This window comes from Pseudomonas sp. H3_E04 (assembly GCF_054668915.1).
Genome location: NZ_CP162797.1, coordinates 2,682,193 through 2,738,377, shown reverse-complemented (window position 1 = coordinate 2,738,377; position 56,185 = coordinate 2,682,193). Strand labels below are relative to the sequence as shown.

58 protein-coding genes and 1 pseudogene (2 of these 59 running past the window's edge) are annotated in these 56,185 nt (G+C 60.7%); 48 read left to right on the top strand and 11 right to left on the bottom strand.

Going from position 1 to position 56,185, the window contains the following annotated elements; translation table 11 throughout:
- The 3 genes from AB4N53_RS12265 to AB4N53_RS12255 all read right to left on the bottom strand — a co-directional run.
- Window positions 1–315 carry the start of a LysE family translocator gene (locus AB4N53_RS12265; RefSeq protein ID WP_016773667.1) on the bottom strand. Its footprint begins 324 nt before the window's first position, so 315 of the gene's 639 nt are visible here — the first part of the coding sequence; the start codon lies at window positions 313–315; its stop codon lies off the left edge, out of view.
- Between the two features lies 1 nt (window position 316).
- Window positions 317–1,087 (bottom strand): 2OG-Fe(II) oxygenase, encoded by a 771-nt coding sequence (locus AB4N53_RS12260; RefSeq protein WP_460120768.1) that lies wholly within the window; start codon window positions 1,085–1,087, stop codon window positions 317–319.
- Window positions 1,088–1,177: 90 nt separating this feature from the next.
- Window positions 1,178–1,804, bottom strand: coding sequence for an alanyl-tRNA editing protein (locus AB4N53_RS12255; RefSeq protein WP_460120766.1), 627 nt, complete (start codon window positions 1,802–1,804; stop codon window positions 1,178–1,180).
- 89 nt (window positions 1,805–1,893) lie between these two features.
- Here AB4N53_RS12255 and AB4N53_RS12250 point away from each other — a divergent pair, with 89 nt between their 5' ends.
- A complete protein-coding gene (locus tag AB4N53_RS12250; RefSeq protein WP_460120764.1) occupies window positions 1,894–2,892 on the top strand; it encodes a LysR family transcriptional regulator in 999 nt (332 codons plus the stop codon).
- A gap of 618 nt (window positions 2,893–3,510) precedes the next feature.
- On the opposite strand, the gene AB4N53_RS12245 is transcribed toward AB4N53_RS12250, so the two are convergent.
- Both AB4N53_RS12245 and AB4N53_RS12240 read right to left on the bottom strand, forming a co-directional pair.
- Window positions 3,511–3,918 carry a PA2817 family protein gene (locus tag AB4N53_RS12245; RefSeq protein ID WP_039760212.1) on the bottom strand — a complete coding sequence of 136 codons (408 nt, stop codon included), beginning with the start codon at window positions 3,916–3,918 and terminating at the stop codon, window positions 3,511–3,513.
- A gap of 73 nt (window positions 3,919–3,991) precedes the next feature.
- A complete protein-coding gene (locus AB4N53_RS12240) occupies window positions 3,992–6,439 on the bottom strand; it encodes an acyl-CoA dehydrogenase (RefSeq protein ID WP_460120762.1) in 2,448 nt (815 codons plus the stop codon).
- Between the two features lie 247 nt (window positions 6,440–6,686).
- Between AB4N53_RS12240 and AB4N53_RS12235 the strand changes: the two genes are divergently transcribed.
- The 4 genes from AB4N53_RS12235 (at window position 6,687) to AB4N53_RS12220 (ending at window position 9,855) form a co-directional block, all read left to right on the top strand.
- On the top strand, window positions 6,687–7,346 hold the full coding sequence (locus AB4N53_RS12235; protein ID WP_460120760.1) for a transglutaminase-like domain-containing protein: 660 nt from the start codon (window positions 6,687–6,689) through the stop codon (window positions 7,344–7,346).
- 43 nt (window positions 7,347–7,389) lie between these two features.
- Entirely contained in the window at window positions 7,390–8,013 is a 624-nt protein-coding gene (locus AB4N53_RS12230; protein WP_460120758.1) for a glutathione S-transferase family protein, read from the top strand.
- Window positions 8,014–8,146: 133 nt separating this feature from the next.
- Entirely contained in the window at window positions 8,147–9,079 is a 933-nt protein-coding gene (locus tag AB4N53_RS12225) for an ABC transporter ATP-binding protein (RefSeq protein WP_041479460.1), read from the top strand.
- A complete protein-coding gene (locus tag AB4N53_RS12220; RefSeq protein WP_460120756.1) occupies window positions 9,076–9,855 on the top strand; it encodes an ABC transporter permease in 780 nt (259 codons plus the stop codon). The genes AB4N53_RS12225 and AB4N53_RS12220 overlap by 4 nt, the downstream gene beginning before the upstream one ends.
- A gap of 71 nt (window positions 9,856–9,926) precedes the next feature.
- Here AB4N53_RS12220 and AB4N53_RS12215 read toward each other — a convergent pair whose 3' ends face one another.
- Window positions 9,927–10,445 carry a DUF2062 domain-containing protein gene (locus AB4N53_RS12215; protein WP_434766380.1) on the bottom strand — a complete coding sequence of 173 codons (519 nt, stop codon included), beginning with the start codon at window positions 10,443–10,445 and terminating at the stop codon, window positions 9,927–9,929.
- Between the two features lie 136 nt (window positions 10,446–10,581).
- Here AB4N53_RS12215 and AB4N53_RS12210 point away from each other — a divergent pair, with 136 nt between their 5' ends.
- From AB4N53_RS12210 to AB4N53_RS12155, 12 genes and pseudogenes are all read left to right on the top strand, one after another.
- Window positions 10,582–12,816 carry a DNA internalization-related competence protein ComEC/Rec2 gene (locus AB4N53_RS12210; protein ID WP_460120754.1) on the top strand — a complete coding sequence of 745 codons (2,235 nt, stop codon included), beginning with the start codon at window positions 10,582–10,584 and terminating at the stop codon, window positions 12,814–12,816.
- 101 nt (window positions 12,817–12,917) lie between these two features.
- A complete protein-coding gene (locus tag AB4N53_RS12205) occupies window positions 12,918–13,553 on the top strand; it encodes a MotA/TolQ/ExbB proton channel family protein (RefSeq protein ID WP_016771007.1) in 636 nt (211 codons plus the stop codon).
- Window positions 13,550–13,978, top strand: a complete 429-nt coding sequence (locus AB4N53_RS12200; protein ID WP_041479458.1) for an ExbD/TolR family protein — start codon at window positions 13,550–13,552, stop codon at window positions 13,976–13,978. The genes AB4N53_RS12205 and AB4N53_RS12200 overlap by 4 nt, the downstream gene beginning before the upstream one ends.
- On the top strand, window positions 13,978–14,988 hold the full coding sequence (lpxK, locus tag AB4N53_RS12195) for a tetraacyldisaccharide 4'-kinase (RefSeq protein ID WP_460120752.1): 1,011 nt from the start codon (window positions 13,978–13,980) through the stop codon (window positions 14,986–14,988). Before AB4N53_RS12200 ends, lpxK begins: the two co-directional genes overlap by 1 nt.
- 23 nt (window positions 14,989–15,011) lie before the next feature.
- Complete coding sequence (locus tag AB4N53_RS12190) at window positions 15,012–15,197, top strand: Trm112 family protein (protein WP_003179363.1); 186 nt, start codon at window positions 15,012–15,014, stop codon at window positions 15,195–15,197.
- Window positions 15,194–15,955 (top strand): annotated as a pseudogene (gene kdsB, locus AB4N53_RS12185) (3-deoxy-manno-octulosonate cytidylyltransferase); the annotation flags it as partial. The gene AB4N53_RS12190 and the pseudogene kdsB, both read left to right, overlap by 4 nt.
- Before the next feature lie 3 nt (window positions 15,956–15,958).
- Window positions 15,959–16,423, top strand: coding sequence for a low molecular weight protein-tyrosine-phosphatase (locus tag AB4N53_RS12180; RefSeq protein WP_076563814.1), 465 nt, complete (start codon window positions 15,959–15,961; stop codon window positions 16,421–16,423).
- Complete coding sequence (murB, locus tag AB4N53_RS12175; RefSeq protein ID WP_460120750.1) at window positions 16,420–17,439, top strand: UDP-N-acetylmuramate dehydrogenase; 1,020 nt, start codon at window positions 16,420–16,422, stop codon at window positions 17,437–17,439. The genes AB4N53_RS12180 and murB overlap by 4 nt, the downstream gene beginning before the upstream one ends.
- 292 nt (window positions 17,440–17,731) lie before the next feature.
- Window positions 17,732–18,202 carry a (2Fe-2S)-binding protein gene (locus AB4N53_RS12170; RefSeq protein ID WP_016771000.1) on the top strand — a complete coding sequence of 157 codons (471 nt, stop codon included), beginning with the start codon at window positions 17,732–17,734 and terminating at the stop codon, window positions 18,200–18,202.
- Complete coding sequence (locus AB4N53_RS12165) at window positions 18,199–20,514, top strand: xanthine dehydrogenase family protein molybdopterin-binding subunit (RefSeq protein WP_460120747.1); 2,316 nt, start codon at window positions 18,199–18,201, stop codon at window positions 20,512–20,514. Before AB4N53_RS12170 ends, AB4N53_RS12165 begins: the two co-directional genes overlap by 4 nt.
- A complete protein-coding gene (locus tag AB4N53_RS12160; protein ID WP_460120745.1) occupies window positions 20,514–21,494 on the top strand; it encodes an XdhC family protein in 981 nt (326 codons plus the stop codon). Before AB4N53_RS12165 ends, AB4N53_RS12160 begins: the two co-directional genes overlap by 1 nt.
- Entirely contained in the window at window positions 21,491–22,087 is a 597-nt protein-coding gene (locus AB4N53_RS12155) for a nucleotidyltransferase family protein (RefSeq protein WP_460120743.1), read from the top strand. Before AB4N53_RS12160 ends, AB4N53_RS12155 begins: the two co-directional genes overlap by 4 nt.
- 191 nt (window positions 22,088–22,278) lie before the next feature.
- On the opposite strand, the gene rne is transcribed toward AB4N53_RS12155, so the two are convergent.
- Complete coding sequence (gene rne / locus AB4N53_RS12150) at window positions 22,279–25,554, bottom strand: ribonuclease E (RefSeq protein WP_460120741.1); 3,276 nt, start codon at window positions 25,552–25,554, stop codon at window positions 22,279–22,281.
- Window positions 25,555–26,253: 699 nt separating this feature from the next.
- On the opposite strand from rne, the gene rluC reads away from it, so the two are divergent.
- Genes rluC through sppA form a run of 3 tightly spaced genes read left to right on the top strand, consistent with a single transcriptional unit; the run spans window position 26,254 to window position 28,876 of the window.
- On the top strand, window positions 26,254–27,213 hold the full coding sequence (gene rluC / locus AB4N53_RS12145) for a 23S rRNA pseudouridine(955/2504/2580) synthase RluC (protein WP_415761807.1): 960 nt from the start codon (window positions 26,254–26,256) through the stop codon (window positions 27,211–27,213).
- Window positions 27,200–27,862, top strand: a complete 663-nt coding sequence (locus tag AB4N53_RS12140) for an HAD-IA family hydrolase (RefSeq protein ID WP_217862820.1) — start codon at window positions 27,200–27,202, stop codon at window positions 27,860–27,862. Before rluC ends, AB4N53_RS12140 begins: the two co-directional genes overlap by 14 nt.
- Window positions 27,863–27,886: 24 nt before the next feature.
- Window positions 27,887–28,876 carry a signal peptide peptidase SppA gene (sppA, locus tag AB4N53_RS12135; RefSeq protein WP_076563808.1) on the top strand — a complete coding sequence of 330 codons (990 nt, stop codon included), beginning with the start codon at window positions 27,887–27,889 and terminating at the stop codon, window positions 28,874–28,876.
- A gap of 85 nt (window positions 28,877–28,961) precedes the next feature.
- Here the strand turns inward: sppA and AB4N53_RS12130 are convergent, their stop codons facing one another.
- Window positions 28,962–29,540, bottom strand: a complete 579-nt coding sequence (locus tag AB4N53_RS12130; protein ID WP_460120738.1) for a Maf family protein — start codon at window positions 29,538–29,540, stop codon at window positions 28,962–28,964.
- A 105-nt stretch (window positions 29,541–29,645) separates the two neighbouring features.
- Between AB4N53_RS12130 and AB4N53_RS12125 the strand changes: the two genes are divergently transcribed.
- From AB4N53_RS12125 to AB4N53_RS11995, 27 genes are all read left to right on the top strand, one after another.
- The gene (locus AB4N53_RS12125; RefSeq protein ID WP_003204262.1) at window positions 29,646–30,173 is read left to right on the top strand and encodes a YceD family protein; all 528 of its coding nucleotides are present in this window, start codon (window positions 29,646–29,648) and stop codon (window positions 30,171–30,173) included.
- A 13-nt stretch (window positions 30,174–30,186) separates the two neighbouring features.
- Window positions 30,187–30,369, top strand: a complete 183-nt coding sequence (gene rpmF / locus AB4N53_RS12120) for a 50S ribosomal protein L32 (protein ID WP_003179396.1) — start codon at window positions 30,187–30,189, stop codon at window positions 30,367–30,369.
- 4 nt (window positions 30,370–30,373) lie between these two features.
- A complete protein-coding gene (gene plsX / locus AB4N53_RS12115; RefSeq protein WP_081932528.1) occupies window positions 30,374–31,384 on the top strand; it encodes a phosphate acyltransferase PlsX in 1,011 nt (336 codons plus the stop codon).
- Between the two features lie 123 nt (window positions 31,385–31,507).
- Window positions 31,508–32,446: an ACP S-malonyltransferase gene (gene fabD, locus AB4N53_RS12110; protein ID WP_460120736.1), complete on the top strand. Its 939-nt coding sequence runs from the start codon at window positions 31,508–31,510 to the stop codon at window positions 32,444–32,446.
- Between the two features lie 16 nt (window positions 32,447–32,462).
- A complete protein-coding gene (fabG, locus tag AB4N53_RS12105) occupies window positions 32,463–33,206 on the top strand; it encodes a 3-oxoacyl-ACP reductase FabG (RefSeq protein ID WP_460120734.1) in 744 nt (247 codons plus the stop codon).
- Window positions 33,207–33,402: 196 nt separating this feature from the next.
- A complete protein-coding gene (gene acpP, locus AB4N53_RS12100) occupies window positions 33,403–33,639 on the top strand; it encodes an acyl carrier protein (RefSeq protein ID WP_003175607.1) in 237 nt (78 codons plus the stop codon).
- A gap of 108 nt (window positions 33,640–33,747) precedes the next feature.
- Entirely contained in the window at window positions 33,748–34,992 is a 1,245-nt protein-coding gene (gene fabF, locus AB4N53_RS12095; RefSeq protein ID WP_038860467.1) for a beta-ketoacyl-ACP synthase II, read from the top strand.
- Window positions 34,992–35,807: an aminodeoxychorismate lyase gene (gene pabC, locus AB4N53_RS12090; RefSeq protein WP_460120732.1), complete on the top strand. Its 816-nt coding sequence runs from the start codon at window positions 34,992–34,994 to the stop codon at window positions 35,805–35,807. The genes fabF and pabC overlap by 1 nt, the downstream gene beginning before the upstream one ends.
- Window positions 35,808–35,810: 3 nt before the next feature.
- Entirely contained in the window at window positions 35,811–36,980 is a 1,170-nt protein-coding gene (gene mltG / locus AB4N53_RS12085) for an endolytic transglycosylase MltG (protein WP_460120730.1), read from the top strand.
- Between the two features lie 19 nt (window positions 36,981–36,999).
- A complete protein-coding gene (gene tmk / locus AB4N53_RS12080) occupies window positions 37,000–37,632 on the top strand; it encodes a dTMP kinase (RefSeq protein ID WP_460120728.1) in 633 nt (210 codons plus the stop codon).
- Complete coding sequence (locus AB4N53_RS12075; protein WP_460120726.1) at window positions 37,625–38,608, top strand: DNA polymerase III subunit delta'; 984 nt, start codon at window positions 37,625–37,627, stop codon at window positions 38,606–38,608. Before tmk ends, AB4N53_RS12075 begins: the two co-directional genes overlap by 8 nt.
- 42 nt (window positions 38,609–38,650) lie before the next feature.
- Window positions 38,651–39,007, top strand: coding sequence for a PilZ domain-containing protein (locus AB4N53_RS12070; protein WP_016770983.1), 357 nt, complete (start codon window positions 38,651–38,653; stop codon window positions 39,005–39,007).
- A gap of 15 nt (window positions 39,008–39,022) precedes the next feature.
- Window positions 39,023–39,814 (top strand): TatD family hydrolase, encoded by a 792-nt coding sequence (locus tag AB4N53_RS12065; protein WP_460120724.1) that lies wholly within the window; start codon window positions 39,023–39,025, stop codon window positions 39,812–39,814.
- A gap of 351 nt (window positions 39,815–40,165) precedes the next feature.
- On the top strand, window positions 40,166–40,804 hold the full coding sequence (locus AB4N53_RS12060; RefSeq protein WP_016770981.1) for a TetR/AcrR family transcriptional regulator: 639 nt from the start codon (window positions 40,166–40,168) through the stop codon (window positions 40,802–40,804).
- 138 nt (window positions 40,805–40,942) lie between these two features.
- Window positions 40,943–41,911 (top strand): GTP 3',8-cyclase MoaA, encoded by a 969-nt coding sequence (locus tag AB4N53_RS12055; RefSeq protein WP_041479439.1) that lies wholly within the window; start codon window positions 40,943–40,945, stop codon window positions 41,909–41,911.
- Between the two features lie 181 nt (window positions 41,912–42,092).
- Entirely contained in the window at window positions 42,093–42,698 is a 606-nt protein-coding gene (locus tag AB4N53_RS12050; protein ID WP_024013915.1) for a DUF4823 domain-containing protein, read from the top strand.
- A gap of 14 nt (window positions 42,699–42,712) precedes the next feature.
- The gene (locus AB4N53_RS12045; RefSeq protein ID WP_460120721.1) at window positions 42,713–43,273 is read left to right on the top strand and encodes a DUF1285 domain-containing protein; all 561 of its coding nucleotides are present in this window, start codon (window positions 42,713–42,715) and stop codon (window positions 43,271–43,273) included.
- A 194-nt stretch (window positions 43,274–43,467) separates the two neighbouring features.
- The gene (locus AB4N53_RS12040) at window positions 43,468–44,184 is read left to right on the top strand and encodes a FadR/GntR family transcriptional regulator (RefSeq protein ID WP_039760144.1); all 717 of its coding nucleotides are present in this window, start codon (window positions 43,468–43,470) and stop codon (window positions 44,182–44,184) included.
- A 134-nt stretch (window positions 44,185–44,318) separates the two neighbouring features.
- The gene (locus tag AB4N53_RS12035; RefSeq protein WP_460120719.1) at window positions 44,319–45,194 is read left to right on the top strand and encodes an SMP-30/gluconolactonase/LRE family protein; all 876 of its coding nucleotides are present in this window, start codon (window positions 44,319–44,321) and stop codon (window positions 45,192–45,194) included.
- A 270-nt stretch (window positions 45,195–45,464) separates the two neighbouring features.
- Complete coding sequence (locus tag AB4N53_RS12030) at window positions 45,465–46,283, top strand: SDR family oxidoreductase (RefSeq protein ID WP_460120717.1); 819 nt, start codon at window positions 45,465–45,467, stop codon at window positions 46,281–46,283.
- 137 nt (window positions 46,284–46,420) lie between these two features.
- Window positions 46,421–47,425, top strand: a complete 1,005-nt coding sequence (locus AB4N53_RS12025; protein ID WP_016770973.1) for a substrate-binding domain-containing protein — start codon at window positions 46,421–46,423, stop codon at window positions 47,423–47,425.
- Between the two features lie 53 nt (window positions 47,426–47,478).
- On the top strand, window positions 47,479–49,026 hold the full coding sequence (gene araG / locus AB4N53_RS12020) for an L-arabinose ABC transporter ATP-binding protein AraG (RefSeq protein ID WP_041479431.1): 1,548 nt from the start codon (window positions 47,479–47,481) through the stop codon (window positions 49,024–49,026).
- A gap of 12 nt (window positions 49,027–49,038) precedes the next feature.
- Complete coding sequence (gene araH, locus AB4N53_RS12015; RefSeq protein ID WP_039760239.1) at window positions 49,039–50,007, top strand: L-arabinose ABC transporter permease AraH; 969 nt, start codon at window positions 49,039–49,041, stop codon at window positions 50,005–50,007.
- Window positions 50,008–50,193: 186 nt separating this feature from the next.
- Window positions 50,194–50,907 carry a GntR family transcriptional regulator gene (locus AB4N53_RS12010; protein WP_129997374.1) on the top strand — a complete coding sequence of 238 codons (714 nt, stop codon included), beginning with the start codon at window positions 50,194–50,196 and terminating at the stop codon, window positions 50,905–50,907.
- Window positions 50,904–51,902: an ADP-ribosylglycohydrolase family protein gene (locus AB4N53_RS12005; RefSeq protein ID WP_460120714.1), complete on the top strand. Its 999-nt coding sequence runs from the start codon at window positions 50,904–50,906 to the stop codon at window positions 51,900–51,902. The genes AB4N53_RS12010 and AB4N53_RS12005 overlap by 4 nt, the downstream gene beginning before the upstream one ends.
- Before the next feature lie 202 nt (window positions 51,903–52,104).
- Window positions 52,105–53,571 (top strand): purine-cytosine permease family protein, encoded by a 1,467-nt coding sequence (locus tag AB4N53_RS12000; RefSeq protein ID WP_460120712.1) that lies wholly within the window; start codon window positions 52,105–52,107, stop codon window positions 53,569–53,571.
- Complete coding sequence (locus tag AB4N53_RS11995; RefSeq protein ID WP_460120710.1) at window positions 53,564–54,493, top strand: PfkB family carbohydrate kinase; 930 nt, start codon at window positions 53,564–53,566, stop codon at window positions 54,491–54,493. The genes AB4N53_RS12000 and AB4N53_RS11995 overlap by 8 nt, the downstream gene beginning before the upstream one ends.
- 145 nt (window positions 54,494–54,638) lie before the next feature.
- Here AB4N53_RS11995 and AB4N53_RS11990 read toward each other — a convergent pair whose 3' ends face one another.
- From AB4N53_RS11990 to AB4N53_RS11980, 3 genes are all read right to left on the bottom strand, one after another.
- The gene (locus tag AB4N53_RS11990) at window positions 54,639–55,019 is read right to left on the bottom strand and encodes a Rho termination factor N-terminal domain-containing protein (protein ID WP_460120708.1); all 381 of its coding nucleotides are present in this window, start codon (window positions 55,017–55,019) and stop codon (window positions 54,639–54,641) included.
- Window positions 55,020–55,080: 61 nt separating this feature from the next.
- The gene (locus AB4N53_RS11985) at window positions 55,081–55,338 is read right to left on the bottom strand and encodes a hypothetical protein (protein WP_460120706.1); all 258 of its coding nucleotides are present in this window, start codon (window positions 55,336–55,338) and stop codon (window positions 55,081–55,083) included.
- Between the two features lie 44 nt (window positions 55,339–55,382).
- Window positions 55,383–55,727, bottom strand: coding sequence for a hypothetical protein (locus AB4N53_RS11980; RefSeq protein ID WP_071173201.1), 345 nt, complete (start codon window positions 55,725–55,727; stop codon window positions 55,383–55,385).
- A 387-nt stretch (window positions 55,728–56,114) separates the two neighbouring features.
- Here AB4N53_RS11980 and AB4N53_RS11975 point away from each other — a divergent pair, with 387 nt between their 5' ends.
- Window positions 56,115–56,185, top strand: partial view of an N-acetyltransferase family protein gene (locus AB4N53_RS11975; protein WP_460120703.1) — the 5' end (the start) only. It continues 409 nt past the right edge of the window; 71 of the gene's 480 nt are visible here — the first part of the coding sequence; it begins with the start codon at window positions 56,115–56,117; its stop codon lies off the right edge, out of view.

Genomic DNA, 56,185 nt, shown 5'->3' with positions numbered 1-56,185 from the left:
TTCGCCTTCGACGCTGCTCTTGGGTTTGCTGCGAATCAGGCTGACGCCCAGATAGAGGATGTAGGCCCCGCCGACCACTTTGGCCACCGTCAGCAGCCACGGTGTGGTGTGCATCAAGGCGCCGACGCCGAGCAGGGTATACAGCACGTGCACGGAAATCCCCGCGCCGATGCCCAGCGCGGTGCAGATGCCGACGAGCCGACCGAAGCGCACGCTTTGGCGAATGGTCACGGCGAAGTCCGGGCCGGGTGCGACCACGGCGAGAAAATGGATGGTGGCCAATGCGAGAAACTCGCCCAGGTAATTGGAAAGCATGTCAGCTCCAGAAAGTCAGAGGGGAAGCATTGCCGCGATAGCCGACAAAGAACGACAGGCTCAAACGCGGGTCGGCCACGCCCGGTGTAACCGAGTGCATGCGCCGCGAATTGAACATGATGAAATCGCCGGGCCGGGGTCGCACTTCAAGCGCCGGCGGCCCCAGCAGCGACGGCTCAATGCCATAACTGTCGCCGCGCATTTCGTCGAATTGATCCGGGGTGATGTGGTCATTCCACATCTGCAGGGCGCCACCCTCGATGGGCATGTTCAGGTAGACGTTGCAGGCGAATTGCGCCTCGAGGCTGCGCGCCTGAAAACTGTCCGGGGCGTCCTTGGCGAAGATGTCGTGGTGAGCGAGAAAGCACACGCCGGGTTTGACTACGCGCGACAAGCCGACATACATCTTGCGCCCGTAGAGGTTTTCCAGATGCGCGCCAGCGGGCCAGGATTCGTCGAGCATGCAGCGCAAGGTGTCGATCGGCGAGGAGTAGGGCGCGCAGCGCTGGCGCAATTCGTCGATGTTGCGGGTGGCGCGTTCGAAGTAGTCCTCGATCAACAGCGGCTGGTTTTCCGCTTCGTAAAAGGCCATGCCGATACGGCCGATGCTCGGCGCGTTGATGTAGCCCTCAAAGCCCGGAGCGAGGATCTTGTCACCAATTTCGATCGCCAGCGGCTCGGGCAGAAAGCGTTTGACGCGGATGGCGAGGACTTCTTCGTTGGCCAGTTTTTTTATGCACGTCTCATCGAGACGCTCGACGTCTAGCATCATTTGTTTTAGGTCCATCTATCGATAGTCAACGGAACCGGCGAGTGCGGTTCCCCGGCGTCGGACGTTGCGCGATGGCAACGTCCGAAATGCTCAATCCACGCTGTAGTGGACGGACAACGTGCCTTTCTTCTGCGAAAGCGACGCGATCGTGACTGTGCCCAGATCCTTCAGGCTGCGTACGTGGGTGCCACCGCAGCCGTAGGCTGGCAGTTCACCAAAACTGATTTCCCGCGCGCCTTCGCGCAGTGAAGTCAGGCGCGGCAGATCGTGTTCGATCCACCGCTCGATGCCGGTTTGTACGGTTGGTGCATCGACTTCTTCAGCGCCATCACTTGGCTTGAATTGCACTCGACCTTCGTCCGGCCAGTGGTGTGCCTTGATCGGCATCCAGCCCATGGCCTGAATGAAATGGCCGATCAGGTGCCCGGCCGAGTGCATGCGTGTGTTGAAGCGGCGGCGCTCTTCATCGATGCGGATAGCGGTCATGCCCAGCGGCAGCGGGCGGTCGACGAAATGCACAATGCGCTCCGGTTCCTGCACCACTCGCGACACCCGGCTTTCACCGATCCAGCCGGTATCGCAAGGCTGACCGCCGCCCTGCGGGTGAAACAGGGTAGCGCGCAGCACTACGGCGAATTCGTTCTCGTGGGGTGTGCAGTCGAGGACTTCGACATTCGCCTTGAGGTCATCACTGTGAAAAAACAGGCGAAGCGTCATATTCCATGCCCTGATCGAAGTTCTGTTTTTATTATATGAATCGTGCAATAACGTGATAATCCATCCCAACATCAAAGGACTTGTGCGTTGTGAGCATCAATCTTCCGCTGCCGCTGCTGGGTGAAATGGCGATTTTCGTCAAGGTCGTCGAGACCGGCAGCTTCTCTGAAGCGGCCCGGCAGATGGGTTCGTCACCCTCGGCGGTCAGCCGTAGCATTTCCCGCCTGGAGAAGGCGTTGGCCACGCGTTTGCTGCAACGCACCACGCGCAAATTGCGCTTGAGTGATGGCGGCGAAGAGGTGTTCAAGCGTTGCCAGGAAATGGTCAGCGCGGCCAGGTCGGTGATGGAAATCAGCGGCCAGTTCACCCACGAAGCCGAAGGTCTGGTGCGGGTCAGCGTGCCGAAAGCGGTGGGGCGCTTTGTGATTCATCCGCACATGCCGGAGTTTTTGCGGCGTTATCCCAAGGTCGATGTCGAGTTGTTGCTGGAGGATCGTCAGGTCGATCTGATCGATGATCACGTTGATCTGGCGATACGCATCACTGATCGCCCGCCGGCGGGTCTGGTCGGGCGGCAGTTGCTGACCATCGATCATTTGCTTTGCGCCACGCCGCAATATCTGGCCGAACATGGCACGCCGACGCATCCTCACGATTTGCTCAATCACAGTTGTATTTATCTGGGCGAAACGCCGAGCGATGCGCGCTGGAAATTCAAGAAGGGCAGCAAGGCGGTGACGGTCGGTGTGCGTGGGCGCTATGCCGCCAATCACACTGGCGTGCGGTTGGGAGCGGTGTTGCAGCACATCGGGATTGGCAGTCTGCCGTATTTCACGGCGCGTTACGCCTTGGAGCAGAAGCTGATTGTGCAGGTGCTGCCGGACTGGACGTTTCTGGCTTCCTATCATGGTGGGTTGTGGTTGCTGCATTCGCCGACGCGTTATCTGCCGCCGAAGTTGCGGGTGTTCATTGATTATCTGGTGGAGTGTTTGCAGAAGGAGCCGACGTTGGGCAAGCCCGGGAAGTCGGTGGGCGGGAGCAATGCGGCTGTGGCGTATGAGCTGCCGGAGAGTGAGGGGTTGCTTTGAGGTTTTTTTGGGGGGGGGCTTGGCGGCCTATGGGCCGACCAGGCTCTTGGGGTTTTGGGTGAATATCCGTTTCTGCGGGTGATGCGGATTACGGTTCCGCTCTTACAGCGGGTCACTTTTGCAGACGCCCAAAAGTAACCAAAACGCTTCGCTCCTGCGTTCGGCCCTCGCAGGCTCGGGTTCCTTCGCTGCGGGATCGATCCGGGCGCAGCGGCTACGGTTTGCTTCGCTGCACCTCCTTCCGCTGTGTCTGGCTGCGCCAGACGGTCGCTGCGCTCCCACGCCCGGATCAATCCCTCCACTCAGCCTTCCGACGTCGCTGGTGGATCAAGATCAAGAGCGGTACTCGAGCTAACGCTCATTGTTTTGAGTGGTTAGGAGCGGGTGGTGTCTGGCTCTGGTTTTGTGGTGAATTTTCCCCTCACTCCAAGGAGAGGGAGCCGATTTTTGGCGTTCCCAAATCTGCATTCGACTCGGTATCGCAGGTCGGCGTGCCTCGCCCAAACAATGCGGTCAGTCACCTCTCCCTGTGGGAGAGGGCAGTGAGGGGGCTTTTGATCTTGAAAAAAAGGCCCGCATGGAATCACCAGTGCGGGTCTTTTGATTACCTGTCGAGAATCAGTGCTTGCTGTCCTGCGCGGACATGGCCAGCAGTTGTTTTTCCTGGTTCCAGTCGAACGGTTCGTCGTTCTGTTCGGCTTCGTAGCGGCGTTCTTCGAGGGCCTGGTACAGGTCGATTTCTTCGTCGGAGAGGTAGTGCAGGCAGTCGCCGGCGAAGAACCACAGCAGGTCGCGCGGGATCAGGTGGGCGATTTGCGGGTAGCGGCTGATGACTTGGGTGAGGATGTCCTGGCCCAGGTATTGGCTTTCGATAGGGTCGATCGGCAGGGAGGCCAGCAGTTCGTCGAAGCGCTCGAGGAACAGGGCATGGCTTTCTTCGGGCACTTGTTCGGCCTCACCTACGGCGACCAGGATACTGCGCAGGTGGTCGAGCAACACGAGATGATCGGCAACGACGTTGGACACGAGATAAGTCCTCAAGAGCAAAACGGGCGCGGGAGTATAAAGCCCTCGCGCCGTTTTTTCACATAAACCGGGATCAGCGGACTTTGCCCGCTGCCTGGGTCAGTTCCTCTTTGGCGAAATCATCGACGTCGATCACCTTGCGGCGGGCCGCTTCGGCGTCGCGCAGGCTTTGCGCTTCGACGGCTTGCAGTACGCCGGCTTCCAGCGCGGCATCGATGGCGTGTTCGCCGGCTGCCGGTTTGACCTGGCCGCTTTTCAGTGCGGTGTGCAGTTTTTTGTGCAGCGGTTGCGCGGCGTTGAGCAGGTCGCTGGCGTGTTGCAGCGCGCCTACGGCATCGTCCGCCGATTGCGGGCGGTAGCAGCCGGCGAGCAGTTCTTCCAGCGCCGGATCGCCTTTGGCGCGACCGATGACCGCAGCGACCTCGGCCCCCAGTTTGTCCGATGGGCCTTTGTGACGGCGACCGAACGGGAAGACGATGACCCGCAGCAGGCAGCCGAAGACCTTGTTCGGGAAGTTGCTCAGCAGTTCATCCAGCGCACGCTCCGACTGGCCGAGGCTTTCTTCCATGGCCCAGCGGAACAGCGGCTCCATGTACGCCGGCGAATCCAGGTCGTGATAGCGCTTGAGCGCGGCGGAGGCCAGATACAGGTTGCTCAGTACATCGCCGAGGCGTGCCGACAGGCGTTCGCGGCGTTTCAGTTCGCCGCCCAGCAGCATCATGCTGAAGTCGGCGAGCATGGCGAATGCGGCGGCCTGACGGTTGAGCGCACGGAAGTAGCCTTGGCTGATCCTGTCACCCGGCGCATGTTCGAAATGACCGAGCCCGAGGTTCAGCACCAGTGTGCTGGCGGCATTGCTGACGGCAAAACCGATGTGCTTGAGCAACAGGCCGTCGAATTCCTTGAGTGCCTGATCCTTGTCCTCGCGACCGGCCAGGGCCATTTCCTTGAGTACGAACGGATGGCAGCGGATCGCGCCCTGACCGAAGATCATCAGGTTGCGCGACAGGATGTTCGCGCCTTCGACCGTGATGAAGATCGGCGCGCCGTTCCAGCTGCGGCCGAGGTAGTTGTTCGGCCCCATGATGATCGCTTTGCCGCCGTGCACATCCATGGCGTGGCTGATGCATTCGCGACCGCGTTCGGTGAGGTGATATTTGAGTATTGCCGACAGCACCGAAGGTTTTTCGCCGAGATCCACCGCATTGGCGGTGAGCATCCGTGCGGCGTCCATCATCCAGGCGTTGCCGCCGATGCGCGCCATGGCTTCCTGGATGCCTTCGAAAGCGGATAGCGGCACATTGAACTGCTCGCGAATCTGCGCGTACTGGCCGGTGACCAGACTGGTGAACTTGGCGGCGCCGGTGCCCACTGCTGGCAGCGAGATCGAACGCCCCACCGACAGGCAGTTCATCAGCATCATCCAGCCTTTGCCGAGCATTTCCTGACCACCGATGAGGTAGTCCAGCGGAATGAACACATCCTTGCCGGAGTTCGGGCCGTTCATGAACGCGGCGCCCAGCGGCAGGTGACGACGACCGATTTCCACACCTGCGGTATCGGTCGGGATCAGCGCCAGACTGATGCCGAGGTCTTCCTCTTCACCGAGCAGATGCTCCGGGTCATAAGCCTTGAATGCCAGGCCAAGCAGGGTCGCGACCGGGCCGAGGGTGATGTAGCGCTTTTCCCAGTTCAGGCGCAGGCCGATAACTTCCTGTCCTTCCCACTGGCCTTTGCAGATGATCCCGGTGTCGGGCATCGCGCCGGCGTCGGAACCGGCCAGCGGACCGGTAAGGGCGAAGCATGGAATATCGTCGCCACGGGCCAGGCGCGGCAGGTAGTGATTGCGTTGTTCGTCGGTGCCGTAATGCAGCAGCAATTCGGCCGGACCGAGGGAGTTGGGTACCATCACGGTAGAGGCGAGGTCGCCGCTGCGGGTGGCCAGTTTCATTGCCACTTGGGAGTGGGCGTAGGCGGAGAAGCCTTTGCCGCCGTATTCCTTTGGAATGATCAGGGCGAAAAAGCCGTGTTCCTTGATGTGCGTCCAGGCCTCGGGAGGCAGGTCCATGGACTGGCCGATCTGCCAGTCGCTGACCATTGCACAGAGTTCTTCGGTCGGGCCGTCGATGAAGGCTTGCTCTTCTTCGCTCAGCTGCACCTTGGGATAGGACAGCAGTTTGTCCCAGTCCGGACGGCCGCTGAACAGCTCGCCGTCCCACCACACGGTGCCGGCGTCGATCGCGTCGCGTTCGGTCTGCGACATGGGTGGCAGGGTTTTCTGGAACCAGTTGAACAGTGGCGCGGTGAAATGTTTACGGCGCAGGTCGGGCAGCAACAACGGCGCAGCGACCACCGCCAACAGAACCCAGAAGACAAACAGCAGCCAGCCCGGCGCGTGACTGAAAATCCCCATGGCGACCAGATAGGCCGCAACGATGCCCAACGCGGGCAGCGGGGCGATGCGTCGATGGGCGAGATACGCCACGCCGACGATCAAAACCAGTATCCACAACAACAGCATATTCAGTCCTCCGTGAACCAAGGCAAATCGACCCTCCAGAGCTTAGACGGCATCTGCAAATAAGGGTGGTCAGAGCATGGTGATTGAAATCGTGGGAAACCCCGGATGGTTTTCGTAGGTTCGGTGGGCAACACGTGTGGGAAATCGTTCGTTGCTGCGCAGCTTTGCTTTCAGGTTTGGCCGAAACGTCGTTATCTCTGTGCTCGGGCTGTCGCTAGACTCGTGACTCATCCAGGAGATTGCCGTCATGCACGAGTATCTGAGCCCCGGCCGCTTCATCGATAGTGACCACCCGGCGGTGGTGGAGTTCGCCGAGCGGCATCGCGGTGCCAGTAATGAGCCGCGCGAGCAGGCGGTCAGTCTGTATTACGCCGTGCGCGAGGCGGTGCGCTACAACCCATACACCTTCAGTCGTGATCCGCAAACCCTGTGCGGCAGTTACGCACTGGCAGCGGGGGAGAGTTACTGCGTGCCGAAAGCCACGCTGCTTGCCGGTTGTGCGCGGCATTGCGGGATCCCGGCGCGCATCGGTCTGGCCGATGTGCGCAATCATCTGTCGACGCCGCGTCTGCTCGAATTGTTGAAAAGCGATGTGTTTGCCATGCATGGCTACACCGAGCTGTTTCTCGACGGCCGCTGGGTCAAGGCGACGCCAGCGTTCAACCAGCAACTGTGCGAGTTGTTCAACGTCGCAGCGCTGGAATTCGATGGCATCAATGACAGTGTTTTCCACCCGTTCAACCGTGACGGCGCGCAGTTGATGGAGTATCTGCTCGATCACGGCCAGTTCACCGACGTGCCGGAAACCTTCTTCTTCGAGCACCTGCAAAAGTGCTACCCGCATCTGTTCAGTGAGCAGTTGCCGATGCTGCTGGGCGACATGCAGACCGATTTGAGTCGCACCTGATCCGGCGTATGCTGGCCGTCCACTCACATGCAAAGAGGCGGTCATGCTGAAGATCTGGGGACGGAAAAATTCATCGAATGTCAGAAAGCCCTTGTGGGCTGCCGAGGAGCTTGGCCTGGCGTATGAGGCCATCGATGCCGGCGGCGCGTTCGGGGTGGTCGATACGCCCGAGTACCGCGCGATGAACCCCAATGGCCGGGTACCGGTGATCGAGGATGATGGTTTCGTGCTGTGGGAATCCAACGCCATCGTTCGCTATCTGCTGGCCAAACACGCCCCGGACAGCGCCTGGTATCCGGCGGATGCGCAAGCCCGCGCCGCAGCGGACAAGTGGATGGACTGGACCACTTCCAGTTTCGCCGGGCCGTTTCGCACGGTGTTCTGGGGTGTGCTGCGTACGCCTGCGGAGAAGCAGGACTGGAAGGCGATCAACGCCGCGATCAAGGAATGCGATGAACTGTTGAACATGGTCGATCACGCCTTGATCAGCCAGCCTTACCTCTCCGGCAATGACATCGGCATGGGTGACATCCCTTTGGGCAGCTTCATTTATGCCTGGTTCGAAATGCCCATCGAGCGCGCCCCGCAACCGCATCTGCAAGCCTGGTATGAACGTTTGAAGCAGCGTGCGGCCTATCAGAAGGCGGTCATGACCGCGTTGACTTGATAATTACTATCGACACACTTGACTGTACTTGTGCGGCGGCGGCAAGCACCATTGCGAACTTGCGCCGCGGTTGTTTCCCTCGCCGCCCGCCCTTATCTATTCCTTTCCTTCCTTCTTGGTGCGTAAATCCGATATGAGTTCCGCTCTGTCCATCCGGCAGCTAACCAAAACCTACGGCAACGGGTTCCAGGCCTTGAGTGGTATCGATCTGGACGTCGCCGAAGGTGACTTTTTCGCCTTGCTCGGCCCCAACGGCGCCGGCAAATCCACCACCATCGGCATCCTCTCGACGCTGGTCAACAAGACCAGCGGCACCGTGAATATTTTCGGCAATGACCTGGACAAGAACCCGGCGGCGCTCAAGCGCTCGATCGGCGTGGTGCCGCAGGAATTCAACTTCAACCAGTTCGAAAAGACCTTCGACATCGTCGTGACCCAGGCCGGTTACTACGGCATTCCGGCGAAAGTCGCCAAGGAACGCGCCGAGCAGTACCTGACCCAGCTGGGCCTGTGGGACAAGCGCGATGTGCCGTCACGTTCGCTGTCCGGCGGCATGAAACGGCGTCTGATGATCGCCCGTGCGCTGGTGCATGAACCGCGCCTGCTGATCCTTGATGAGCCGACTGCGGGCGTCGATATCGAGCTGCGCCGTTCGATGTGGACCTTCCTCACCGAGCTGAATCAGAAGGGCATCACCATCATCCTGACCACGCATTACCTGGAAGAGGCCGAGCAGCTGTGCCGCAATATCGGCATCATCGACCACGGCACCATCGTCGAAAACACCAGCATGAAACAGTTGCTGGGCCAGTTGCATGTGGAAACCTTTTTGCTCGACCTGAAACACGACTTGCACGCGGCGCCGCAATTGCTCGGCTACCCGGCCCGCTTGCTCGACGGCCATACCCTCGAAGTCCAGGTCGACAAATCCATGGGCATCACGGCGTTGTTCACCCAGTTGGCGCAGCAGAACATCGAAGTGCTGAGCCTGCGTAACAAAACCAATCGCCTCGAGGAGTTGTTCGTGTCCCTGGTGGAGAAAAATCTGTCGAAGGTGGCGGTATGAGTTCCGAGTTCGGTCCCAACCTCGTCGCGCTGCAAACCATCGTTTACCGCGAGGTCAAACGCTTCATGCGGATCTGGCCGCAGACGTTGCTGCCGCCGGCGATCACCATGGTTCTGTACTTCGTGATCTTCGGCAACCTGATCGGCCGGCAGATCGGCGACATGGGTGGCTTCACCTACATGGAGTACATCGTGCCGGGTCTGATCATGATGTCGGTGATCACCAACTCCTACGGCAACGTGGTCTCGAGCTTCTTCGGCAGCAAGTTCCAGCGTTCGATCGAAGAGCTGATGGTTTCGCCGGTGTCCCCGCACACGATCCTGATCGGCTTCACTATTGGTGGCGTATTGCGCGGTCTGGCAGTGGGGCTGATCGTGACGATCCTGTCGCTGTTCTTCACCCATCTGCAGGTGCATCACCTCGGCGTGACCATTCTGGTAGTGGTACTGACCGCGACGATCTTCTCGCTGCTGGGCTTTATCAACGCGGTGTTTGCGCGCAACTTCGATGATATTTCGATCATCCCGACCTTCGTGCTCACTCCGCTGACCTACCTGGGCGGCGTGTTCTACTCGATCACCTTGCTGCCACCGTTCTGGCAGACCGTGTCGATGGCCAACCCCGTGCTGCACATGGTCAACGCGTTCCGCTACGGCATCCTTGGTGTCTCGGATATCCGCATTGGCATCGCCATTACCTTCATGCTGGTGGCGACCGTGGTGCTGTATCTCGGCTGTGCGCGGTTGCTGGTGAGCGGGCGCGGGATGCGTACCTGAAGCACGCGATATCGTGTAGGTCGACGTCCGACAACAAAAAACGGCCTCCCATCGCGGAGGCCGTTTTGCATTCATTTCTGCCGACTTTGCTTGCGCCGTCGCCATTGCCGCGCCACCCACCAGCGCCAGTACAACATCACCAGAAAGTACGCGAGCACGCCCAGCACCAGACCGACAACCACCGAGCCGAGCAGAAACGGCTGCCACAGCGTCGACAGTTCGCCGCTGATCCATTCCCAGGTCAGCTCGTCCGGCAGATGCCGCGCCGGCACGTCCATCAGGAATGCCCCGGCCTGGTAGGTACAGAAGAACACCGCCGGCATGGTGATCGGGTTGGTCAGCCAGACCAGACTCACCGCGATTGGCATGTTGCCGCGCACCATCACCGCCAATGCCGCCGCTACCAGCATCTGGGCCGGTATCGGCAGGAACGCCGCAAACAGGCCGACCGCCATCGCCCGGGCGACCGAGTGGCGATTGAGGTGCCAGAGATTCGGGTCATGCAGCAACTTGCCGAGAAAGCGTAAGGATTTGTGTTCCCTGATGCTCGTCGGGTCGGGCATGTAACGTTTGAATAAGCGCCGGGGCATAAGGCTTCTCGGTCGGTTAAGGCGGCAAGTATGTCTGGATTCTACGAGCCGCCCATTCAGACTTTGTGACAATTGTTGACGACGGTGGTGCCGCAGACCCGCTATGCCTAAGGAGGGGACTCTCAAGGACGGGCATATGCGCATAGGGATGATGGCGCTGGCAGTCGGTCTGCTGGCCCCGGTTTTTTTGCCGGCCTTGCCGCCGGTCGGTTGGTTGCTGTTGCTGCCAATGGTGGCGCTGATGTTGCTGCCGTTTCGCAGCTATCCATTGGCGTTATTGCTGTTCGGTTTCACATGGGCTTGTCTCAGTGCGCAGTGGGCTCTGAATGACCGCTTGTCGCCGAGCCTGGACGGCGAAACCCGTTGGCTCGAAGGGCGGGTGGTCGGCTTGCCGCAGCACGGCGACGGCGTGGTGCGTTTCGAGCTGGCTGATGCGCTTTCTCGCCGCGAGAAACTGCCATCGCTGCTGCGTCTGGCCTGGTACGCTGGGGCGCCGGTCAACAGTGGTGAGCGTTGGCGTCTGGCGGTGAAATTGAAGCGCCCGAGTGGCTTGCTCAACCCGGACGCCTTCGATTACGAGGCCTGGCTGCTGGCGCAACGGATCGGTGCGACCGGCACGATCAAGGATGGCCAGCGTCTGACGGAGGCCCGGCATGCATGGCGCGACGGCGTTCGGCAGCGCCTGCTGACGGTGGATGCGCAAGGACGAGAGGGCGCATTGGCGGCGCTGGTACTCGGTGATGGTTCGGGTCTGAGTCGCGAGGACTGGGCGATTCTGCAAGACACCGGGACCGTGCATTTGCTGGTGATCTCCGGTCAGCACATCGGTTTGCTCGCCGCTGTAATGTATCTGCTGGTAGCCGGGCTGGCGCGTTTCGGAATCTGGCCGGTGCGCTGGCCATGGTTGCCGTGGGCGTGTGGCCTGGCATTCGCGGCGGCGCTGGGTTACGGCTTGCTCGCGGGTTTCGATGTGCCTGTGCAGCGTGCCTGCGTGATGGTGGCGCTGGTGCTGCTGTGGCGTCTGCGTTTTCGCCATCTCGGGGCGTGGTGGCCATTGTTGCTGGCGTTCAATGGCGTGCTGTTGTTCGATCCGCTGGCCAGTTTGCGCCCGGGTTTCTGGCTATCCTTCGCGGCGGTGGCGATACTGATTTTCACCTTCGGCGGGCGGCTGGGGGCCTGGCGGTGGTGGCAGACCTGGACCCGCGCGCAGTGGCTGATCGCGATAGGCTTGTGTCCGGTGTTGCTGGCGCTGAGCTTGCCGATCAGCGTCAGCGGGCCTGTCGCCAATCTGTTGGCCGTACCGTGGGTCAGCCTCGTGGTGTTGCCGCCGGCGTTGCTCGGCACGCTATTGCTACCCGTGCCTCATGTCGGCGAAGGGCTGTTATGGCTGGCCGGTGGTTTGATTGACTGGCTGTTTATCGGGCTGGCGCTGATTGCCGGGCAATGGCCGGCGTGGATACCAGCCGCCATTCCATGGTGGGCGTTGGTCCTGGGCAGCCTTGGCGCGATTTTATTGCTGTTGCCCCGTGGCGTGCCAATGCGTCCGTTGGGCTGGCCGCTGCTGTTGCTTCTGGTGTTGCCGCCCCGAGAGCGAATAGAGGAAGGGCGGGCCGATGTCTGGCAACTGGATGTTGGCCAGGGCCTGGCCATCCTCATCCGCACCCGCTATCACACGTTGCTCTATGATGCCGGCCCGCGTTTCGGCGAGTTCGATCTTGGCGAGCGGGTGGTGCTGCCAGCGCTGCGCAAACTGAATGTGCAAGCGCTCGACCTGATGCTGCTCAGTCATGCCGACGCCGATCACGCTGGCGGCGCCCGGGCGATCATGCGTGGATTGAACGTGCACCGCGTGGTCAGCGGCGATCCGCCGAATCTGCCGCCGGAGTTGAACGCTGAAGCCTGCGCAAGCGGCGAACAGTGGCAGTGGGATGGGGTGCAGTTCCAGCTCTGGCAATGGTCGGCGGCCGATGACAGTAACCAGCGCTCCTGTGTCTTGCAGGTCGAAGCCAACGGCGAACGCCTGCTGCTCACCGGCGATATCGACGCTCACGCCGAGCGCGTCCTGCTCGACAGCCCGCTGGCGGTGCCGACGCAGTGGTTGCAATCGCCCCATCACGGCAGTCGCAGTTCATCGTCGATGGCCCTGCTCAAAGCCTTGCAGCCCGAAGCGGTGCTGATCTCCCGTGGCCACGGCAACGCCTTCGGTCATCCGCACCCGACCGTGCTGGCGCGCTACCGCAAACAAGGTCTGCGCATCTACGACAGCGCCGAACAAGGTGCCATTCATTTGCGACTGGGCAGCTTCAAGCCGCCGTGGACGATGCATCAACAGCGGCGTTTCTGGCGCGAGCCGCCGGCGCCCGGCCGTTGATCGGTGCCAGCATGGTTGCCACCTCACGGTCGTCGGGGCGGCGGATCTTAATCGCGGATCGGTATGGTAAAGTGGCGCACTTTTTCGAGGGGACTGTCACTGTGTGGGAATTGGTCAAATCCGGCGGCTGGATGATGTTGCCGATCATTCTGAGTTCCATCGCGGCCATGGCGATCGTCGCCGAACGCCTGTGGACACTGCGCGCCAGTCGCGTCACCCCCGAGCATTTGCTGGGTCAGGTCTGGGTCTGGATCAAGGACAAGCAGCTCAACAAGGAAAAACTCAAGGAATTGCGCGCCAATTCGCCGCTGGGGGAAATCCTCGCCGCAGGCCTGGCCAATTCCAAGCATGGTCGCGAGATCATGAAGGAGTGCATCGAAGAGGCCGCCGCGCGGGTCATTCATGAGCTCGAGCGCTATATCAATGCCCTGGGCACCATCGCTGCCATGGCGCCGTTGCTCGGCCTGCTCGGCACCGTGCTGGGCATGATCGACATTTTCAGCGCCTTCACCGGGTCCGGCATGACGACCAATGCTTCGGTGCTGGCCGGCGGCATTTCCAAAGCGCTGATCACTACCGCAGCGGGCCTGATGGTCGGGATTCCAGCGGTGTTCTTCCACCGGTTTTTGCAGCGCCGTATCGACGAGTTGGTGGTCGGCATGGAGCAGGAAGCGATCAAACTGGTGGAAGTGGTGCAGGGCGACCGTGATGTCGATCTGGCCGAGGGCAAAGCGTGAAATTCCGTCGCAAGCCCCGGGAAACCGTAGACATCAACCTCGCGTCGCTGATCGACGTGGTGTTTATCCTGCTGCTGTTTTTCGTGGTCACTACCACCTTCACCCGTGAAACCCAGTTACGCGTCGATTTGCCGGAAGCGGTCAGCGGTTCGCCTGCCGAAGATCAGCAGGTCAAACAGCTGGATGTCGCGATCAGTGCCGAAGGCGTGTTCTCGGTGAACAACAAGATTCTGCCGAAGAATGACCTGCCGACGCTGATGGAAGCCATGCAGAAAGAATCCAACGGTGACACCAACATGCCGTTGTCGATCAGTGCCGATGGCAAGGCCCAGCATCAATCGGTGATCACCGCCATGGACGCGGCCGGCAAGCTCGGTTTCAGCCACCTCCGCATGACCACGGTCGAGGCGGCGCCGAAATCCTGATGAGCCTGTCTGATCGCCTGCTCGCCGCGTGGTATCAGGGGCACCCGGCCCTGACGCTGCTGCGGCCACTGGAAATGCTGTATCGCCGCGTGGTGATCAACAAGCGTCAGCGCTTTCTCGATGGTGAAGGTGAGATCTACCAATCGCCCGTGCCGCTGATCGTGGTCGGCAATATCACCGTCGGTGGCACCGGCAAGACGCCGATGATTCTCTGGCTGATCGAACATTGCCGGCGCCGTGGACTGCGTGTCGGCGTGGTCAGTCGCGGTTACGGCGCCAAGCCGCCGCAATTGCCATGGCGAGTTGAGGCCGAGCACAGCGCCGAGATAGCGGGTGACGAGCCGTTGCTGATCGTCCAGCGCACCGGTGTGCCGCTGATGATCGACCCTGATCGCAGCGCCGCCGTCAAAGCCTTGATTGCCAGTGAACCGCTGGACCTGATTCTGTCTGACGACGGCATGCAGCATTATCGCCTCGCGCGGGATCTGGAACTGGTGCTGATCGACGCCGCACGGGGGCTGGGCAACCAGCGCTGTCTGCCGGCCGGGCCGTTGCGTGAGCCGGTCGAGCGCCTGCAAAGCGTTGACGGCGTATTGTTCAACGGTGCCTTGGCTGATCGCGACGATGGTTTCGCCTTTCGCCTGCAACCTACGGCGCTGGTCAATCTGCGCAGCGGCGAACGTCAGTCACTTGGGCATTTTCCGCCCGGACAAGCGCTGCATGCGGTGGCCGGCATCGGCAATCCACAACGTTTCTTCAATACCCTTGAAGCGCTAGACTGGCGGCCAGTCCCGCATGCGTTTGCCGATCATGCCGAGTACAGCGTGCAGGCGTTGAATTTCACCCCGTCATTGCCGTTGGTGATGACCGAAAAGGACGCGGTGAAGTGCCGTGCCTTCGCCACTGCCGACTGGTGGTACCTGGCGGTCGACGCCGTGCCGTCGCCGGCCTTCGTGGCCTGGTTCGACACCCAACTGATGCGCCTGTTGCCGGATCGTCTGTTGCCTTAACTCTTTTATTTCTGGGAATGTTCATGGACACCAAACTGCTCGACATCCTCGCTTGCCCCGTGTGCAAAGGCCCGCTCAAGCTCAGCGCCGACAAGACCGAACTGATCAGCAAGGGCGCCGGCTTGGCCTATCCGATCCGCGACGGCATCCCGGTGATGCTGGAAAGCGAAGCGCGCACCCTGACCACCGACGAGCGTCTGGATAAATGACTACAGCCTTCACCGTTGTCATCCCGTCGCGATTCGCCTCGACCCGTTTGCCGGGCAAGCCGTTGCTGGATATCGCCGGCAAGCCAATGATCCAGCATGTCTGGGAACAGGCGAGCAAAAGCAGCGCGACCCGCGTCGTTGTTGCAACTGACGATGCGCGCATCGTCGAGGCATGCAAAAGCTTTGGCGCCGAAGTGGTGCTGACCCGTGAAGATCACAATTCCGGCACCGATCGTCTGGCCGAGGTCGCAGCCAAACTCGGTCTTGCGCCTGATGCGATCGTGGTCAATGTGCAGGGTGATGAGCCGCTGATTCCGCCGAGTGTGATCGATCAGGTCGCCGCCAACCTTGCCGCTCACACCGAAGCGCGCATGGCCACGCTGGCTGAGCCGATCGAAGACGTGGAAACCCTGTTCAATCCCAACGTGGTCAAGGTCGCCAGCGATATCAACGGCCTCGCGCTGACCTTCAGTCGAGCAACCTTGCCGTGGGCCCGCGATGCGTTCGCCAAGAGCCGCGAACAACTGCCGGAAGGCGTGCCCTATCGCCGCCACATCGGCATCTACGCCTACCGTGCCGGGTTCCTCCACGATTTCGTCAGCTGGGGCCCATGCTGGCTGGAAAACACCGAATCCCTCGAACAACTGCGTGCCTTGTGGCATGGCGTGCGCATCCATGTTGCTGATGCGCTGATCGCGCCGCCGACCGGTGTCGACACCGTTGAAGACCTTGAGCGGGTTCGTCGCCTGCTGGGGGGCCTGATGCGCGTTCTGTTTGTGTGCCTGGGCAACATCTGTCGTTCGCCCACCGCCGAAGGCGTGTTGCGCCACAAGTTGCGTGAAGCCGGGCTGGCGGACGTGGTCGAAGTGGCCTCCGCCGGCACCGGTGACTGGCACGTCGGCAACCCGCCGGACAAGCGCAGCCAGGCGGCGGCGAAACTGCGCGGTTATGACCTGTCGACGCAACGCGCGCAGCAGGTCAGCCGGGCTGATTTCGCCAGCTATGACCTGATTCTCGCCATGGACAACAGCAACCTGCGCAACCTCAAGGCCTTGCAGCCGTCCACTGGCAGGGCCGAACTGGATCTGTTTCTGCGCCGTTATGCCGGGCTGGTCGATGAAGTGCCGGACCCGTATTACGACGGTGATCAGGGTTTCGAGCAGGTGCTGGATCTGATCGAAGCGGCCTGCGACCAATTGCTGATCGAAGTGAAGGGGCGCTTATGAGTCTGCTGGTCCAACCGCAGGTATCACTAAAAGCCTTCAACACTTTCGGCGTTGATGTGCGCGCGCAGCTGTTTGCCGAAGCCCACAGCGATGACGATGTCCGCGAAGCGCTGGCCTATGCCGCCTCCGATGACGTGCCGTTGCTGGTGATCGGCGGCGGCAGCAACTTGTTGCTGACGGCAGATGTTCCGGCGTTGGTGTTGCGCATGGTTACACGCGGCATCCGCGTGCTCAGCGACGATGGCAATCGCGTGGTTGTCGAGGCGCAAGCGGGCGAACCGTGGCATCCGTTCGTGCAGCACACGCTGGCCCAGGGTTTTGCCGGGCTGGAAAACCTCAGCCTGATTCCCGGCACCGTCGGCGCCGCGCCGATGCAGAACATCGGCGCCTATGGTGTCGAGATCAAGGACGTGTTTGCCGGCCTCACTGCGCTGGATCGTGAGAGCGGCGAGTTGCGGGATTTCAGCCTGGAAGAATGCAACTTCGGCTATCGCGACAGCCTGTTCAAGCAGCAGCCGGGACGTTGGCTGATCCTGCGGGTGCGCTTCAAGCTGGATCGCGCGGCGCACCTGCATCTGGAATACGGCCCGGTGCGTCAGCGCCTGAGCGAGCAGGGCATCGAGCAGCCGACGCCCAGCGACGTCAGCCGCGCCATCTGCAGCATCCGCAGCGAAAAACTGCCGGACCCGGCGCTGCTCGGCAATGCCGGCAGCTTCTTCAAGAATCCGCTGGTGCCTGCCGCTGTGGTCACCCGGATCAAAGCGCAGCACCCGGATCTGGTGGCTTACCCGCAAGCGGACGGGCAGATGAAACTGGCCGCTGGCTGGCTGATCGAACGCGCTGGCTGGAAGGGTTTTCGCGACGGCGATGCCGGCGTGCACAAGTTGCAGGCGCTGGTGCTGGTCAACTACGGCACGGCCACCGGCCTGCAACTGCTCGACCTGGCGCAACGGATCCAGAAAGACATCGCCGAGCGCTTCCATGTCGAACTGGAAATGGAGCCCAATCGTTATTGAGGCAGCTGCAAGTTTCAAGCTTCGAGCGGCAAGCTGCACTGTGCCAGAAGCTACTTGCCGCTTTTACTTGCAGCTCGTAGCTCGAAACTTGCAGCTGAAAAGCCCTGTATAAGCAGGGCTTTTTTGTTAATGCTGGGTTAACTTAGCCACCTAACGATACCAATCATTTGCTCCACCCAAGGCGCGGTTACGAGCTGCAAGCGAATCGGACGCGCCTTCACTTGCAGCTTGCAGCTTGCAGCTTGCCGCTAAGATGTACCCCACAACCACTAAAAAATATGCGGGCGTGCCCATGATTACCCTGAAACTCAACGGTCAAGACCACTCCCTCGACGTCACCGAAGACATGCCGCTGCTTTGGGCGATTCGTGACGTCGCCGGTTACAACGGCACCAAATTCGGTTGCGGCATGGGCCTGTGCGGCGCCTGCACCATCCATATCGACGGTTTGCCGGCTCGCAGTTGCATCACGCCGATCGGCTCGGTGATCGGCCAGAACGTCACCACTATCGATAATCTCCACGCCGACCCGGTAGGCAAGGTCGTGCAGCAAGCCTGGCTCGACAGCGCCGTGGCTCAATGCGGTTATTGCCAGGGCGGGCAGATCATGTCGGCCACCGCTCTGCTGAAAACCAACCCCAATCCGAGCGACGAGCAGATCGAAGAAGCCATGGTCGGCAACATCTGCCGCTGCGGCACCTACAACCGGATCAAAACCGCGATCCGCCAGGCCTCCACCCACCTGAAGGAGGTGAAGGCATGAGCCGCGTCCCGAATGATTTCGCCCTGAGCAATCTCAGCCGCCGTGGTTTTCTCAAAGGCGTCGGCGCCACCAGTGCGCTGGTCCTCGCCGCGAGCTGGGGCTGGCAGGATGCGCTGGCCGATGACAAGAAATTTGGCGCCGACGGCATGCCCAATGGCTGGATCGATGATCCCAAGGTCTACGTGAGCATTGCTGCCGATGGCAGTGTCACCGTGGTGTGCAACCGTTCGGAAATGGGCCAGGGCGTGCGCACCAGTCTGAGCATGGTCGTTGCCGATGAGCTGGAAGCCGATTGGGCGCAGGTCAAAGTGCAGCAGGCGCCGGGTGACGAAGTGCGCTTCGGCAATCAGGACACCGACGGTTCGCGCAGCATGCGTCACTGGTACGAACCGATGCGTCGTTGCGGCGCCGCCGCGCGGACCATGCTCGAACAGGCGGCCGCTGCGCAGTGGAAAGTGCCGGTCGGCGAATGCCATGCGCAACTGCACAAGGTCATTCACAAACCGTCCGGCCGTGAACTGGGCTACGGCGAACTCGCCGCTGCGGCCAGTGCGCTGGCAGTACCGGCGCGTGACAGCCTGCGTCTCAAGCAGCCGTCGGAATTTCGCTACATCGGCAAGGAAGGCACCAAGGCCATCGACGGTGCCGATATCGTCAATGGCCGCGCAGTGTACGGCGCCGACGTGCATTTCGACGGCATGCTCTACGCCACCATCGCCCGCCCGGCGGTGTATGGCGGCAAGGTCAAAAGCCTCGATGACAGCGCCGCGCTGAAAGTCCCCGGCGTGCTGAAAGTCATGCAGATCGAAGGCCGGCCATTGCCATCGGAGTTCCAGCCGCTGGGCGGCGTCGCGGTTGTGGCCAGCAACACTTGGGCGGCGATCAAGGGCCGCGAGGCGCTGAAGATCGAGTGGGATGACGGCCCGAACGCCAGTTATGACTCGATTGCCTATCGCAAGGAACTTGAAGCCGCGTCGCTGAAGGCCGGCAAAGTGGTGCGCAACACCGGTGATATCGACAAGGCCTTGAGCGGCGCCGCCAGCACCCTCGAAGCGTCGTATTACCTGCCGCACCTGGCGCAGGCGCCGATGGAACCGATGGTGGCCATCGCGCGATTCAAGGACGGCGTCTGCGAAGCTTGGGCGCCGAGCCAGGCACCGCAGGTCACCCGTGAGCGCATCGCCGAGCGTCTGGGCGTGCCGTTCGAAAAGGTCACCGTCAACGTAACGCTGCTGGGCGGTGGGTTCGGGCGCAAGTCGAAACCAGACTTCGTCGTTGAAGCGGCGATTCTCGCCAAGGAGTTTCCGGGCAAGGCCGTACGGGTGCAGTGGACGCGCGAAGACGACATCCACAATTCGTATTTCCACACCGTGTCGGCGGAATATCTCAAGGCGGGCATCGACAAGAACGGCATGCCGTCCGGTTGGCTGCATCGCACCGTGGCGCCGAGCATCACCGCGTTGTTTGCGCCGGATATGAACCATGAGGCGGCGTTCGAGCTGGGCATGGGCTTTACCAACATGGCCTACGCGATTCCCAACGTGCGCCTGGAAAACCCTGAAGCCAAGGTACACACGCGGGTCGGCTGGTATCGCTCGGTCTCGAACATTCCCCACGGCTTTGCGATTCAGAGCTTCGTCGACGAACTGGCGCACAAGGCCGGTGAAGATCCGCTCAAGTACCAGATCAAACTGCTCGGCCCGGACCGGCAGATCGATCCACGCACCTTGAGCGAAGAGTGGAACTACGGCGAGTCGCCCGAGCGTTACCCTATCGACACCGGGCGCATGCGCTCGGTGCTGGAAACTGCCGCCAAGGCCGCCGGTTGGGGGCGCAAACTGCCCAAGGGCCGTGGCCTCGGTCTGGCGGTGCATTACAGCTTCGTCACCTATGTGGCGGCAGTGATCGAAGTCGAGGTCAAGGACGACGGTTCGCTGATCGTGCACAAGGCCGACATCGCCGTGGACTGCGGGCCGCAGATCAACCCTGAGCGTATCCGTTCGCAGTTCGAAGGCGCCTGCGTCATGGGCCTGGGCAACGCCGTGCTCGGCGAGATCAGCTTCAAGGATGGCAAGGTGCAGCAGGACAACTTCCATATGTACGAAGTCGCGCGCATGTCGCTGGCGCCGAAGGAAGTTGCGGTGCATCTGGTCACGCCGCCGGGTGACGTGCCGTTGGGTGGCGTTGGTGAGCCGGGTGTGCCGCCGATTGCCCCGGCGCTGTGCAATGCGATCTTCGCCGCCACCGGCAAGCGCATTCGCAATCTGCCGGTGCGGTATCAGTTGCAAGGCTGGCAGAAGGCGCAAGCGTAATGGACAGCGTCGATCTCAACGTCCTGCGCAGCGTCCTCGAGTGGCGCCGCGCCGGACAGCGGGTGGTGCTGTTCAGCGTGGCGCAGACCTGGGGCACCGCGCCGCGCTCGCCCGGCGCCATGCTCGCCTTGCGCGAGGACGGCGTGGTGATCGGTTCGGTGTCGGGCGGCTGTGTCGAGGATGACTTGATCGCGCGGCTGCACGACGGTCGCATCGGCGCCGATGGTCCGCCAGTGCAGATGATTACCTACGGCGTGACCCGTGAGGAGGCCGCGCGTTTCGGCTTGCCTTGCGGCGGCACTTTGCGCCTGACCGAAGAGCGCGTCGGTGACCCGGCGTGGGTGGCCGAGCTGCTGCAGCGTTGCGAAAACCACGAAATCGTTGCCCGGGAATTGAACATCGAAACCGGCGCGGTACTGCTGGCACCGGCCACTAAATCCGACTCGCTGGTATTCGACGGCAAAGTCCTGCGAGCAATTTACGGCCCGCGCTGGCGCCTGTTGTTGATCGGCGCCGGGCAGTTGTCGCGCTACGTTGCCGACATGGCGCGGCTGCTGGATTTTGAAGTGCTGATCTGCGATCCGCGCACCGAATTCGTTTACGGCTGGGAAGAGCAGCATGGCCGTTTCGTTCCCGGTATGCCGGACGAGGCGGTGTTGAACATCCAGACCGACGAACGCACGGCGATTGTCGCCTTGACCCACGATCCTCGCCTGGATGACATGGCTTTGCTCACCGCGCTGGACTCGCCGGCGTTTTACGTCGGCGCGCTTGGCTCGCGCGTCAACAGTCAGAAGCGCCGGGAAAATCTGGCTCAGCTAGGCTTGTCGCAAGCGTCGATTGATCGCTTGCACGGGCCGATCGGCCTGCACATCGGCAGTCATTCGCCAGCAGAGATCGCATTGTCCTTGCTGGCGGAAATTGTTGCGATCAAGAACGGTGTGGAGTTGAAACAGAAAAAACCGCTGGAGGGTGCATGAGCCAATCCATCGCAGTGATCGTGCTGGCGGCGGGCGAGGGCAATCGTTTTCGCCAGATCGCCGGGCCAGACAAAGACAAATTGCTCGCTGATTGCACCGGGCGCGACGGCGCGGTTCGCTCGGTAATCGAGCAGGTGCTGGTGAACCTGCCGGCCAGTCTCGACAAACGTGTACTGGTCACCACCGAAGCGCGACCGCAGGCGATGCGCATGGCCCAGGCTTACGGCTGCGACGTGGTGTCGATCGAATCGACCGGCATGGGCGACAGCATTGCCGCAGGTGTTGCCGCTTGCCCGGAGGCTGATGGCTGGTTGATTGTGCTCGGCGATATGCCGTTTATCTTGCCTTCGAGTATCGAGCGAGTGGTTGCGGCGATGGCTGATGACGCGGTGAGCGTGCCGGTACTGGATGGCGAGTTTGGCCATCCGGTGGGGTTTGGTCGATCGTTTGGCGCGCAGTTGCAGACGCTGACCGGCGATCGTGGCGCACGGCCGTTGTTTGCGCAGGGACGGGTGGTGGAAGTGGCGGTGGATGATCCTGGTGTGTTGTGGGATATCGATGTGCCTGAATCTCTGGTATTTCCTCAGCCCTGAGCCGTGTTGAAATGCCTTGTGGGAGCGAGCCTGCTCGCGAATGCGCTGGTTCAGTTACATGAATATTGTCTGCCCCAGCGCTTTCGCGAGCAGGCTCGCTCCCACAAAGATTCCGGATGATGCTGGAATTTCAGGCATAAAAAAGCCCCGCCAGGCTTTCACCAGGCGGGGCTTTTTAATGGCTTCAGGAATTACACGAGTGGTTTAGGCTCGTGTTCTTTTTCCTGAGCTTCTTCACGCTGCTCTACCGCGTCCTGAACGGAGCGTGGTGCTTCAGCGATCACCGCTTCAACCGATGCTTCTTCAGCGACCGGGGCAGGGGCTGCCTCGACCACTTCAGCCGCAGGGGCTGGTTCGGCAGCCACAGGGGCCGCAGCGGCAGCCAGTTCGGCTTCCTTCTGCAGACGCTCGGCTTCACGCTTGCGACGACGCACTTCACGCGGGTCGTTTGGCGCGCGGCCGTTTGGCGTCAGGGCGCTGACCGGAGCCGGTGCTTCAACCACAGGGGCTGGCGCTTCGACTGCGGCTGGCGCTTCATCAACCTGAGCTTCGGCAACCGGAGCTTCAACCACTGGTGTCGGCGCCGGCTCTGCTGCTGCAACTACTGGCTCGGAAACCATGGCTTGCGGCACTTCGGCTTCAGCGACTGGCGCTGGAGCTTCGGTCACAGCCGGCTCGGCAACCCAGTTGAACGCAGTCTGCTCTTCGCGAACTTCACGTACGGTTTTGGTCACGTTTTCGCTGACGGTTTCGGTCGCTGGTTCGGATGCAGCAGCTGGCGCTTCCACGACAGCTTCTGGTTCGGCAGCCACTTCAACCTGAGGCTGAGCTTCGCGGACCGGGGCGACTTCGATTTCCGGTGCAGCAGTCACTTCCACAGGAGTGGAGGCTTCGACAACCGGCGCTTCGACTGGAGCAGTTTCCAGTGTGGTAGCGGTGGCGCGTTCAGCCTGCTCGTGGGCTTGGGCTTCTGCCGGAGCGCTGATGGTGCTGCTGGCAACGGCGGCGGTGACCGCCAGGCCAGCGGCCAGATCGGCAGTGCTTGGCTCGCCAGCGTTTTCAGCGGACTCGGATTCTTCCGAACCTTCGATCACGTTGCCGTTGGCATCACGCTGACGCTCGCGACGGTTGCTGCGACGACGCTGACCACGGGAGCGACGACGTGGACGATCGCCTTCGGCGTTGTCCTGACCGTCTTCCGGCAGTTGCTCTTCGTTGTTGCTGTTCACTTCTTCTTCAGCAACGGCAGCAGCGGCCTGCTCGGCACGTGGTTGACGCTCTTCACGCGGCGGACGCGGAGCGCGTTCTTCGCGTGGCTGACGGGCCGGACGCTCTTCAGCGGTCACGGCTGCAGTGGCTGCAGCGGCTGCGACTGGCGCGGCGTCCAGTGGCTCGCGCAGTTCACGCACGCGCTCTTCACGCTCGCCGCGCGGCTTGCGATCTTCACGCGGTGCGCGCGGTGCACGTTCTTCACGCGGGGCGCGTGGTGCGCGCTCTTCGCGGGCTACCGGCGCTTCGCTGCGAGTTTCACGCGGCTCACGGGCTTCACGTGGCTGACGCTCTTCGCGCGGCTCGCGTGGGGCGCGTTCTTCTCGTGGCGCACGCTCTTCGCGCGGCTTGCGTTCTTCATCGCGGCGACCGTTACGGTTGCGGCTCTGCTGACGACCGTTGCGGCGCTCTTCGTTGCGGGCAGGACGCTCGGTGGCAGCCGGTTTCGCAACAGCGACCGGTGCGGCTGGCTCTTCCTTGGTGGCGAACAGGCTGACCAGCGACTTCACCAGCCCCTTGAACAGGCTTGGCTCAGGTGCGGCAACCGGTGCCGGAGCAGGCGCGGCAGGTGCAACTTCGGTCGGCACCGGTGCGTTGGCACGGGCGGGCGCAGTTTTCACTGCAGCTTCCTGGCGAACCAGAGTGCGGGTCGCAGCAGCTGGCTGGACTTCTTCGACTTCGGCAGCGGCGGCAGCGATTTCGTAGCTGGACTGGTTGGTCGCAGCTTCCGGGCTGTCGTCACGCAGACGCTGAACTTCGAAGTGCGGCGTTTCGAGGTGATCGTTCGGCAGAATGACGATACGGGCACGGGTGCGCAGTTCGATCTTGGTGATCGAGTTGCGTTTTTCGTTGAGCAGGAACGCAGCGACCGGGATCGGCACTTGCGCGCGAACTTCGGCGGTACGGTCTTTCAGGGCTTCTTCTTCGATCAGGCGCAGGATGGCCAGCGACAGCGATTCGACGTCACGGATAATGCCGGTGCCGTTGCAACGCGGGCAGACGATGCCGCTGCTTTCGCCCAGCGATGGACGCAGGCGCTGACGGGACATTTCCAGCAGGCCGAAACGCGAGATGCGACCGATCTGCACGCGGGCGCGGTCAGCTTCCAGGCATTCGCGGACTTTTTCTTCCACGGCGCGCTGGTTCTTGGCCGGAGTCATGTCGATGAAGTCGATGACGATCAGGCCGCCGATGTCGCGCAGGCGCAACTGACGGGCGATTTCTTCGGCGGCTTCAAGGTTGGTCTGCAGGGCGGTTTCTTCGATGTCGCTGCCTTTGGTGGCGCGCGCCGAGTTGATGTCGATGGACACCAGGGCTTCGGTCGGATCGATGACGATGGAGCCGCCGGAAGGCAGTTCGACGACGCGCTGGAATGCGGTCTCGATCTGGCTTTCGATCTGGAAACGGTTGAACAGCGGCACGCTGTCTTCGTACAGCTTGATCTTGCTGGCGTACTGCGGCATCACCTGGCGAATGAAGGTCAGGGCTTCGTCCTGGGCTTCAACGCTGTCGATCAGCACTTCGCCGATGTCCTGGCGCAGGTAATCGCGGATGGCGCGGATGATCACGTTGCTTTCCTGGTAGATCAGGAAAGGCGCGGAGCGATCCAGCGAGGCTTCTTTGATGGCGGTCCACAGTTGCAGCAGGTAGTCGAGGTCCCACTGCATTTCTTCGCTGCTGCGGCCCAGGCCAGCAGTGCGCACGATCAGGCCCATGTCGGCCGGAGCGACCAGACCGTTCAGCGCTTCACGCAGTTCGTTGCGCTCTTCGCCTTCGATGCGACGGGAGATGCCGCCGGCACGCGGGTTGTTCGGCATCAGTACCAGGTAACGACCGGCCAGGCTGATGAAGGTGGTCAGGGCGGCGCCCTTGTTGCCACGTTCTTCTTTTTCGACCTGAACGATGACTTCCTGGCCTTCGCTCAGGACGTCCTTGATGTTGACGCGGCCTTCGGGGGCTTTCTTGAAGTATTCGCGGGAGATTTCTTTGAGGGGCAGGAAGCCGTGGCGCTCGGAGCCGAAATCGACAAAGGCAGCCTCAAGGCTTGGTTCGATGCGAGTGATACGGCCTTTATAGATGTTGGCCTTCTTCTGCTCGCGTGCACCGGATTCGATATCCAGGTCGTAGAGGCGCTGGCCGTCTACCAGTGCAACACGCAACTCTTCGGGTTGAGTTGCGTTAATCAGCATTCTTTTCATGTAGTACCGTCGGTTTCCGGGCTGCCGGAAACGGCGTTCGGCACACACGACTTCTCACGGTCGGTGTCAGGTGCGTCGGGAGTGGTTGGCCATTCCCGTGTCCAGCGATGTGCGGCCAATTGGGCCGATACCGCGACGTACGCGTCCTGCTTGCTGTGGCTACTTAAGCACTCAGTCAGGAGGAGGAATCAACCAGCGGCTGTGGACGAGATGAAGCGTCTTGATCAAAGCTTGTTGCTACACAGTCCGGCGGTTGTGCATCTCCACCCTACACGTATCCCTGATAATTCGGGTGCTGCCGCGCGCAGAATCCGCAGCGGGTTGGCATTTACCGTGAGCTCCGAAAGGGGAGGTCACGCATCATGGCTAATTCAGGCGATGTTTCCGAAGCAATCGCTCGGGGTCATTCGCAGTCGACTGCACTTTGTGAACTGGCCTTGAATGTTGCCTGCCGGGCGAGTGATAACTCTGCTCGGCGGTGTAATTCAGGCCTCATGTCACCTGCGCTCGTTACAACCACAAACTCCACCGTTACGTAGCGAATGCCCCGTAGGACGGCCTCGCGCCCTGGTGAATTGCGTTGGTCAGGGCCGGTCGTTGACCGTGGTTCCGCTGTCCAGGCCGCTTTTGGCGGCGTTCGCGACTATAGCAGCAATGATTAAGTGCTTCAATTCCATAAAAATTGTTATCATCTGCGGCATGACAACTACTGCCCCTTCGACTCCAGGCGTTCAACTGCTTGAAGTCTCGCCGGAGTATGCCGGCCAACGAATCGACAACTTTCTCCTCGCCCGGCTCAAAGGCGTGCCCAAGACCTTGATTTACCGCATTTTGCGCAAAGGCGAAGTGCGCGTGAACAAAGGTCGGATCAAGCCCGAATACAAGCTGCAGGCCGGCGACATCGTGCGCGTGCCGCCGGTTCGCGTGCCTGAGCGCGACGAACCGGTGCCGCTGGCCCAGGGGCTGTTGCAGCGCCTGGAGGCCTCGATCGTCTTCGAAGACAAGGCCCTGATCGTGATCAATAAGCCCGCCGGCATTGCGGTTCATGGCGGTAGCGGGCTGAATTTCGGCGTGATCGAAGCCTTTCGTCAGTTGCGTCCCGATGCCAAGGAGCTGGAGCTGGTTCACCGTCTCGACCGCGACACCTCCGGTCTGCTGATGATCGCCAAGAAGCGCAGCATGTTGCGCCACCTGCACGAGCAACTGCGCGGCGATGGCGTCGACAAGCGCTACATGGCGCTGGTCCGGGGCAATTGGGCAACCTCGATCAAGCAGGTTCGTGCACCGTTGCTCAAGAGCAATCTGCGTTCCGGCGAGCGCATGGTCGAAGTCAATGACGAGGGCAAAGAAGCCCTGACGATGTTCAAGGTGCTGCGCCGCTTCGGTGATTTTGCCACCATGGTCGAAGCTAAACCGGTTACCGGCCGTACCCACCAGATTCGCGTGCACACCTTGCATGCTGGCCATTGCATTGCGGGTGACAGCAAGTATGGCGACGAGGATTTCACCAAGGAAATCCGCGATCTGGGCGGTAAGCGTCTGTTCCTGCACGCTTACATGCTGACGGTGCCGCTGCCCGACGGCGGCAAGCTGAATTTGCAAGCGCCCGTGGACGAAATGTGGGCCAAAACCGTGGAGCGATTGAGTGCGCCCATCTGATTACAAACTGCTGATTTTCGACTGGGACGGCACCCTCGCCGATTCCATCCATCGGATCGTCGAGGCCATGCATTCGGCGTCCGGACGTTCCGGCTTCGAGCTGCGCGATGACTTCGCCGTCAAAGGCATCATCGGTCTCGGCTTGCCGGAAGCGATTCGCACCCTGTATCCCGAAATCAGCGACGCAGAAATGCTCGCGTTTCGCGAGTACTACGCCGATCACTACATCGCTGCCGAAGCCGTGCCTTCGCCGCTGTTCGAAGGCGTGGTCGAGTCGATGGCATCGTTTCGCGAGCAGGGTTATCACCTGGCGGTTGCGACGGGCAAAAACCGTCGCGGGCTGGATCGCGTGCTCAAGGCCAATGGCTGGGAAGATTATTTCGATATCACCCGCGCCGCCGATGAAACTGCCAGCAAGCCACACCCTCTGATGCTTGAGCAGATCGTCAGTCACTGCGGCGTACGTCCGCAGCAGGCGTTGATGGTCGGTGATTCGTCGTTTGATCTGCTGATGGCACGCAACGCGGGGATGGATTCGGTGGCGGTCAGTTATGGCGCGCAATCGATCGAGTCCCTGCAGCAGTTCGAGCCACGCCTATCGATCGACCGTTTTTCTGAATTGCACGCCTGGCTGGGTCAGCGGGCTTAATACGTTTTTGCTGGGGTAGATGGCATGACCGACGAATGGAAAGCACCGGCCAAGGCAAGTGCCGACGACGGTGACGCGAAAAGCTGGAAGCTGTTGGAAAAGACTTTGCTGGCCGGTGTGCAGGAACAACGCCGTTCGCGGCGCTGGGGGATTTTCTTCAAGCTGCTGACGTTTGTTTATCTTTTTGTTGCGCTGCTGCTGTTCACGCCGCTGATGGACATGGAAAAAAGCGCCACTCGCGGCCCGAACTACACGGCGTTGATCGAGATCGACGGCGTGATCGCCGACAAGGAACCGGCCAGCGCCGACAATATCGTTGGCAGCCTGCGTGCGGCATTCGAAGACAAAAAGGTCAAGGGCGTAGTCCTGCGCATCAACAGTCCGGGCGGCAGTCCGGTGCAGTCCGGTTATGTCTATGACGAGATCAAGCGTCTGCGAGCTTTGCACCCGGAGATCAAGCTCTACGCAGTGATTTCCGATCTTGGTGCTTCGGGCGCCTATTACATCGCCAGCGCGGCGGATCAGATCTACGCCGACAAGGCCAGTCTGGTCGGCTCGATCGGCGTGACGGCGGCGGGTTACGGTTTCGTCGGCACCATGGAGAAACTCGGCGTTGAGCGTCGCACCTACACCTCGGGCGAGCACAAGGCGTTTCTTGATCCGTTCCAGCCGCAAAAGCCTGAAGAAACCGCATTCTGGCAAAGCGTGCTCGACACCACGCACAAGCAGTTCATCAACAGCGTCAAGCAGGGCCGTGGCGATCGTCTGAAGGACAAGGAGCATCCGGAGCTGTTTTCCGGACTGGTCTGGTCGGGTGAGCAGGCGCTGCCGCTGGGCCTGATCGATGGCTTGGGCAGTGCCAGTTCGGTGGCGCGTGATGTGATTGGCGAGAAGGAACTGGTGGACTTCACCGTGCAGGAATCGCCGTTCGATCGCTTCTCGAAAAAGCTCGGTGCCAGCGTGGCTGAGCAGTTGGCGATGTGGATGGGTTTCCACGGGCCTTCGTTGCGGTAAATTGTTTCAAGGGCAGAAGATCGCAGTTTGCCGCAGCTCTTGCACAATCGGTGTGGGAGCTGCCAAAGGCTGCGATCTTTTGCTTTTAAGGGATTTGCACGCCTTCGACCAGCAACATATCGATCAGGCGAATCAGCGGCAGGCCGATCAGGCTGGTGGCGTCCGGGCCTTCGGTCGATTGAAACAGGCTCACACCCAATCCTTCGGCCTTGAAGCTGCCGGCGCAGTCGTACGGCTGCTCGATGCGCAGATAGCGCTCGATGCGCGCCTGATCCAGTTGGCGCATGTGCACGGTGAAGGGCACGCAGTCGACCTGGCATTGGCCGGTCTGGCTATTGAGCAGCGCCAGGCCGGTCAGGAAGGTCACGCTCGCGCCGCTGGCCGCCATCAATTGCTCGCGGGCATTTTCGAAGGTGTGCGGTTTGCCGATGATCTGTTCGCCGAGGACGGCAACCTGGTCAGAACCAATGATCAGGTGAGCAGGGTGGCTGTCCGCCAGGGCTCGGGCCTTTTCTTCAGCGAGGCGTTTGACCAACTCGATTGCGGACTCGCCTGGGCGGTGACTTTCGTCGATGTCCGGCGAGCTGCAGACGAACGGCAAGTGCAGGCGGGCGAGCAATTCGCGGCGATAAGTCGAGCTTGAAGCGAGTAATAAAGGCAGCATGGACGTCTCCTGAGGCAAGTGCGGATTCTAGCGGAGGCGCGCAAGTGACGGACAGGGCACAATTTCCTTTGACATGGGTGGGTGCATCCCTATAATGCTGCGCCTATGTTGAATGACCCGATTCCACCTCACGTTGACCCGCGCAAATTGGCTGACCGTGGCACCACCCTTCAAGGTGAACTGCTGCTGGCCGATTTGAAGAGACTCTGCGACCCGCTTTCCGACGATGTCGGTACGGTGCAGGCCAAATTCGTTTTTGAACGAGATGAACGTAAGTCTGTGGTGATCCACAGCTTTATCGACACCGAAGTCAAAATGGTTTGCCAGCGTTGTCTTGAGCTGGTCACCCTGCCGATCCACAGCGAATGCAGTTACGCGGTGGTGAAGGAGGGTGCGAATACCCAGTCGTTGCCGAAAGGTTATGACGTGCTGGAACTGGGCGAAGATCCATTGGATCTGCAGTCACTGATCGAGGAGGAGCTTCTGCTCGCCTTGCCCATTGTGCCTGCTCATCATCCGGAAGAATGCCAGCAGCCGGCGGGAGCAGATGAGCCCGAACCGAGCGAGGACGAGGTAACGCGGTCCAACCCGTTCAGTGTATTGGCGCAGTTAAAGCGTGACCCAAACGTTTAGGAGTTAATCAATTATGGCTGTTCAGCAGAACAAAAAATCCCGCTCTGCCCGTGACATGCGCCGTTCGCACGACGCTCTCGAGGCTAGCACCCTGTCTGTAGAAAAAACCACTGGTGAAGTTCACCTGCGTCACCACGTATCGCCAGAAGGCGTATACCGTGGCCGTAAAGTGATCGACAAGGGCGCTGACGAGTAATCACTTGTCTGCTCAAGTCATCGCGATTGACGCAATGGGCGGGGACTTCGGTCCCCGCAGCATTGTTCAGGCCAGTCTTGCTTGCCTGTCTGCTACACCCTCGCTGCATCTGACCCTCGTCGGTCAACCCTCCCTTCTTGAAGAACTGATCCACGGCCAGTCGGCTGCCGATCGCGCGCGCCTGACAATTGTTGCGGCCAGCGAAGTCATCACCATGGACGAAAAACCCGCCCAGGCCTTGCGTGGCAAGCCGGATTCGTCGATGCGTGTCGCCCTGGAACTCCTGCGCGATGGCAAGGTGCAGGCCTGTGTCAGTGCCGGCAATACCGGTGCGTTGATGGCCTTGTCGCGATTCGTGCTCAAGACGCTGCCCGGTATTGATCGTCCGGCCATGGTCGCGGCCATTCCGACGCAGACCGGTTATTGCCAGTTGCTCGATCTTGGCGCCAACGTCGATTGCAGCGCCGAGCATCTGTTGCAGTTTGCTGTGATGGGTTCGGTGGCCGCGCAGACCTTGGGTATTGCCCGTCCGCGTGTGGCGCTGCTGAACATCGGCACCGAAGACATCAAGGGCAATCAGCAGGTCAAACTGGCCGCAACGCTGTTGCAGGCTGCGCGCGGGATCAACTACATCGGTTTTATCGAAGGCGACGGCTTGTATCGCGGTGAGGCCGACGTGGTGGTGTGTGACGGCTTCGTCGGCAATATCCTGCTCAAGTCCAGCGAAGGTCTGGCGACGATGATTGCGGCGCGCATCGAGGCGTTGTTCAAGAAAAACTTCGCTTCGCGTGCTGTCGGCGCTCTCGCGCTGCCGTTGATGAAGCGTCTGCAGGCCGACCTGGCCCCGGCGCGACATAATGGCGCAAGCTTTCTCGGTTTGCAGGGCATCGTCGTGAAAAGCCACGGATCGGCCGGCGTGCAGGGCTTTCAGAGTGCGATTCAGCGGGCGCTGATCGAGATTCAGGAGAACCTGCCCGAGCGTCTCCACGGTCGTCTGGAGGAACTGTTGTCTTAGGCGTTTTCGTCGGACAATGCTTAAATGTGACCGCCCGGTTCAAAGGGCCATCCAAACTGTCAGTTTCTGGCGTCCCCAACGGGGCGTTATTTTCCGACGACAAGATCATTAGGGGCTTGTTACATGTCTGCTTCCCTCGCATTCGTCTTTCCAGGACAGGGTTCGCAGTCCCTCGGCATGCTGGCCGAGCTGGGCGCGCAACATCCGCTGATCCTCGAAACCTTTCAAGAAGCCTCTGCTGCGCTGGGCTACGACCTGTGGGCACTGACCCAGCAGGGCCCGGAAGAGCTGCTCAATCAAACCGACAAAACCCAACCGGCCATTCTGACCGCATCGATCGCCCTGTGGCGTCTGTGGCTGGCCGAAGGCGGCGCGCGTCCAGCGTTTGTCGCCGGCCATAGCCTGGGTGAATACAGCGCGCTGGTCGCTGCCGGCAGCCTGACACTGGCTGACGCGGTCAAGCTCGTTGAGCGCCGTGGTCAGTTGATGCAGGAAGCGGTGCCGGCCGGGCAGGGCGGCATGGCCGCGATCCTCGGCCTGGAAGATGCCGACGTGCTGGCTGCCTGCGCCGAAGCGGCGCAGGGCGAAGTCGTCAGCGCAGTGAATTTCAACTCGCCGGGCCAAGTAGTGATCGCCGGTGCCAAGGCGGCTGTCGAGCGCGCCATCGAAGGCTGCAAGGCCCGTGGTGCCAAACGCGCCATGCCGTTGCCGGTGAGCGTGCCGTCGCACTGCGAGCTGATGCGTCCGGCTGCCGAGCGCTTCGCCGAATCCATCGCCGCCATCGACTGGCAGGCGCCGCAGATCCCGGTAGTGCAGAACGTCAGCGCTCAAGTGCCGGTCGATCTGGAAACCCTCAAGCGTGATCTGCTCGAACAGCTCTACAAGCCAGTGCGCTGGGTTGAATCGGTGCAGACTTTGGCCGCCAAGGGCGCGACCAATCTGGTCGAATGCGGCCCGGGCAAAGTCCTCGCTGGTCTGAACAAGCGTTGCGCCGAAGGCGTTTCGACTTCCAATCTCAATACCCCAGACGCCTTCGCTGCCGCTCGCGCAGCGCAGGCCTGAATCAGGAGAAACTTGCATGAGTCTGCAAGGTAAAGTTGCACTGGTCACCGGTGCAAGCCGCGGTATCGGCCAGGCCATCGCGCTGGAATTGGGTCGTCAAGGCGCCATCGTTGTCGGCACCGCGACCTCCGCGTCGGGCGCCGAGCGCATTGCCGCGACCCTGAAGGAAAACGGTATCCAGGGTGCCGGTTTCGAACTCAATGTCACCAGCGACGAATCGGTCAGCGCGGTACTGGCGGGCATTCAGGAGCAGTTCGGTGCGCCGGTGGCGATTCTGGTCAATAATGCCGGTATCACCCGCGATAACCTGATGATGCGCATGAAAGACGACGAGTGGTACGACGTGATCGATACCAACCTGAACAGTCTGTATCGCCTGTCCAAGGGCGTTTTGCGTGGCATGACCAAAGCGCGTTGGGGTCGGATTATCAGTATTGGTTCGGTGGTGGGTGCCATGGGCAACGCCGGCCAAGTAAACTATGCAGCCGCCAAGGCCGGTCTGGAAGGTTTCAGTCGGGCGATGGCGCGTGAAGTCGGTTCGCGTTCGATTACGGTCAACTCGGTAACCCCAGGGTTCATCGACACCGATATGACCCGCGAACTGCCTGAAGCACAGCGTGAAGCCTTGCAGACGCAGATTCCGGTGGGTCGTCTGGGGCAAGCTCAAGAGATCGCGTCCGTGGTCGCTTTTCTTGCATCCGACGGTGCGGCATACGTTACCGGGGCTACAATCCCGGTGAACGGTGGGATGTACATGTAAGTAAAATGTGACGGATTGCTTCAAAAAAATGTCATACGAGCTGTCTAAAATCCGTTATAAAGCTGCAATCTATTTATAGGCAGAGGGTCGCAGGGTTTGAGGAGTGAAGCTTTCAGTTGAAAAACTGAAAAGGCTTTCTATACACTTACCCACTGGCCAGCTGCCTGAATTTGTCCATTAGGAGTGAAAACAAGGTATGAGCACCATCGAAGAGCGCGTCAAGAAAATCGTTGCCGAGCAACTGGGTGTTAAAGAAGAAGAAGTGGTCAACACCGCTTCCTTCGTAGAAGACCTGGGTGCCGACTCCCTTGACACCGTTGAGCTGGTGATGGCTCTGGAAGAGGAATTCGAGACCGAAATCCCTGACGAAGAAGCTGAAAAGATCACTACTGTACAAGCTGCAATCGACTACGTTACCAGCCACCAGGCGTAATAGTTTGTAATCGTTGCTTGCTGTCATGGAAAAACCGCACTGCCATCATGGCGTGCGGTTTTTTCTTTAGGCCTGATGCAAAGTCGTCATTTGAAAAAGGAGAGTGCTGTGTCGCGTAGACGCGTCGTAGTCACCGGTATGGGTATGTTGTCGCCACTGGGCACGGATGTGCCGAGCAGTTGGCAGGGCATTCTGGCTGGCCGCAGTGGCATTGGTCTGATCGAACACACCGACCTTTCTGCCTATTCGACCCGCTTTGGCGGTTCGGTCAAAGGCTTCAATGTCGAGGAATACCTGTCGGTCAAGGAAGCGCGCAAGCTCGACCTGTTCATTCAGTACGGCCTCGCCGCAGGCTTTCAAGCCGTGCGCAACGCCGGTCTGGAAGTCACCGATGCCAACCGTGAGCGCATTGGCGTGGCCATGGGTTCGGGGATTGGCGGTCTGACCAACATCGAAGAGACCAGCCGCACCCTGCACGAGACCGGTCCGCGACGGATCTCTCCGTTCTTTGTGCCTGGCTCGATCATCAATATGATTTCCGGCTTCCTGTCGATCCATCTGGGCGCACAGGGACCCAACTACGCCATCGCCACCGCATGCACCACCGGCACGCACTGCATCGGCATGGCGGCGCGCAACATCATGTACGACGAAGCCGACGTGATGATTGCCGGCGGTGCAGAAATGGCCGCCTGCGGCCTGGGCATGGGCGGCTTCGGGGCGTCCCGTGCGCTGTCGACGCGCAACGACGAGCCGACCCGCGCCAGCCGTCCGTGGGACAAGGGTCGTGATGGCTTCGTTCTGTCCGACGGTGCTGGAGCTCTGGTTCTCGAAGAGCTCGAACACGCCAAGGCCCGTGGTGCAACGATCTACGCCGAACTGATCGGTTTCGGCACCAGTGGCGATGCATTCCACATGACCTCGCCACCCGCCGACGGCGCCGGTGCCGCGCGCTGCATCACCAATGCCTTGCGCGACGCGAAGATCAATGTCGATCAAGTGCAGTACATCAACGCCCACGGCACTTCGACCCCGGCCGGCGACCTTGCCGAAGCCAATGCGATCAAGTCGGTGTTCGGCGATCACGCCTACAAGCTGGCGGTCAGCTCGACCAAGTCGATGACCGGCCACCTGTTGGGAGCAGCGGGCGCAGTCGAGGCGATCTTCAGCGTGCTGGCGATCAACAGCCAAGTGGCGCCGCCGACCATCAACCTCGATGAGCCGGATGAAGGCTGCGATCTCGATTTCGTTGCGCACACTGCGCGCAACATGGACATCGATGTCGTGCTGTCCAACTCCTTCGGTTTTGGCGGCACCAACGGTACGCTGGCGTTCCGCCGGTTCGCCGGCTGATGGACAGCTGGGTCGACGGTCAACCGGCTGACGCGCTGTCGCTGAAAGATCGCGGCCTGGCTTACGGCGATGGTCTGTTCGAGACCATTGCTGTGCACAATGGTCAGCCGATCCTGCTGGATCGGCATCTGGCGCGTCTGGCTGATGGCTGCGCGCGTCTGGCCATCGCGACCGATCTCGAGCTGATTCGCCGTGAGCTGCTCAGCTACGCGGCAGCGATGGAGGAGGGCGTACTCAAGCTCATCCTCACTCGCGGCGATGGCTTGCGCGGTTATGCGCCCGACCCTGCGGCGCAGGGCCGACGCATTCTGCAAGGCAGCCCGCCGGCGGCTTATCCTGCTGCTCACGCCGAGCATGGCATCCGCCTGTTTCCCTGCACCACCCGCTTGTCCACGCAACCTCTGCTGGCCGGGCTCAAACATCTGAATCGACTGGAACAGGTGCTCGCCCGCGCCGAATGGCAGGACAGCGAGCATGCCGAAGGCTTGATGCTCGATCAGGCCGGGCGCGTCGTCGAAGGCGTGTTCAGCAATATTTTCCTGGTGCGTGACGGCGGGCTGATGACGCCTGACTTGAAGCGCTGCGGCGTTGCCGGGGTGATGCGCGCGGAAATATTGTTTCAGGCCGAGTCACTGGCCATCCCCACCCAAATTGCCGATATCAGCCTCGAACAGCTGCAATGGGCTGATGAAGTGTTTGTCTGCAACAGCGTTTATGGCGTCTGGCCGGTACGCGCCTGTGCTGCACTGAGCTGGCCGGTTGGCCCGCTCACCCGTAAACTGCAAACCATTGCCCGCGCGCTACTGGATGCTTGATTCGTGAGACGTAAACTTTTGCTGCTGCTGGAAACCGGACTGGTTCTGGCAGGGCTGCTGTTGGGCGCCAGCGCCTGGAAAATTCATTCGGCGCTGGAACAGCCCCTGAACATCCCGCAGGAACAACTGCTGGATGTACCGAAAGGCTCTACACCGACCCGTACCTTCCTTGAACTCGAAACCGATGGCGTCATCAAGGACGCGTTCTGGCTGCGCGTCTACTGGCGCTTCAATCTTGCCGGCACACCGATTCACAGCGGCGAGTACCGCATGCAGCCGGGCATGACCGTCAACGGTCTGATTGATTCGTGGAAGCGTGGCGACGTGGTTCAGTACAGCCTGACCCTGGTCGAAGGCTGGACTTTCCATCAAGTGCGTGCCGCTTTGGCCAAGGATGAAAAGCTGGAGCAGACCCTCAATGGTCTGAGCGACAGCGACGTCATGGCGAAGATTGGCCACAAGGGCTTGTTCCCCGAAGGCCGGTTTTTCCCGGACACCTATCGTTTCGTACGCGGCATGTCCGATGCCGAGCTGTTGAAGAAAGCCTTTGATCGTCTCGATGAGGTGCTCGCCAAAGAGTGGGCGCAGCGTTCTGCCGATGTGCCTTACAGCGAACCTTATCAAGCGCTGATCATGGCCTCGCTGGTCGAGAAAGAGACCGGCGTTCCGCAGGAGCGCGGGCAGATTGCCGGTGTGTTCGTACGGCGCATGGCGCTGGGCATGCAGTTGCAGACCGATCCGACGGTGATTTATGGCCTCGGCGACCGCTACACGGGCAAACTGACCCGCGCCCACCTGAAAGAACCGACGCCCTATAACACTTACGTTATTCCCGGTTTGCCACCTACCCCGATTGCGATGGTCGGGCGCGAAGCGATTCATGCTGCGCTCAACCCGGTGGAAGGCAGCAGCCTGTATTTCGTTGCCCGTGGCGATGGCAGCCATGTGTTCTCCGATGATCTGGATGCGCACAACAACGCGGTGCGCGAATACCAGCTCAAGCGCCGTGCCGATTACCGTTCCAGCCCGGCACCAGTAACCGCGCCGGCCACCGATGAGGCGATTCCGGCGGCCTCGCCGAACACCGCGCCCGAGGCGCTGCCACAAGTGCCGCCGCAAGAACCTGCGCCAGCCCCGGAACCGGACGCCGCTGCACCACAGAACGCGCAATGACTTTGATGAAGGACTGCCTGTGACTGGCTTGTTTATTACCCTGGAAGGCCCGGAAGGCGCGGGCAAGAGCACCAACCGCGAATACCTCGCCGAGCGCCTGCGCGCCGCCGGTATCGAAGTGCTGCTGACCCGTGAGCCTGGCGGTACGCCACTGGCCGAGCGGATTCGTGACGTGTTGCTGACCCCGGCCGACGAAGTGATGCACCCGGACGCCGAGCTGCTGCTGGTGTTCGCCGCACGCGCCCAGCATCTGGCAGAGGTGATTCGCCCGGCCCTGGCCCGTGGCGCTGTGGTGCTGTGTGACCGTTTCACCGACTCGACATACGCCTATCAGGGCGGCGGTCGTGGCTTGTCGCTGGAGCGCATCGCCGCCCTGGAAACGTTCGTGCAGGGCGACTTGCGGCCCGATCTGACACTGATTTTCGATCTGCCCGTAGAGATCGGTCTGGCCCGCGCCAGTGCCCGTGGTCGACTGGACCGTTTCGAACTCGAAGGCCAGGCGTTTTTCGAGAACGTGCGCAATGCGTTCCTGAAGCGCGCTGAAGCCGACCCGGCGCGCTACGTGCGCATTGATGCCGGTCAATCATTGGTCAAGGTTCAGCAGTCGCTGGATACCTTGTTGCCCAACCTGCTGGAGCTGGCCCGTGGCTGAGGCCTATCCATGGCAGGACAGCCTGTGGCAGCAACTGGCCGGACGCAGTCAGCATGCCCATGCGTATCTGCTGCACGGTCCGGCCGGCATCGGCAAACGTGCGCTTGCCGAGCGCTTGATGGCCAGCCTGCTGTGTCAGCGCCCCACGCCTGAGGCGTGCGGCGAGTGCAAATCCTGTCTGCTGCTCAAGGCCGGCAGTCATCCGGACAATTACATTCTCGAGCCGGAAGAGGCGGACAAGGCGATCAAGGTCGATCAGGTTCGTGATCTGGTCAGTTTCGTCGTGCAGACCGCGCAGCTTGGCGGGCGCAAAGTGGTGTTGATCGAGCCGGTCGAGTCGATGAATATCAATGCTGCCAACGCCTTGCTCAAAAGTCTTGAAGAGCCGTCCGGCGACACGGTTCTGCTGTTGGTCAGTCATCAGCCGAGCCGTTTGTTGCCAACCATCAAGAGCCGCTGCGTACAGCAGGCCTGCCCGCTGCCGGGCGAGGCGATGAGTCTGCAATGGCTGGCCCAGGCGCTGCCGGATTGCGCGGAAGAAGAGCGCGTCGAACTGCTGACGCTGGCCGCCGGTTCGCCGCTGATGGCGGTCAGCTTGCAATCGCAAGGTGTGCGTGAACAGCGTGCAAAAGTGGTCGAAGGCGTAAAAAAGTTGCTCAAGGGCCAGCAATCGCCGACGCAATTGGCCGAAGAGTGGAAAAGCATTCCGATGCTGCGCCTGTTCGACTGGTTCTGCGACTGGTCGAGCCTGATCCTGCGTTATCAACTGACTCAGGACGAAGCCGGCCTCGGCCTGGCCGATATGCGCAAGGTCGTGCAGTACCTGGCGCAGAAAAGCGCGCAGGGCAAAGTGCTGGATATTCAGGACTGGATTCTCGCCCAACGGCAGAAAGTGTTGAGCAAGGCCAACCTCAATCCGGCCTTGCTGCTGGAAGCATTGTTGGTGCAATGGGTGGGATTGCCTGGTCAAAGATAAGAATGTGTACCTAGACTCTGAAGATCAGCAGTGGAGGTGAACATGATTGAGCCTGTCAGCCCGGGGCCGCGTAACGGCATCTTGTCCCTGACCATCAAGGACAAGTCGGTGCTTTACGCCGCCTACATGCCGTTCATCAAGAATGGTGGTCTGTTCATCCCGACCAACAAAAGCTACCGGTTGGGCGACGAGGTGTTCATGCTTTTGCACCTGATGGATGAAGCGGAAAAAATTCCCGTCGCCGGCAAAGTTGCCTGGATCACTCCCAAAGGCGCACAAGGCAATCGCGCCGCCGGTGTCGGTGTGCAATTCAACGACGGCGACGACACTGCGCGCAGTCGCATAGAAACTCATCTGGCCGGAGCGCTGAAATCCGACCGTCCCACTCATACGATGTAAGTTGCAGTCCTTTTTATGCTCGTAGATTCCCATTGTCACCTTGATCGTCTCGACCTCGCCGCCCATGACGGCTCGCTGGATGCCGCACTCGTTGCGGCTCGCGAGCGCGGGGTCGGACACTTTCTGTGCATCGGCGTCAGTGCCGACAACGCCGCCGACGTCAAAGCCCTCGCCGAGCGGTATGCCGACGTTGATTGCTCGGTCGGCGTGCATCCGCTGGATGTGCAGCCGGGCGCGGCACCGGCGCTGGATTGGCTGCTGCACGAACTCAATCACCCGAAAGTGGTGGCGATCGGCGAAACCGGCCTCGATTATCACTACGAGCCGGAAGCCGCCGAGTTGCAGCAGGAATCGTTTCGCCTGCACCTGCAAGCGGCGCAGCAGACCGGCAAACCGGTAATCATCCACACTCGCGGCGCCCGTGCCGACACCCTTGAACTGTTGCGCGAAGCGGCTCTGCCTCAGGCCGGCGTGTTGCATTGCTTCACCGAAGACTGGGACATGGCCAAAGCGGCGCTGGACATGGGGTATTACATCTCCCTGTCGGGCATCGTCACGTTCCGCAATGCCGACGCCCTGCGTGATGTGGCGAGCAAAGTGCCGGCCGATCGCCTGCTGGTGGAAACCGACTCGCCGTACCTGGCGCCGATCCCGTATCGCGGCAAGCCGAACCTGCCGCAGTACGTGCGCGAAGTGGCGGAGTTTCTGGCGATGCTGCGTGGTGAGAACTACGAGCGCTTTGCCGAGCAGACCACGGAAAACTTCAAGCGCTTGTTCCCGCTGGCGAGTGTTAAATCTGCCCTGTAACGGCTGGCCAAATCGCAGGCAAAAAAAACCCGGGTTCTGGGGGGTGAATCCGGGTTAAGACCATTAGGAGTAAAACAAAGGCACGCGGTCCGTTGGTACCTTTACCGGCACGACACTTGGGGGAGATGTCGCCCGACAGTTCAAGTATTGATCAGTCTGGCGTGCAGTCCAGTGAGCCGGTCGGGGTTTTTAAACAAATTTGGAATACGTTTGCTTCAGTTGAGTTCTCATTGCACTCCAATCGTTCTCAAAATGAACAAGAAACACAGATTTGGTCGATGAACCGTGCTTTTTTGTGCAAGTTAGGCATAATACGCGGCTTCGAATTTTGACCCTTCAGACCTTTTTCTTATGCATAAAGAACCTCGTAAGGTCCGTGAATTTCGTCGCCGCGAGCAGGAAATTCTCGATACCGCGCTCAAGCTGTTCCTCGACCAGGGTGAAGACAGTGTCACCGTCGAGATGATTGCTGATGCCGTGGGTATCGGCAAAGGCACGATCTACAAGCACTTCAAATCCAAGGCCGAGATCTACTTGCGCCTGATGCTCGACTACGAGCGCGATCTGAACGAGCTGCTGCATTCGGCGGATGTCGACAAGGACAAGGAAGCGCTGTCGCGCGCCTACTTCGAATTCCGCATGCGCGACCCGCAGCGCTATCGTCTGTTCGACCGCCTCGAAGAGAAAGTGGTCAAGGGCAATCAGGTGCCGGAGATGGTCGAGGAGCTGCACAAGATCCGTGCCTCGAACTTCGAACGCCTGACGCTGCTGATCAAGGGCCGCATCAGCGAAGGCAAGCTCGAAGACGTGCCGCCGTACTTCCACTACTGCGCATCCTGGGCGCTGGTGCATGGCGCGGTGGCGCTGTATCACTCGCCGTTCTGGAGCAATGTGCTGGAAGATCAGGAAGGTTTCTTCCAGTTCCTGATGGACATCGGCGTGCGCATGGGCAACAAGCGCAAGCGCGACCCGGAAACGCCGAGCACATAAGTCATTCAGCGGGCTGATTGCGCCGTGTTTTCGCAACATGGCGCAATAGCACAGGAATATACTCAGGCTTAGGGCTTGCTAAAACCTGATTTCTCAGTCAAGTTTTGCTCGCTCGATTTTCTTTCGCCGGAGTGTTTCATGATCGTTGACCGTCAAGGCAGGCGTTTTCGCAATTTGCGCATCAGCCTGACCTCTGCCTGCAATTACGCCTGTACCTATTGCGTGCCCAACGGCAAGCGGTTGGTGGCTGCGCAGGATGAACTGTCGGCCGAAGCCATGGCACGCGGCGTCGAATACCTGATCGAAGCGGCCGGCATCGAGCGCCTGCGCATCACTGGCGGCGAGCCACTGGTCAGCCCCAAACTCGAATCGTTCATGACTGCCGTCGGCCAGATGGGCCTCGACGACATCAGCCTGACCACCAACGGTCAACTCCTCGCGAAAAAACTCCCGTTGCTGGTGGATGCCGGTCTGCGTCGGATCAACGTTTCCCTCGATACGCTTGATGCCGCTGCTTTCCGCAGCATCGCTCGTGGCGGCGATCTGGCCAGCGTGCTCGATGGCATGGATCAGGCTGCCGCCGCCGGGATGAAGATCAAGGTCAACATGGTGCCGTTGCGCGGGCAGAATCTCGATCAGGTCATGCCGCTGCTCGATTACTGCCTGGAACGAGGTTTTGAACTGCGTTTCATCGAGTTGATGCGCATGGGCCACCTGGCCAAGGATTCCAATGCCTTCCTGCAGCAATTCGTCAGCCTTGAGCAGTTGCTCGGCTTGATCGGCGAACGTTATGAATACGCCCAGACTGACGCTCCGGTGGACGCCACGGCGGTACGCTACGCGATTCCCGGTCGCGGCACTTTCGGGGTGATCGCCAACGAAAGCGTGCCGTTCTGCCGCACCTGCTCGCGCCTGCGCCTGTCCTCGACCGGTTGGCTGCATGGCTGCCTGTCGTCGAGCAACCGCCACTATGTCGGCGATCTGCTCGACAAGCCGCGCCATCAGGCGTTGCCGGCGCTGCAACGTTTGCTGGTCAAGGCGTTGGGTGACAAGCAGGAGGTGGCGTTCTCTGGCGGCGCTACTGTCATGAAGATCATTGGCGGCTGATTAACCGCCTTCGCGAGCAGGTCGAATCGTCGCACCGTTGCTCCCACCTTTGGAATGCAGTTCAATTGTGGGAGCGAGCCTGCTCGCGAATGCCTCTATCACTGAATTTGCCGAGCTGGCGCAAAAGCTGCATCCAACGGCCATTCGCCGGTTTTCCGACACCGGCTTCTGGAGGAATAGGATGCGTAGCCTGGTTTTGCTGCTGGCCGTTTTGGCACTTGGCGGCTGCATGAATGTCAGCGATATGGCCGAAGGCACTCGCTATCACATGAGCGATGCGGGGCTTCTGGACCACAGCGACAGCCGCCGGGTGAACAATATCCGCATTCAGCCGGACTCGTTCATCTTCATCGCCCAGGGCGCGTTCGCGCCACCGGGTGGTTCCTATCCACGGCCGAACGTGGTCGCCGAAGAAGCCTTCAAGGGCTTTGTCGAATACTTCCCGATGGTCCGCCGTGCCCGTGCGCCGGAAGGCCTCGACCAAGCCATGGGCGAAGCCCGGGATGCCGGCGCGCATTACCTGCTCTACACACGTTTCGCCAAGGCTGACGACCGCATTGGCAACTCCGACGAGTGGCTGGATCAGGAAGCCGTGGATCGCCTCGGTATCGATGGCGGCGTGATTCAGATCATGTTGATCGAGACCAGCACCCAGTATTTGATTGATACTGCACGGATCAAGAGTCGTGGCGGTTTACTGACGTTCCATGACTCCAAACCCGAAGACCTCATCGGTCCGCCGCTGGCGCAATACGCACGCAGCCTGCTGGGGATCGGCGACCAGTAATCAAGGAGTACGCCATGAGTGACCCGCAAACAGCCAATGACCTGCTGGGGCAGATCCCCAAGACCAAAGGCCTGCCACCGGTGCATTTGTGGAACCCGGATTTCTGCGGCGACATCGACATGCGCATCGCCCGCGACGGCACCTGGTATTACCTGGGTACGCCGATCGGGCGCAAGCCGATGGTCAAACTGTTCTCCACCATCATCCGCCGCGACGGCGATGATTACTTCCTGATCACCCCGGTCGAGAAGGTCGGGATCAAGGTCGATGACGCGCCGTTCATAGCGGTTGCCGTAGAAGTGGAAGGCGAGGGCGAGGCGCAGGTTCTGCGCTTTACCACCAACGTCGATGAAACCGCCGAGGCGGGAGCCGAGCATCCGCTCCGTGTCGAGATCGACCCTGAGACCCAAGAGCCTGCGCCTTATGTGAATGTGCGCAGCAACCTTGAAGCACTGATTCACCGCAATGTGTTTTACCAGTTGGTGGAACTGGCGGTGAGCCGCGAGATCGATGGCCAGCGCTGGTTGGGCGTGTGGAGTGGCGGCGAGTTCTTTCGTATCGGGCTGGAACCCTGACACAGCATCAAAATGTGGGAGCGGGCTTGCTCGCGAATGCGGTGGTTCAGTCAAATAGTTTGCTGACTGACACGCCGCATTCGCGAGCAAGCCCGCTCCCACATTTGGTTTATGGATAAGCTGCAAAATCCGATTGACTGTTATTCGTATGATGATTAGCGTAAGCACCCATCGCGATTCGCCTTGAGGTGTTCATGTCCAGCAGCTTTCATGCGTCAACCGTTGACTGGCTGGGCAGTTGGATCGCCGCTGGCCAGGTCAAGCCGGGGCAGACCATCAAGGTTGAGGCGGATCTGGGTGAGCAGCTCGGCGTCAGCCGTACGGTGATTCGCGAAGCCATCAAGACCCTTGTCGCCAAAGGCATGCTCGAGGTCGGACCGAAGGTCGGCACGCGGGTGTTGCCGGTCCGGCGCTGGAATCTGTTCGATCCGCAAGTGGTCGGTTGGCTGTCGCGCAACGGCTTGCCGGAAAACTTCGTCGATGACTTGCTGGATTTGCGCCGCACCATCGAGCCAATGGCGGTGCGCTGGGCCTGTGAGCGCGCAACGCCAGAGCAGATCGAAGCGGTACAACTGGCCTTCAACGCACTGGAACGAGCGGTCGACAGCGGCATTGATTACAACCGTGCCGACCAGGCCTTCCACGAATGCATCCTTGCTGCCAGCCATAATCAGTTCATCGAACAAATGGTCCCGGCCCTCGGCGCGTTGCTGGCGGTGTCGTTCGAAGTCTCCGCCGCCGACCCCGATGAATTGCGCCGCACCTTGCCGATTCATAAAGACATGGCCGATGCCATCGCCGCGCGCGATTCGACCCGTGGCGTGTGGGCGTGCATGACCCTGATCGACAATGCCGATCTGGCGATTAAACGTTTTTACCCGAAAGTCATGGCCGACCGCAAAGCCAGCTAAGATCGAAAATCCCCTGTGGAAGCGAGCCTGCTCGCGAATGCGTCAGGTCATATGCATCATCAACGACTGACACGCCGCTTTCGCGAGCAGGCTTGCTCCCACATTGAAAACAACAAGAACATGAAGGATTCCAGATGACCTGCACCGCCCTGACCCAACACCGCGCGCAACTCGGCGAAGGCCCGTTCTGGGATGCGCCGACCCAGGCGTTGTACTGGGTCGATATCGCTGGCAAACAAGCGTTGCGCCTGATCGGCCAGAACGTGCAGATCTGGCAGATGCCTGAGCACATCTCCGCCTTCATTCCCTGCGCCAGCGGCGATGCGTTGGTCACGCTCAGCAGCGGTGTCTATCGACTGGATCTCGATTCGCCTGGCCTCGAGCCACGGTTGACGCTGTTCTGCGTCGCCGACCCGCAACCGGGCAACCGCCCCAACGAAGCCCGTTGCGATGCCTTGGGCCGGTTGTGGTTGGGCACCATGCAAAACAACATCGGCGAGCACGGCGAGGATCTGCCGCTGGTGCGCCGTTCCGGTGGCCTGTTCCGTATCGATCCCGATCAGCGCGTGACACCGCTGCTGCTCGGTCTGGGCATCCCCAACACTTTGTTGTGGGGCGATGACGGCACCTCGCTGCTGTTTGGTGAAAGTCTCGACAGCACGCTCAATCGATATTTCATCCGCACCGACGGCAGTCTTGATGCGCCACAGGTGTTTTACTCCTCCGATCAACACGGCGGCCCTGACGGCTCGGCCATGGATGCCGAAGGCTACGTGTGGAATGCACGCTGGGACGGCAGTTGCCTGTTGCGCCTGACGCCGGACGGGCAGGTGGATCGCAAGATCGATCTACCGGTCAGTCGCCCGACCAGTTGTGTGTTCGGTGGCGAAGACTTGAAAACCCTGTTCATCACCAGCGCGAAGAGTCCGCTGAACCATCCATTGGATGGCGCGGTGCTGACCATGCGCGTCGACGTTGCAGGAAAACTCTGTACGCGTTTTTCTGGCTAGATCCCAAAATATGGGATGCAAAATTATATATTGAGATTATTTGGCGGTCGGGTTTATAGTCGGCCCCAGCAGTAACACGCACTCACACTTAAAAAGAACAAAACAGGTGAAGTGATGCAGCGAATTCTTCTCGCCCGCGCAAGCGGGATCCGCCTTTCGCCACGGCTCAATGCCGCTGGTGACGCTTGCCTGTTTATTTTTCCGAGCCGTCAGAACCGGACATCCACCGATGCCCGGTTTTTTTGCGCCTGCGCGCAGGAGGCCTGAGCCATGGCTGAAGCGCTGACATTGCCGCAAGTGCCGGCCCCGCCGAAAGGCGAGCGCCTGAAAAACAAGGTTGTGCTGCTGACCGGGGCCGCTCAGGGCATCGGCGAAGCGATTGTCGCCGCGTTCGCCTCGCAGCAAGCCAGATTACTCATCAGCGATATCCAGGCCGACAAGGTCGAGCAGGTCGCCGCTCACTGGCGGGATCAGGGCCATGACGTGCAAGCGCTCAAGGCTGACGTATCGAATCAGCAGGATCTGCACGCCCTGGCCCGACGCGCCGTGGAATTGCATGGCCGCATCGACGTACTGGTCAACTGCGCCGGGGTCAATGTGTTCCGCGATCCTTTGCAGATGACCGAAGAGGACTGGCGCCGCTGCTTCGCCATCGATCTGGACGGCGCCTGGTATGGCTGCAAAGCCGTGCTGCCGCAGATGATCGAGCAGGGTGTGGGCAGCATCATCAACATCGCCTCGACCCATTCCAGCCACATCATTCCCGGTTGCTTCCCGTACCCGGTGGCCAAGCATGGCCTGCTCGGCCTGACCCGCGCCCTCGGCATCGAATACGCGGCCAAGGGCATTCGCGTCAACGCCATCGCGCCGGGCTACATCGAAACGCAATTGAACGTCGATTACTGGAACGGCTTTGCCGATCCGCACGCCGAACGGCAGCGCGCCTTTGATCTGCATCCGCCCAAGCGCATCGGCCAGCCGATCGAGGTGGCGATGACGGCAGTGTTCCTGGCCAGCGATGAGGCACCGTTTATCAACGCTTCGTGCATCACCATCGATGGTGGTCGCTCGGTGATGTACCACGACTGAATGAAACGGATTTCCAGCGCTGAACTACGCTTGAAATCCAATCATCATACGATATGACTATTTTCAACCAGCTTCACTGAGAACACGCTTCAACGCTTTTCAAACCTTGCTCAAAAAAAATAACAAGGAGTCATCTGATGAAACGTCGTTTCGGGATTCGTACCCTGTGCAGCACTGCCCTGGCGGTCACTGCGTTCAGCCTGAGCAGCGCGCTGCTCGCCGCCGACGCGGTGAAGATCGGTTTTCTGGTCAAGCAGGCCGAAGAACCGTGGTTCCAGACCGAATGGGCTTTTGCCGAAAAAGCCGCCAAGGACAAAGGCTTTGAATTGATCAAGATCGCCGTGCCCGATGGCGAGAAAACCCTCTCGGCGATCGACAGCCTCGCCGCCAACGGCGCCAAGGGCTTCGTGATCTGCCCGCCGGACGTGTCTCTGGGCCCTGCCATCATGGCCAAAGCCAAGATCAACGATCTGAAAGTGATTGCCGTCGACGACCGTTTTGTCGACGCCAACGGCAAATTCATGGAAGACGTGCCGTACCTGGGCATGGCCGCATTTGAAGTTGGCCAGAAGCAGGGCGCCGCGATGGCCGCCGAAGCGAAGAAGCGTAACTGGGACTGGAAAGACACCTACGCGGTGGTCAACACCTACAACGAACTCGACACCGGCAAAAAGCGCACCGATGGTTCGGTCGATGCGCTGAAAAAGGCCGGCATGCCTGAGGACCACATCCTCTTCGCCGCACTGAAAACCCTCGACGTACCGGGCAGCATGGATGCCACCAACTCGGCGCTGGTGAAACTGCCAAGCGCGGCAAAAAACCTGATCATCGGCGGCATGAACGACAACACCGTGCTCGGCGGCGTGCGTGCCACCGAAGCGGCCGGTTTTGCCGCGAGCAACGTGATCGGCATCGGCATCAACGGCACCGACGCCATCGGCGAACTGAAAAAGCCTAACAGCGGCTTCTTCGGTTCGATGCTGCCAAGCCCGCACATCGAAGGCTATAAGACCGCCGAAATGATGTACGAGTGGATCACCGCCGGCAAAGAGCCGCCGAAGTACACCGCCATGGATGACGTCACCCTGATCACTCGCGAAAACTTCAAGCAAGAGCTGGAAAAAATCGGCTTGTGGAACTGAGGCAGCGACGGCCCGGGCAGCCGGGCCGTTTTTCGGTGTGAAGAGGTGGCTTTATGCACGCGCAAGTACAGACACAAGAACAACACGGCGCCAGCGGCAGCCTGCGCTTCAACGGGATCGGCAAGACCTTTCCCGGCGTGAAAGCGCTCGACGGCATCAGCTTCGTCGCCCACCCCGGCCAGGTTCATGCCTTGATGGGCGAGAACGGCGCGGGCAAATCGACCCTGCTGAAAATCCTCGGTGGCGCCTACATTCCGAGCAGCGGTGAGCTGCAGATCGGCGAGCAGGCGATGGCGTTCAAGTCCACCGCTGACAGCATCGGCAGCGGCGTCGCGGTGATTCACCAGGAACTGCATCTGGTCCCGGAAATGACCGTGGCCGAGAACCTGTTTCTCGGGCATCTGCCGGCGAGTTTCGGCCTGATCAATCGCAGTGAGCTGCGCCAGAAAGCCTTGAATTGCCTGAAAGGCCTGGCCGACGAAATCGATCCGCAAACCAAGGTCGGACGCTTGTCGCTGGGCCAGCGGCAATTGGTGGAAATCGCCAAGGCGCTGTCGCGCGGCGCCCACGTTATCGCTTTCGATGAGCCGACCAGCAGCCTCTCGGCGCGCGAGATCGATCGCTTGATGGCGATCATCGGGCGTCTGCGCGACGAAGGCAAAGTGGTGCTCTACGTGTCCCATCGCATGGAAGAAGTCTTCCGTATCTGCGACGCCGTCACCGTGTTCAAGGACGGCCGCTACGTGCGTACCTTCGATGACATGAGCCAGTTGACCCACGATCAACTGGTGACCTGCATGGTCGGCCGCGACATTCAGGACATTTACGATTACCGCCATCGCCCGCGTGGCGCCGTGGCGTTGAAAGTCGACGGCCTGCTCGGCCCGGGCCTGCGCGAGCCGATCAGTTTCGAAGCGCATAAAGGCGAAATCCTTGGCCTGTTCGGGCTGGTCGGGGCAGGGCGCACCGAGCTGTTTCGCCTGCTCAGCGGCCTGGAGCGCAACACCGCCGGCCGTCTCGAATTGCGCGGTCATGAGCTGAAGCTGCGCTCGCCCCGTGACGCGATTGCCGCCGGCATTCTGCTGTGCCCGGAAGATCGCAAGAAAGAAGGCATCATCCCCCTGGCCAGCGTCGCCGAGAACATCAACATCAGTGCCCGTGGTGCGCATTCCGGGCTCGGCTGCCTGATTCGCGGCTTGTGGGAAAAGGGCAACGCCGACAAGCAGATCAAGGCCCTGAAAGTGAAAACCCCGCACGCCGGCCAGCAGATCAAGTTCCTTTCCGGCGGCAACCAGCAGAAGGCCATTCTCGGTCGCTGGCTGTCGATGCCGATGAAAGTCCTGCTGCTCGACGAACCGACCCGTGGCATCGACATCGGCGCCAAGGCCGAGATCTACCAGATCATTCATAACCTCGCCGCCGACGGCATTTCGGTGATCGTGGTGTCCAGCGATCTGATGGAAGTGATGGGCATTTCCGACCGCATCCTGGTGCTGTGCGAAGGCGCCCTGCGCGGCGAAGTCAGCCGCGACCAGGCCAATGAATCCAACCTGCTGCAACTGGCTTTGCCACGCCACCGCGCTGACGGCGTGGCGAACTGAGAGGTGACTATGATGACTACGCAAAACGAAACCCTGCCGACCGAGCGCAAACCGCTGGACCTGCGGCGCTTCCTCGATGACTGGGTCATGCTGCTGGCGGCGATCGGCATCTTTGTCGCCTGCACACTGCTGATCGACAACTTCCTCTCGCCGCTGAACATGCGTGGCCTGGGTCTGGCGATTTCCACCACCGGCATCGCCGCGTGCACCATGCTTTATTGCCTGGCATCCGGGCACTTCGACCTCTCGGTCGGCTCAGTGATCGCCTGTGCCGGCGTGGTGGCGGCGGTGGTGATGCGTGACACCAACAGCGTATTTCTCGGCGTCAGCGCGGCACTGGTGATGGGCCTGATCGTCGGGCTGATCAACGGCATCGTGATTGCCAAGTTGCGCGTCAATGCCCTGATCACGACGCTGGCGACCATGCAGATCGTGCGCGGTCTGGCCTATATCTTTGCCAACGGCAAAGCGGTCGGCGTTTCGCAGGAATCGTTCTTCGTCTTCGGCAATGGCCAGCTGTTTGGTGTGCCGGTGCCGATCCTGATCACCATTGTCTGCTTTCTGTTCTTCGGCTGGCTGCTGAACTACACCACCTACGGGCGCAACACCATGGCCATCGGTGGCAACCAGGAAGCGGCGTTGCTGGCGGGCGTCAACGTTGACCGGACCAAGATCATCATCTTCGCCGTGCACGGTGTGATCGGCGCGCTGGCGGGTGTGATTCTGGCGTCGCGGATGACTTCCGGGCAGCCGATGATTGGTCAGGGTTTTGAACTGACGGTAATCTCTGCCTGCGTACTGGGCGGGGTGTCGCTGAGCGGCGGGATTGGCATGATCCGCCATGTGATTGCCGGTGTGTTGATTCTGGCGATCATCGAAAACGCGATGAACCTGAAGAACATCGATACGTTTTATCAGTATGTGATTCGGGGTTCGATTCTGTTGCTGGCCGTGGTCATCGACCGCCTGAAACAGCGCTAACACAAGCACTTCCCTGTGGGAGCGAGCCTGCTCGCGAAGGCATTGGCACATCCAGCGTTGATGTGTCAGGGATACCGCCTTTGCGAGCAGGCTCGCTCCCACAGTTGATCGCGCCATTCCTGCCTTCTGTCATCTCCCTTAAATAATTCTTGCTCGTCAGCGACCGTTTCGGTTATCAATTTGTACATGATTAGACAGGTACGATTCGACAAGAAACAAAGGGTGGTCGACGAGCTCGTCCGACGCATCGAAAGTGGCCTCATGGAGGACGGCTTTCTGTTGCCCGGCGAACATCAGTTGGCTCAGGAATTCCAGGTCAGCCGTGGCACCTTGCGTGAAGCGCTGGCCGAACTGAAGCGGCGTAAATACATCGCCACGCAGAGCGGGGTTGGCTCCATCGTCACCTTCGACGGTGTCGCGCTCGACCAGCGCAGCGGCTGGGCGCAGGCGCTGGCCGACAGCGGGGCGCTGATCAATACCGAAGTGCTGCGTCTCGAAGCGGTGACCCGTCCGGATCTGCTGGTGCGGTTCGGCACCGATCAATTCATCACCCTCGACCGTCGCCGGCGCGCCACCGACGGTACGCTGGTGTCTCTCGAGCGCTCCTTGATGCCGGCCAACGGCGGCCTGGAAAGCCTGCCCCGCGTCGGTTTGATCGACAACTCCCTGACCATCACCCTGGCCGCCTACGGCTATATCGGCGAGCGCGGCGATCAGTGGATCGGTGCCGAGCCGCTGAATGCCGAAGACGCCGAGCTGCTCGGCCGTCCGGTCGGCACGGTTTTTCTCAAAGCCCTGCGCACTACTTACGACCGGCAGAACCGTTTCATGGAACAGGTCGAAAGCCTGCTCGACCCGGTGCATTTTCGTCTGCACCTGCAATTTGGAGAATCGAAATGACCGCGCTCGACCGTGCGCTTGGCGCTTTCTATGGTCTGGCCCTGGGTGATGCGCTGGGCATGCCGACGCAGTCGCTCGATCGCGAAACCATCAAGGCGCGCTTCGGCCAGATCACTGATCTGCAAGACGCAGGTCCCTTGCAACCGATCGCCGCGAACATGCCCAAGGGCTCGATCACCGATGACACCGAACAGGCGATTCTGGTCGGCGAGTTATTGGTCGAAGGCCACGGCCGCATCGAACCGGCGGTCCTCGCCCAGCGCTTGATCGAATGGGAAGCCGAGATGCAGGCCAAGGGCTCGCAGGACTTGCTCGGCCCCTCGACCAAACGCGCCATTGAAATGATCCTCGCCGGGCATTCCCCGGAAGAAGCCGGGCGCTACGGCACCACCAATGGCGCGGCGATGCGCATTACTCCCGTCGGCATCGCCGCGAATGTGGCCGATCCGCAGCGCTTCATTGCGGCGGTCGTGCAGGCGTGCCAAGTGACGCATAACACCACGCTGGGGATTTCCAGTGCGGCGGCGGTGGCGACGGTGGTCTCCGCTGGGATCAACGGCGTCGATCTGGGCGAGGCGCTGAACCTTGGCCAGCAGATTGCCCAGCAAGCGGAAGCCCACGGGCACTGGGTGGCCGGAGGGCGCATGGCCTCGCGCATCAGTTGGGCACGCAGCATCAGCGTCGACAGCGACAAAGCACTGCTCGCCGATCTGCTCTACGACGTGATCGGTACATCGGTGGCGTCGCAGGAGTCGGTGGTGGTTTCATTCGCACTGGCCCAGCAAGTGGCCATCGGCGAGATGACGGCATTCGAAGCGCTGTGCATGGCGGCCAGCCTCGGTGGCGACACGGATACCATCGCGGCGATTCTCGGCGCCATGCTCGGGGCTTGCCTGGGGCTTGGGTGCTGGCCGGAGCCGATGATCGAGACGGTGAAAGCTGTTAATCATCTGCAGCTTGAGCCGTTGGTGCAGGGGCTGTTGGCCTTGCGTTGACTGGCTGGCCTCTTCGCGAGCAGGCTCGCTCCCACAATTGGAATGCAGTTCCTTGTGGGAGCGAGCCTGCTCGCGAAAGGGGCGGCGCATTTCTAAAGAATTCACACAGCAATGGATCGCACAGACAGGCCTCGGAAGGCCGGTTGTCTTGTCGTTTTGCATCATTGCCACAACCACAAAAAAGGCAAACAGGAGCATTTTCATGAGTTCATCAACCGCCGGGCAGAGCGTCGGGCAATTGGAAACCCGGGGTATCGAGCCGGTGCCGGAAGCTGAGTGCAACGGTCATCCGCTGCAACTGTTCTGGGTCTGGTTCGCCGCGAATATTTCTATCCTCGGCCTGCCGCTGGGTGCCACGCTGGTGGCGTTTCGCGGGCTGGCGATCTGGCAGGCGATCATCGTCGCCATCCTCGGTGCCGCCGGTTCGTTTGCCGTGGTCGGGATCATCTCGATTGCCGGGCGTCGTGGCCGCGCGCCGAGTCTGACGCTGTCTCGCGCGATCTTCGGCGTACGCGGCAACATTGGCCCGACGCTGGTTTCGCTGATGTCGCGTCTGGGTTGGGAAACCGTCAACACCACCACCGCAGCCTTTGTCCTGCTGTCGCTGTGTTCGATCCTGTTTGGCTCGCCGGTCGAGGCGAAAAGTGCGCCGATACTGACGCTGATCTTTATCGCCATCTTCGTCCTGCTGACCTTGTCGGTGTCCGGCCTCGGCCACGCGACCCTGCTGGTGATCCAGAAGTGGGCGACCTATGTGTTCGGTGCGCTGAACATTCTCGTCGGCGGTTTTCTCTGCGCGACCATCGACTGGAGCGCGGTGTTCAACGCCACGCCGGCGCCGCTGAGCGCGATGATCATCGGCATCGGCACCATGGCCGCTGGCACTGGCATCGGCTGGGCCAACGCTGGCGCTGACATGTCGCGCTATCAGCATCGCAGCGTCAAGGCTGTGCGTCTGGTGGCGTCGGCGGCGTTCGGCGCAGGGATTCCGCTGGTGCTGCTGATCACTCTCGGCGGCTTGTTGTCGGTGGGCAACAATGACTTGGCTTCGGCGACGGACCCGATCGTGGCGATCCGCGACATGCTGCCGACGTGGATGGCCGTGCCGTACCTGATCACCGCGTTCGGTGGCCTGCTGCTGTCGAACAACCTGTCGGTGTACTCCGCCGGCCTGACCACGCTGACCCTGGGCCTGAAGGTGAAACGCGTCTACGCGGTAGTGGTGGATATCGTCGCGATCTTCGCCGGCTCGATCTACTTCATGCTGATCGCCGACAGTTTCTACGGCCCGTTCATTACCTTCATTTCCCTGCTGGCAGTGCCGATCACTGCCTGGGTCGGGATCTTCGTGGTCGACCTGATTCACCGTCACTACTACAGCCCCAAAGACCTGCTCGACGTCAGCCCGAGCAGTGCCTACTGGTATCGCGGCGGCATCGAGTGGCGCGCGTTTGGCGCCTGGGCGATCGCCATCGTCCTCGGTTTCAGCTTCACCACCATCGGCACCACGGCGGAAAACGTCTGGTTCAAGGGCTTTCTGTCCGATTCCTGGCTGGGCCACAACGGCCTCGGCTGGATCGTGACCTTCGTCGTCGCCGGTGGCCTTTACCTGATACTGGGCGGTGCGAAAGATCGTCGCGCCGCGCAACCCGAGAATGCTCATGCCTAAGATGTTGCACACCGGCCAGGTGATCATCGACCTGGTCATGGCCGTAGATAAATTGCCGCAGATTGGCGGCGACGTGTTGGCGCAATCGGCGGGTTTCGAAGCCGGCGGCGGCTTCAACGTGATGGCGGCGGCGGTGCGTAATGGCCTGCCGGTGGTCTATCTCGGTCGCCATGGCACGGGACGTTTCGGTGATTTGGCACGCCAAGCGATGCACGCGGAAGGTATCAGCATCGGCATCCGCGAATCGGCCGAGCGCGATACCGGTCTGTGCGTGGCGCTGACCGATGCGTCGGCTGAACGCAGTTTCATTTCCTACATCGGCGCCGAAGGCGAGGTGACCGAGGACGATCTGAACAGCGTGGCGGCCGAGCCCGGCGATTACGTTTATCTCAGCGGCTACAGTCTGCTGCACGAGGGCAAGGCGCAGGCGTTGCTCGACTGGACGCTGGCACTGCCGGCGTCGGTCAACGTGGTGTTTGATCCGGGGCCGCTGGTGGAATCGCCTGAGACTCCGATGATTCAAGCTTTGCTGCCGCGCATCGATGTGTGGACCAGCAACAGTGTCGAGGCGCTGCGGTTTACCGGAGCCGATGAGATTGGTGTCGCGATGGATCGCCTCGCGGAACTGCTGCCGGAAAGTGTGCTGATGGTGGTGCGCGACGGGCCGCAGGGTTGCTGGATTCAGCAGGGCAGTGAACGTCGGCAGGTGCCGGGATTTGCTGTGAAAGCAGTGGACAGCAATGGTGCCGGCGATGCGCATGCCGGGGTGTTTGTTGCTGGATTGGCGCAGGGGCTGGAGGCACCGGAAGCGGCGCGGCGGGCGAATGCGGCGGCAGCGCTGGCGGTAACTCGCTGGGGGCCGGCTACATCGCCGGGGAGGGCGGAGGTGGATGCGTTTATCCGCGAGTCCTGCGGCGTCTGACCCCAAACCTTCGCGAGCAGGCTCGCTCCCACATAGGATCTAAGTCGTATACAAATCTTCTGTAGGAGCTGCCGAAGGCTGCGATCTTTTGATCTTGAGAAGCACAAGATCGCAGCCTTCGGCAGCTCCTACAGTGGGCGTCTTTCTAGCCAGCCTTGCGCAACGCCTCAATCAACTCCTGCTTGCGCATTGAAGACCGCCCCGGGATATTCTTCGCTCGGGCTTCCTTCATCAGGCTATCGACATTCTGCGTATCCTTTGAAGTCTCGCTGTTGCGCGAATGGCCCTTGCGGCTGGACAACGCGCGCCGCGATGACTCTTTGCGATCTTCCGACTTGGCACTGGCAGGCTTCTTGCGCCCCGAGCCACCGGACTTTTCGCCGCCGCCGGATTGTTTGTTCACTGTCGCCCAGGCGCGCGCCTCAGCCTCATCTTTCGACACGCCCTTTTTCTCGTAACCGTCTTCGATGTGCTCGGCTTTGCGCTTCTGTTCGCTGGTGTATTTGTCTTTGCTTCCACGAGGCATGGGATATCTCCTCAAGTTGCGGATCCGGCCGCTCGCCGCTTCGACGGCGAGCGGCTTGGCACTACTGCAGATCCAGTTTGCGCGCCGCTTCGACGCCGGCAGAACTGAGCTTGATCGGCAGGTTCAGCGAGTGTTCGCCTGCTTCGCTCAAGGTCACATGACCATGGTGAATCAGCCCGCGATCCTGCAGGGCGGCGAGGGCGCTGGCCACGACTCTCTCGCCCCGGTAATTGTCCAGCACCTCCTTGCCCAGGCCGTTGGGATGGGCGTGCAGCAGGCGGGTGAGGACTTCTTTTTCCAGGTCTTTGTCGACGTTCATGGTTACCTCTTCATGGGAGTGAATAGGGCGCTCGCGTCGGCGAACTACTGACCGGCACCTTCGGAACCGGAGCCACCGGTGGTGGTTTTCGAACCGACACCGGGGCCGGCATTGTCAGGCGCAGTGGCAGGAGAATCAGGCGTGTTCATGCCACCCTGACGGCCCGGATCGCTGCCTTGAGTGCGCGGATCGGTGCCGGTGGCGGGCGGCTGATTGATCAGCGGCACGCCGGAGCCATCGGTATTCATACCGGGAGCACTGTTAATGGCGGGAGCGCGTGGCGGGGTCGGATCGGTAGGGCCAGTGCCCGCTGCCGTGGAAGAGGCGGCGAACACCGCAGGGCAGAGCAGGGCGCTGAAGACTAAAGCGGTCAACCTTGACGGGATCATAGGGCTTCTCCAGTGATTGGAATCCTTACACTTGGTTGGTCAGCCCTGATGACGGATTGGTGCCTGATGATCGACGAACGGTCTTCGCCGGGGTCGCATGTCTGCTGTTCAGACGATGCCGATCTTCAGTGTTTCCATGGGTGCAAAACAGTTAACGGTCATAAGCATCCTTTCACAATGTGCGGTATCAACTGTGGGAGCGAGCCTGCTCGCGAAGGCGTCATTTCAATCAGACGTTGATTCAACTGACAGAATGCTTTCGCGAGCAGGCTCGCTCCCACAAGGGCGACGGTGTTCAACAAATTGGGCAAGTCAGGATGTTTGCCATGTGACGAGCGCCGCTGCGCGCCTTAGTATGGCGCTTTAATTTGCACACAAGGCCCGTTCATGACGATCGAAATCCGCCCGGCGACCCCCAGCGATGCGCCGCAAATCCTCGCCTTCATCACCGAACTGGC

Coding starts and splice junctions, on each gene's coding strand:
- AB4N53_RS12260 (WP_460120768.1), bottom strand. CDS start 1,087: ATGATGCTAGACGTCGAGCGTCTCGATGAGACGTGCATAAAAAAACTG.
- AB4N53_RS12255 (WP_460120766.1), bottom strand. CDS start 1,804: ATGACGCTTCGCCTGTTTTTTCACAGTGATGACCTCAAGGCGAATGTC.
- AB4N53_RS12240 (WP_460120762.1), bottom strand. CDS start 6,439: ATGCTGTTGTTGTGGATACTGGTTTTGATCGTCGGCGTGGCGTATCTC.
- AB4N53_RS12235 (WP_460120760.1), top strand. CDS start 6,687: ATGCACGAGTATCTGAGCCCCGGCCGCTTCATCGATAGTGACCACCCG.
- AB4N53_RS12230 (WP_460120758.1), top strand. CDS start 7,390: ATGCTGAAGATCTGGGGACGGAAAAATTCATCGAATGTCAGAAAGCCC.
- AB4N53_RS12225 (WP_041479460.1), top strand. CDS start 8,147: ATGAGTTCCGCTCTGTCCATCCGGCAGCTAACCAAAACCTACGGCAAC.
- AB4N53_RS12220 (WP_460120756.1), top strand. CDS start 9,076: ATGAGTTCCGAGTTCGGTCCCAACCTCGTCGCGCTGCAAACCATCGTT.
- AB4N53_RS12215 (WP_434766380.1), bottom strand. CDS start 10,445: ATGCCCCGGCGCTTATTCAAACGTTACATGCCCGACCCGACGAGCATC.
- AB4N53_RS12210 (WP_460120754.1), top strand. CDS start 10,582: ATGCGCATAGGGATGATGGCGCTGGCAGTCGGTCTGCTGGCCCCGGTT.
- lpxK (WP_460120752.1), top strand. CDS start 13,978: ATGAGCCTGTCTGATCGCCTGCTCGCCGCGTGGTATCAGGGGCACCCG.
- AB4N53_RS12190 (WP_003179363.1), top strand. CDS start 15,012: ATGGACACCAAACTGCTCGACATCCTCGCTTGCCCCGTGTGCAAAGGC.
- AB4N53_RS12180 (WP_076563814.1), top strand. CDS start 15,959: ATGCGCGTTCTGTTTGTGTGCCTGGGCAACATCTGTCGTTCGCCCACC.
- murB (WP_460120750.1), top strand. CDS start 16,420: ATGAGTCTGCTGGTCCAACCGCAGGTATCACTAAAAGCCTTCAACACT.
- AB4N53_RS12170 (WP_016771000.1), top strand. CDS start 17,732: ATGATTACCCTGAAACTCAACGGTCAAGACCACTCCCTCGACGTCACC.
- AB4N53_RS12165 (WP_460120747.1), top strand. CDS start 18,199: ATGAGCCGCGTCCCGAATGATTTCGCCCTGAGCAATCTCAGCCGCCGT.
- AB4N53_RS12160 (WP_460120745.1), top strand. CDS start 20,514: ATGGACAGCGTCGATCTCAACGTCCTGCGCAGCGTCCTCGAGTGGCGC.
- AB4N53_RS12155 (WP_460120743.1), top strand. CDS start 21,491: ATGAGCCAATCCATCGCAGTGATCGTGCTGGCGGCGGGCGAGGGCAAT.
- rne (WP_460120741.1), bottom strand. CDS start 25,554: ATGAAAAGAATGCTGATTAACGCAACTCAACCCGAAGAGTTGCGTGTT.
- rluC (WP_415761807.1), top strand. CDS start 26,254: ATGACAACTACTGCCCCTTCGACTCCAGGCGTTCAACTGCTTGAAGTC.
- sppA (WP_076563808.1), top strand. CDS start 27,887: ATGACCGACGAATGGAAAGCACCGGCCAAGGCAAGTGCCGACGACGGT.
- AB4N53_RS12130 (WP_460120738.1), bottom strand. CDS start 29,540: ATGCTGCCTTTATTACTCGCTTCAAGCTCGACTTATCGCCGCGAATTG.
- AB4N53_RS12125 (WP_003204262.1), top strand. CDS start 29,646: ATGTTGAATGACCCGATTCCACCTCACGTTGACCCGCGCAAATTGGCT.
- rpmF (WP_003179396.1), top strand. CDS start 30,187: ATGGCTGTTCAGCAGAACAAAAAATCCCGCTCTGCCCGTGACATGCGC.
- fabD (WP_460120736.1), top strand. CDS start 31,508: ATGTCTGCTTCCCTCGCATTCGTCTTTCCAGGACAGGGTTCGCAGTCC.
- fabG (WP_460120734.1), top strand. CDS start 32,463: ATGAGTCTGCAAGGTAAAGTTGCACTGGTCACCGGTGCAAGCCGCGGT.
- acpP (WP_003175607.1), top strand. CDS start 33,403: ATGAGCACCATCGAAGAGCGCGTCAAGAAAATCGTTGCCGAGCAACTG.
- pabC (WP_460120732.1), top strand. CDS start 34,992: ATGGACAGCTGGGTCGACGGTCAACCGGCTGACGCGCTGTCGCTGAAA.
- AB4N53_RS12070 (WP_016770983.1), top strand. CDS start 38,651: ATGATTGAGCCTGTCAGCCCGGGGCCGCGTAACGGCATCTTGTCCCTG.
- AB4N53_RS12065 (WP_460120724.1), top strand. CDS start 39,023: ATGCTCGTAGATTCCCATTGTCACCTTGATCGTCTCGACCTCGCCGCC.
- AB4N53_RS12060 (WP_016770981.1), top strand. CDS start 40,166: ATGCATAAAGAACCTCGTAAGGTCCGTGAATTTCGTCGCCGCGAGCAG.
- AB4N53_RS12055 (WP_041479439.1), top strand. CDS start 40,943: ATGATCGTTGACCGTCAAGGCAGGCGTTTTCGCAATTTGCGCATCAGC.
- AB4N53_RS12050 (WP_024013915.1), top strand. CDS start 42,093: ATGCGTAGCCTGGTTTTGCTGCTGGCCGTTTTGGCACTTGGCGGCTGC.
- AB4N53_RS12045 (WP_460120721.1), top strand. CDS start 42,713: ATGAGTGACCCGCAAACAGCCAATGACCTGCTGGGGCAGATCCCCAAG.
- AB4N53_RS12040 (WP_039760144.1), top strand. CDS start 43,468: ATGTCCAGCAGCTTTCATGCGTCAACCGTTGACTGGCTGGGCAGTTGG.
- AB4N53_RS12035 (WP_460120719.1), top strand. CDS start 44,319: ATGACCTGCACCGCCCTGACCCAACACCGCGCGCAACTCGGCGAAGGC.
- AB4N53_RS12030 (WP_460120717.1), top strand. CDS start 45,465: ATGGCTGAAGCGCTGACATTGCCGCAAGTGCCGGCCCCGCCGAAAGGC.
- AB4N53_RS12025 (WP_016770973.1), top strand. CDS start 46,421: ATGAAACGTCGTTTCGGGATTCGTACCCTGTGCAGCACTGCCCTGGCG.
- araG (WP_041479431.1), top strand. CDS start 47,479: ATGCACGCGCAAGTACAGACACAAGAACAACACGGCGCCAGCGGCAGC.
- araH (WP_039760239.1), top strand. CDS start 49,039: ATGACTACGCAAAACGAAACCCTGCCGACCGAGCGCAAACCGCTGGAC.
- AB4N53_RS12010 (WP_129997374.1), top strand. CDS start 50,194: ATGATTAGACAGGTACGATTCGACAAGAAACAAAGGGTGGTCGACGAG.
- AB4N53_RS12005 (WP_460120714.1), top strand. CDS start 50,904: ATGACCGCGCTCGACCGTGCGCTTGGCGCTTTCTATGGTCTGGCCCTG.
- AB4N53_RS12000 (WP_460120712.1), top strand. CDS start 52,105: ATGAGTTCATCAACCGCCGGGCAGAGCGTCGGGCAATTGGAAACCCGG.
- AB4N53_RS11995 (WP_460120710.1), top strand. CDS start 53,564: ATGCCTAAGATGTTGCACACCGGCCAGGTGATCATCGACCTGGTCATG.
- AB4N53_RS11990 (WP_460120708.1), bottom strand. CDS start 55,019: ATGCCTCGTGGAAGCAAAGACAAATACACCAGCGAACAGAAGCGCAAA.
- AB4N53_RS11985 (WP_460120706.1), bottom strand. CDS start 55,338: ATGAACGTCGACAAAGACCTGGAAAAAGAAGTCCTCACCCGCCTGCTG.
- AB4N53_RS11980 (WP_071173201.1), bottom strand. CDS start 55,727: ATGATCCCGTCAAGGTTGACCGCTTTAGTCTTCAGCGCCCTGCTCTGC.